General features: G+C 61.5%; 41 protein-coding genes (2 of these 41 cut by a window edge). 9 read left to right on the forward strand and 32 right to left on the reverse strand.

Translation table 11 applies throughout. The annotated features are described in order from the left end of the window. The 4 genes in view from QRN48_RS07470 to gspE are tightly spaced (at most 18 nt apart) and all read right to left on the reverse strand, a layout consistent with a single transcriptional unit that may run on beyond the window. Positions 1-124, reverse strand: partial view of a prepilin-type N-terminal cleavage/methylation domain-containing protein gene (locus QRN48_RS07470; RefSeq protein WP_285349784.1) — the 5' end (the start) only. It extends 314 nt beyond the left edge of the window; only the first 124 of its 438 coding nucleotides appear in the window; the start codon lies at positions 122-124; its stop codon lies off the left edge, out of view. A gap of 9 nt (positions 125-133) precedes the next feature. Then, positions 134-562 (reverse strand): type II secretion system major pseudopilin GspG, encoded by a 429-nt coding sequence (gene gspG / locus QRN48_RS07475; RefSeq protein WP_285349785.1) that lies wholly within the window; start codon positions 560-562, stop codon positions 134-136. An 18-nt stretch (positions 563-580) separates the two neighbouring features. Then, the gene (gene gspF, locus QRN48_RS07480) at positions 581-1,795 is read right to left on the reverse strand and encodes a type II secretion system inner membrane protein GspF (RefSeq protein ID WP_285349786.1); all 1,215 of its coding nucleotides are present in this window, start codon (positions 1,793-1,795) and stop codon (positions 581-583) included. A 1-nt stretch (position 1,796) separates the two neighbouring features. Next, entirely contained in the window at positions 1,797-3,515 is a 1,719-nt protein-coding gene (gene gspE, locus QRN48_RS07485; protein ID WP_285349787.1) for a type II secretion system ATPase GspE, read from the reverse strand. Between the two features lie 600 nt (positions 3,516-4,115). Here gspE and QRN48_RS07490 point away from each other — a divergent pair. Beyond that, positions 4,116-4,367 carry a hypothetical protein gene (locus tag QRN48_RS07490; RefSeq protein ID WP_420806876.1) on the forward strand — a complete coding sequence of 84 codons (252 nt, stop codon included), beginning with the start codon at positions 4,116-4,118 and terminating at the stop codon, positions 4,365-4,367. 14 nt (positions 4,368-4,381) lie between these two features. Further along, positions 4,382-7,111: a beta-glucosidase gene (locus tag QRN48_RS07495; RefSeq protein ID WP_285349842.1), complete on the forward strand. Its 2,730-nt coding sequence runs from the start codon at positions 4,382-4,384 to the stop codon at positions 7,109-7,111. Positions 7,112-7,126: 15 nt separating this feature from the next. On the opposite strand, the gene QRN48_RS07500 is transcribed toward QRN48_RS07495, so the two are convergent. From QRN48_RS07500 to QRN48_RS07515, 4 genes are all read right to left on the reverse strand, one after another. After that, positions 7,127-7,774: a TetR/AcrR family transcriptional regulator gene (locus QRN48_RS07500; RefSeq protein ID WP_285349789.1), complete on the reverse strand. Its 648-nt coding sequence runs from the start codon at positions 7,772-7,774 to the stop codon at positions 7,127-7,129. A gap of 39 nt (positions 7,775-7,813) precedes the next feature. Beyond that, positions 7,814-9,169: an MATE family efflux transporter gene (locus QRN48_RS07505; protein WP_285349791.1), complete on the reverse strand. Its 1,356-nt coding sequence runs from the start codon at positions 9,167-9,169 to the stop codon at positions 7,814-7,816. A gap of 82 nt (positions 9,170-9,251) precedes the next feature. Then, the gene (locus tag QRN48_RS07510; protein WP_285349792.1) at positions 9,252-11,837 is read right to left on the reverse strand and encodes a bifunctional diguanylate cyclase/phosphodiesterase; all 2,586 of its coding nucleotides are present in this window, start codon (positions 11,835-11,837) and stop codon (positions 9,252-9,254) included. A 131-nt stretch (positions 11,838-11,968) separates the two neighbouring features. Continuing rightward, positions 11,969-13,000, reverse strand: coding sequence for a DNA-binding protein (locus QRN48_RS07515; RefSeq protein ID WP_285349793.1), 1,032 nt, complete (start codon positions 12,998-13,000; stop codon positions 11,969-11,971). Between the two features lie 177 nt (positions 13,001-13,177). Here QRN48_RS07515 and QRN48_RS07520 point away from each other — a divergent pair, with 177 nt between their 5' ends. The 3 genes from QRN48_RS07520 to QRN48_RS07530 all read left to right on the forward strand — a co-directional run bounded on the left by QRN48_RS07520 (position 13,178) and on the right by QRN48_RS07530 (position 15,815). Continuing rightward, positions 13,178-14,143: a tyrosine-type recombinase/integrase gene (locus QRN48_RS07520; RefSeq protein ID WP_191943253.1), complete on the forward strand. Its 966-nt coding sequence runs from the start codon at positions 13,178-13,180 to the stop codon at positions 14,141-14,143. 200 nt (positions 14,144-14,343) lie between these two features. Then, positions 14,344-14,712: a histone-like nucleoid-structuring protein, MvaT/MvaU family gene (locus QRN48_RS07525; protein WP_285349794.1), complete on the forward strand. Its 369-nt coding sequence runs from the start codon at positions 14,344-14,346 to the stop codon at positions 14,710-14,712. Between the two features lie 212 nt (positions 14,713-14,924). Further along, positions 14,925-15,815: an alpha/beta fold hydrolase gene (locus QRN48_RS07530; protein WP_285349795.1), complete on the forward strand. Its 891-nt coding sequence runs from the start codon at positions 14,925-14,927 to the stop codon at positions 15,813-15,815. A gap of 92 nt (positions 15,816-15,907) precedes the next feature. Here QRN48_RS07530 and QRN48_RS07535 read toward each other — a convergent pair whose 3' ends face one another. The 7 genes from QRN48_RS07535 to QRN48_RS07565 form a co-directional block, all read right to left on the reverse strand. Then, the gene (locus QRN48_RS07535) at positions 15,908-16,084 is read right to left on the reverse strand and encodes a hypothetical protein (protein ID WP_191943256.1); all 177 of its coding nucleotides are present in this window, start codon (positions 16,082-16,084) and stop codon (positions 15,908-15,910) included. Between the two features lie 77 nt (positions 16,085-16,161). Further along, on the reverse strand, positions 16,162-16,518 hold the full coding sequence (locus QRN48_RS07540) for a hypothetical protein (RefSeq protein ID WP_191943257.1): 357 nt from the start codon (positions 16,516-16,518) through the stop codon (positions 16,162-16,164). Between the two features lie 99 nt (positions 16,519-16,617). Continuing rightward, positions 16,618-16,983: a response regulator gene (locus tag QRN48_RS07545; RefSeq protein ID WP_191943258.1), complete on the reverse strand. Its 366-nt coding sequence runs from the start codon at positions 16,981-16,983 to the stop codon at positions 16,618-16,620. Between the two features lie 80 nt (positions 16,984-17,063). Continuing rightward, positions 17,064-18,452 (reverse strand): ATPase domain-containing protein, encoded by a 1,389-nt coding sequence (locus QRN48_RS07550; protein ID WP_285349798.1) that lies wholly within the window; start codon positions 18,450-18,452, stop codon positions 17,064-17,066. 208 nt (positions 18,453-18,660) lie between these two features. Continuing rightward, on the reverse strand, positions 18,661-18,870 hold the full coding sequence (locus tag QRN48_RS07555; protein ID WP_285349799.1) for a hypothetical protein: 210 nt from the start codon (positions 18,868-18,870) through the stop codon (positions 18,661-18,663). A 155-nt stretch (positions 18,871-19,025) separates the two neighbouring features. Next, on the reverse strand, positions 19,026-19,910 hold the full coding sequence (locus QRN48_RS07560; RefSeq protein ID WP_037010206.1) for a manganese catalase family protein: 885 nt from the start codon (positions 19,908-19,910) through the stop codon (positions 19,026-19,028). Positions 19,911-20,298: 388 nt separating this feature from the next. After that, positions 20,299-20,562, reverse strand: coding sequence for a PAAR domain-containing protein (locus QRN48_RS07565; protein WP_037010208.1), 264 nt, complete (start codon positions 20,560-20,562; stop codon positions 20,299-20,301). Between the two features lie 426 nt (positions 20,563-20,988). Between QRN48_RS07565 and QRN48_RS07570 the strand changes: the two genes are divergently transcribed. Continuing rightward, positions 20,989-22,134 (forward strand): MalY/PatB family protein, encoded by a 1,146-nt coding sequence (locus QRN48_RS07570; protein ID WP_191943260.1) that lies wholly within the window; start codon positions 20,989-20,991, stop codon positions 22,132-22,134. Between the two features lie 28 nt (positions 22,135-22,162). Here the strand turns inward: QRN48_RS07570 and QRN48_RS07575 are convergent, their stop codons facing one another. The 6 genes from QRN48_RS07575 to QRN48_RS07600 all read right to left on the reverse strand — a co-directional run bounded on the left by QRN48_RS07575 (position 22,163) and on the right by QRN48_RS07600 (position 34,817). Next, entirely contained in the window at positions 22,163-23,347 is a 1,185-nt protein-coding gene (locus QRN48_RS07575; RefSeq protein ID WP_285349801.1) for an acetyltransferase domain-containing protein, read from the reverse strand. Positions 23,348-23,549: 202 nt separating this feature from the next. Continuing rightward, positions 23,550-25,277, reverse strand: coding sequence for a gamma-glutamyltransferase (ggt, locus tag QRN48_RS07580; protein WP_285349803.1), 1,728 nt, complete (start codon positions 25,275-25,277; stop codon positions 23,550-23,552). A gap of 731 nt (positions 25,278-26,008) precedes the next feature. Then, entirely contained in the window at positions 26,009-26,692 is a 684-nt protein-coding gene (locus QRN48_RS07585; protein WP_052075064.1) for a TIGR04211 family SH3 domain-containing protein, read from the reverse strand. 436 nt (positions 26,693-27,128) lie between these two features. Beyond that, a complete protein-coding gene (gene glgB / locus QRN48_RS07590) occupies positions 27,129-29,441 on the reverse strand; it encodes a 1,4-alpha-glucan branching protein GlgB (RefSeq protein WP_285349805.1) in 2,313 nt (770 codons plus the stop codon). 2 nt (positions 29,442-29,443) lie between these two features. Beyond that, complete coding sequence (treS, locus tag QRN48_RS07595; protein ID WP_285349806.1) at positions 29,444-32,764, reverse strand: maltose alpha-D-glucosyltransferase; 3,321 nt, start codon at positions 32,762-32,764, stop codon at positions 29,444-29,446. Between the two features lie 16 nt (positions 32,765-32,780). Next, positions 32,781-34,817, reverse strand: coding sequence for an alpha-1,4-glucan--maltose-1-phosphate maltosyltransferase (locus QRN48_RS07600; RefSeq protein ID WP_285349807.1), 2,037 nt, complete (start codon positions 34,815-34,817; stop codon positions 32,781-32,783). A gap of 362 nt (positions 34,818-35,179) precedes the next feature. Between QRN48_RS07600 and QRN48_RS07605 the strand changes: the two genes are divergently transcribed. Beyond that, positions 35,180-35,356, forward strand: coding sequence for a hypothetical protein (locus QRN48_RS07605; RefSeq protein ID WP_162835390.1), 177 nt, complete (start codon positions 35,180-35,182; stop codon positions 35,354-35,356). A gap of 141 nt (positions 35,357-35,497) precedes the next feature. Here the strand turns inward: QRN48_RS07605 and QRN48_RS07610 are convergent, their stop codons facing one another. Then, on the reverse strand, positions 35,498-36,043 hold the full coding sequence (locus QRN48_RS07610; protein WP_037012939.1) for an MgtC/SapB family protein: 546 nt from the start codon (positions 36,041-36,043) through the stop codon (positions 35,498-35,500). Positions 36,044-36,250: 207 nt separating this feature from the next. Here QRN48_RS07610 and mapR point away from each other — a divergent pair, with 207 nt between their 5' ends. After that, entirely contained in the window at positions 36,251-37,714 is a 1,464-nt protein-coding gene (gene mapR / locus QRN48_RS07615) for a GntR family transcriptional regulator MpaR (protein ID WP_285349809.1), read from the forward strand. A 53-nt stretch (positions 37,715-37,767) separates the two neighbouring features. Here mapR and QRN48_RS07620 read toward each other — a convergent pair whose 3' ends face one another. The 9 genes from QRN48_RS07620 to QRN48_RS07660 form a co-directional block, all read right to left on the reverse strand. After that, positions 37,768-39,858, reverse strand: coding sequence for a putative bifunctional diguanylate cyclase/phosphodiesterase (locus QRN48_RS07620; protein ID WP_285349811.1), 2,091 nt, complete (start codon positions 39,856-39,858; stop codon positions 37,768-37,770). Between the two features lie 127 nt (positions 39,859-39,985). Beyond that, a complete protein-coding gene (locus tag QRN48_RS07625; protein WP_285349844.1) occupies positions 39,986-41,470 on the reverse strand; it encodes an efflux transporter outer membrane subunit in 1,485 nt (494 codons plus the stop codon). A gap of 8 nt (positions 41,471-41,478) precedes the next feature. Beyond that, positions 41,479-44,586: an efflux RND transporter permease subunit gene (locus tag QRN48_RS07630; protein WP_285349813.1), complete on the reverse strand. Its 3,108-nt coding sequence runs from the start codon at positions 44,584-44,586 to the stop codon at positions 41,479-41,481. Between the two features lie 112 nt (positions 44,587-44,698). Continuing rightward, entirely contained in the window at positions 44,699-47,794 is a 3,096-nt protein-coding gene (locus QRN48_RS07635) for an MdtB/MuxB family multidrug efflux RND transporter permease subunit (protein WP_285349815.1), read from the reverse strand. Then, complete coding sequence (locus tag QRN48_RS07640; protein ID WP_191943269.1) at positions 47,791-49,116, reverse strand: MdtA/MuxA family multidrug efflux RND transporter periplasmic adaptor subunit; 1,326 nt, start codon at positions 49,114-49,116, stop codon at positions 47,791-47,793. Before QRN48_RS07640 ends, QRN48_RS07635 begins: the two co-directional genes overlap by 4 nt. 212 nt (positions 49,117-49,328) lie before the next feature. Continuing rightward, positions 49,329-49,829 carry a thiol peroxidase gene (gene tpx / locus QRN48_RS07645; protein ID WP_191943270.1) on the reverse strand — a complete coding sequence of 167 codons (501 nt, stop codon included), beginning with the start codon at positions 49,827-49,829 and terminating at the stop codon, positions 49,329-49,331. Positions 49,830-49,932: 103 nt separating this feature from the next. Next, entirely contained in the window at positions 49,933-53,589 is a 3,657-nt protein-coding gene (locus QRN48_RS07650; RefSeq protein WP_502944583.1) for a translocation/assembly module TamB domain-containing protein, read from the reverse strand. A gap of 32 nt (positions 53,590-53,621) precedes the next feature. Then, positions 53,622-55,352: an autotransporter assembly complex protein TamA gene (locus QRN48_RS07655; RefSeq protein ID WP_285349820.1), complete on the reverse strand. Its 1,731-nt coding sequence runs from the start codon at positions 55,350-55,352 to the stop codon at positions 53,622-53,624. A gap of 66 nt (positions 55,353-55,418) precedes the next feature. Further along, positions 55,419-56,069, reverse strand: coding sequence for a GNAT family N-acetyltransferase (locus QRN48_RS07660; RefSeq protein ID WP_285349821.1), 651 nt, complete (start codon positions 56,067-56,069; stop codon positions 55,419-55,421). Between the two features lie 226 nt (positions 56,070-56,295). On the opposite strand from QRN48_RS07660, the gene xthA reads away from it, so the two are divergent. Further along, positions 56,296-57,108, forward strand: coding sequence for an exodeoxyribonuclease III (gene xthA / locus QRN48_RS07665; RefSeq protein WP_037010241.1), 813 nt, complete (start codon positions 56,296-56,298; stop codon positions 57,106-57,108). Between the two features lie 57 nt (positions 57,109-57,165). Here the strand turns inward: xthA and QRN48_RS07670 are convergent, their stop codons facing one another. Further along, a protein-coding gene (locus tag QRN48_RS07670; RefSeq protein ID WP_037010243.1) for an acyl-CoA dehydrogenase crosses the window boundary here: on the reverse strand, positions 57,166-57,671 show its final stretch. 727 nt of this gene lie beyond the right edge of the window; only the last 506 of its 1,233 coding nucleotides appear in the window; the start codon falls outside the window, past its right edge; it ends in the stop codon at positions 57,166-57,168.

Here is a 57,671-nt window from a genome sequence, read left to right on the forward strand (position 1 = left end):
CGGCGGCCTGCTGCAAACCTTTGTTCAAGCCGAACCCGACCACGGTGATGCCGATGCTCATCAGCACGATGACCACCAGCATCTCCAGCAGGGTAAAACCACGGCTTGCTCCGGGCGCGTTCATGCTCGCCGGTTACTCCCAGTTGCCGAGGTCGGCGTTGTAGCCTTCGCCGCCGGGCTGGCCATCCTGACCGAAGAAGATCAGATCGAACGCACCATGCTGACCTGGAAAGCGGTAGCCGAAGGCATGACCGAACGGGTCTTTCAGATCCGACGGCTTGGCGTAAGGCCCGGCCCAGCCCGAGGCGTTGGCGGGCCTGGCGAGCATCTGCTGCAGGTCTTTTGGCGGCGAGCCCACGTCCAGCCCGTAGCTTTCGATCTTCATGCTCAGGCTCGCCAGCTGGGCTTTGCCGGCGCCGTATTTGCCTTTGTCGACGTTACCGCCGACCTGGCGCACGACGATGGTCGCGACGATCCCCAGCAGTACGATCACGGCGAGCATTTCCAGCAGCGTGAAGCCGCGCTGGCGGCGATTTGCAACGGTAAACGGCAGACGGCGCATCGGTTCAATCCTCAGGGTTCAAATGTTGCTGGTCAGGCTCATCAGCGGCAGCATGATGGCCAGCATGATCACTGCCACCAGCGCCGCCATGACTACCGTCAGGGTCGGCACCAGCGCGGCGAGCATGCGGTCGATGCCACGTTTGGCCTCGATGTCGAACACGTCCGCGACCTTGAGCAGCATGGTGTCGAGTTCGCCGGCCTGTTCGCCGACTTCGATCATTTGCAAGGCCAGGTCCGGCAACAGCGGCTGCTCGCCAAAAGCGCTGGCCAGGGTGCCGCCGCCCTTGACTGACTCACTGGCCTGCTCGACCTGTTGTTGCAAGGCGCGGTTGCTGCAGACCTGCCGCGCGATGACCAATGCCTGCAACAACGCCACGCCGTTGCTCAGCAACGTGCCCAGCGTGCGCGCCAGCCGGGCGGCTTCGATGCGTTGCAGCAATGGCCCGATGACGCGCAGGTGCAACAAGCGCCGGTCACGTCTCAGGCGACGCAGCGGATCGCGCGAACGCAGCACAACCGTCCAGACCAAAGCAACAACGCCGCCGAGCAGCATCAGCCCGTCATCGGCGAGGAACTGTCCCAGCCAGAGAATGGCTTGGGTGATGAAGGGAATCGGCACGCCCAGGTCGCGGAAGATCGGCACGAATTGCGGCACCACGTAGGCCAGCAACAGCGCCAGCGAGCCGAGCACGCCGACCACCAGAAACGCCGGGTAGATCAGCGCATTGATCACTTCGCCGCGCAGCATCTGGCTGCGTTCCAGGTATTCGCTGAGCTGACGCAAGGTATTTTCCAGCGCCCCGCCCGCCTCGCCCGCGCGAACCATGCTGATGTACAGCGGCGAGAACTGTCGGCCCTCTTCTTCCAGGGCAACGGACAACGGCTTGCCGGCCTTGACCTGCTCGCGAATGCGCTCGATCAGCGCGCGGGTCTGAACCTGCTTTCGGGACTGGCCCGGTTGGCGCAGCAAAATGGTCAGCGACCGTTCGAGGGGTTGGCCGGCGCCCAGCAGCGTTGCCAGTTGCTGGGTAAAGCTCATCAGCGCCGCGCCGCTCAGTGCGCCTCGGCCGAGTGCCTGGTGCAGGCCGCCCAAGCTCGATGCGTCGATCTGCAGCACCATCCAGCCGCGCGTGTGCAACAGCGCCACGGCCTGATCACGGTCGGGCGCGTCCAGCAGGCCCTGTTGTTCAGCGCCCTGGCCATCCAGCGCGCGGTATTTGAACGCACTCATGTCATTCGCCTCGGGTCACGCGCAGCACTTCTTCCAGGGAGGTGATCCCGGCCACGGCCTGACGCAGCCCCTCTTCGTGCAGCGTGCGCAACCCGGCGCGGCGGGCCGCTTGCTCCAACGTCGAGGCATCGGCGCGGCTCATCAGCAGGCTGCGCAGCTCTTCGTTCATCACCAGCAGTTCGGTGATGGCGCTGCGGCCTCGATACCCGCCGCCGGGGGCGTCGCTGCGCGGGCGATACAACAGGATCGGGCGTTGATCGGTGAAGCGCTCCAGTTCGTGTTCGTCGATCAGCGCCTGTGGGGCTTCGAAGGCTTCGCGGGTGAGCGGGTCAAGCCGGCGCACCAGGCGCTGGGCGAGGATGCCGTTAACGGTGGAAGCAATCAGGTAGCTTTCGACGCCCATGTCCAGCAGCCGCGTGATGCCCGCGGCTGCGCTGTTGGTGTGCAGGGTCGAGAGCACCAGGTGCCCGGTCAGCGAAGACTGAATGGCGATGCGGCAGGTTTCGAGGTCGCGCATTTCACCGATCATGATCACGTCCGGGTCCTGACGCACGATGGAGCGCAGCGCACCCGCGAAATCGAGGCCGATGGCCGGCTTGACCTGGATCTGGTTGATGCCTTCGAGCTGATACTCGACGGGATCTTCGACCGTGATGATCTTGCGCTCGGCGGTGTTGAGGCGTGACAGCGCGGTGTACAGGGTGGTGGTTTTGCCCGAGCCTGTCGGGCCGGTGACCAGCAGAATGCCGTGGGGTCTTTCCAGCACGGCGAGGAAGGCATCAAGGCGCTCGCCGTCAAAACCCAGGCTGGGAAAATCAAAATGGATGGTTTGTCGGTCCAGCAAACGCATCACCACCGATTCACCGAAGCTGGTGGGCACGGTGCTGACCCGCAGGTCGAGCTCCTTGCCCTGAATGCGCAGCATGATGCGGCCGTCCTGAGGCAAACGCCGTTCGGCGATGTCCAGACGCGCCATGATTTTGAGCCGGGAAATGACTGCAGCCGAGGAACTCGATGGCGGCGCCTCGGCTTCGTGCAACACGCCGTCGATTCGATAGCGCACCTTGAGCTGGCTCTCGAATGGCTCGATGTGGATGTCCGATGCACGCTGCTCGACGGCGCGTTGCAGGATCAGGTTCACCAGCCGGATGACCGGAGCTTCGGAGGCCAGGTCCTTGAGGTGTTCAATGTCTTCGGGCGAGCCGTTGTGGTCGTCCAGCGACTCGATCAGCGTGCCGATGGCGCTGCGGCCCTGCCCGTAATAGCGCTCGATGAGGGTATCCACATCGTTGCGCGTGCCGATCGACAACCACACCGGCACCTGGCAGCAGTAAGCGATGGCTTCGAAGGCGTAGGCGTCGGCCGGGTTGGCGGAGGCCACGTGCAGACCGTCTTCACGCCACGCCAGCGGTACCACCTGGAAATGCCGCAGGAAGCGCTCGGTCAAGGCCGGTAACGGGTCAATCAGGTCGGCAGCCGTGTCCAGCGCCAGCAGCGGGACTTCAAGCAGCGCCGCCCAGGCCCGGGCCATTTCCGTCTCCGACACCAGGCCCAGCCGGGTCAGCAACGTCAGCAGCCCGGCGCCCTCGGACTCGGCTATCAAACGGCGTGCCCGCTCCAGATCGGACGCTTTGAGCCCGGCGTGCGCCGACAGCCAGGCGCAGACCTGTTCGGCATCCGGGATCTGCAGCTGTCTGGCATCGAGGGGACTTGGCGGCATGGGGTTTAAACGTCTGGATGAATAACAGCATTGGGAGGGCCGGCGAATAACAGACAGGCCTTACTTAAAGCGCCGCCCACGCGTTATATGCCCAGGCCTGTTTGACCAACGGCTTTGTATTGTAAAAGTTAAGTTGATGGCGCTTAACGCAAGATACAAATAAACGCGCGAACGCTATAAACCACCGAAGTCACACGATGAACTTCGGCAACTAAGGCAGTTATGCGGCCGTCTGATTTTCCATGGGTTATTCAGCGCCGAGAGAGCTTACCAGCAAGCTAAACCTAATAGCAATTAGGTTTTCGATATCGCTAGAGGTTACCGGTAAAACGTCGTTTATAGGCTTTTCGTGCCGCTTAATAGGGTTTATCTAGCTATTTATTGCGAAATTAGGGCTTATCTTGTGAATGCCGTGGCCAGTGCGTGTGTTTTTAGCGGTTTGACTCAGCGCTTTTTCGATCACCGGTCGGGCGCAAAAAAATAATCTTGCAAACTCTGAACTTAATAGTAGATTCCCCGGACTTAACGAGCGCCTCGAACTCATCGAGCCCGGTTTGCGCGCTGTACTTATTTCCACACCCCTCAATCGAGAAACAATCGATGAATAGAACCCTGCTGTCTGTTTGCAGCGTCGTGCTGTTTGGCGCCTGCAGTTTTGCGGCCGTTGCTGCGGACTCAACCCATCAACAAACTTCAAACTCGACGGAAACACTTCGCGTCCAGGTTGAAAAGCAACGCGAGCAGATTTCCGGCGTCGACCAGGTGGCCGTGCCGGCTGCCCGGACCTCTTCAACCGTGCTCGATGCCCCGGTTGATACCGGTGACGCGCCTGCCCTGGTGCAGAAGCCATGAACGACCGCCTTCACATGACGACAGACCATCACCTTTCCGCGAGGACGTTCCCCTTGTCAGCCTTCAAACACACCATGGCGCTGAGCCTGCTGGCGATCAGCATCGGTCAGGCATCGCTCGTTCAAGCGGCAACGCCCATGACCGGCAATGATGTCGAAGCGCGCGTCGGCGCCGTGCTGGACAACATGAACATCTCAGAGAAGATCAACTTCACCCGCGTTGACGACGGCCACATGATCCCTCGCCTGCCGAAATGGGGCATGGAGGGCACGATTGCCTACGACTCATCCATGGGCGTACACGTCAACAACGCAACCTTCGGCGCGCAGTACCCGGCGCAGTCCGCACTTGCCGCGACCTGGAGCATCAATCGCGCCAAGGAATTCGGCCTGGCCATCGGCTACGAGACGCGCATTTCCGGCGGCCAGCAAATGCTGTCGCCCGGCGTCAACCTCTACCGCACCCCGTTTGGCGGGCGTTCCGCCGAGTACGTGAGCGGCGAAGACCCGTTCCTCGGTGCCGTCATGGGCCCGGCTATCGCCAACGGTATTCAGGCGCAGGGCATTCAGGCGGCGGGCAAGCATTTCCTGGCCAACGAGCAGGAAGCCAACCGTCACTACGTGAACATCAAGGCCGATGAGCGCACCTTGCGTGAGCTGTACCTGCCGGGGTTCGAATCGCTGGTGAAGAACGCCAACGTCGCGTCGATCATGTGCGGTTACAACAAGATCAACGGCGACTACGCCTGCGAGAACCATCACTTCCTGACCGAGGTCCTGAAAGGCGAATGGGGCTATCAGGGCAACGTGATGAGTGACTTCAACTCGGTCCAGGATGCGTTCAAAGGCGCGTGGGCCGGGACCGACATCGACATGCCGTCAGGCCTGCAATTCACCGAAGCCAAGCTGCTGCCCTACCTGTGGAGCGGCCAGCTGACCCAGAACGTCATCGACGACAAGGTCAAGCGCAACCTGCGCGCCCTGGTGAGCTACGGCTTCGACAAGCAACTCAACAAGGCTCAGCCCCTCGAGCACCCGGAATACGGTCAGCGTGCTTCGCTGAACATGGCCCGTGAATCGATCGTGCTGCTGCGCAACGAGAAGACCTCGGCCGGCAAGCCGTTGCTGCCGCTGGCCCGCGACGCGAAAATTGCCGTGATCGGCGATCTGGCGCTGCAACCGCCGACCTCGCCGTTCGGCACGCCCAACTCGCCGCCCAACACCTACGTCACCGAACTCAGCGGCTTGCAGCAGTTGGCCTCAGAAGGCGCCAACGTCGAATACCTGCGTGAGATGAGCCTGAACCCCAAGGCCTCGGTCTGGTATCAGCCGGCCACAGGCCAGAACGGGATCAGCAACACCGGTGTGAAGGCCGAGTACTTCTCCAATACCCAGCTGTCGGGTTCTCCGGCGCTGACTCGCGTCGAGCCTGGCGTCAACCTCGACTGGATCGCCAACAGCAACACCACCGACAACGGCGTCACCGCAGTGTCGGGCTTCAACACCACACCGGGCGCGTTTTCCGCACGCTTCACCGCGAAGATCAAGCCGACCATCTCTGGCGAGCAGGTCTTCAAGGTGCGTGCCGACGGCGCGTTCAAAGTGTGGGTCAATGATGAGCTAGTCCTCGAGAACGACGGCACCCAGAAGTCTTTCGACCTGATCAACGCATTGGTCACTTCCGGCAAAACCGCGCGTCTGCAAGCGGGCAAGGAATACACCGTTAAACTCGAGTACCGTCGCCTGCAGGGCAATTTCACGCCGGTACTGGGTGGCCTGGCCGGGGTTCAGATGAGCTGGGCCTCGCTGCGTCCACCGAAGGATCTCTCGAAGTACGACGCCGTGGTCATTGCCGCGGGTACCAACTACGAGTACGAAGGCGAGTCCAACGACCACGACTACGCGCTGCCTGAATATCAGTCTGACCTGATCACCTACGCCACCAAGGCCAACCCCAACACCGTGGTGGTTTTGCACAGTGGCGGCGCGCTGGACATGCAGCCGTGGGCGAACAAAGTGGGCGCCAGCCTGCACGCCTGGTTCCCTGGTCAACAAGGCGGTCAGGCCCTGGCCGAGATCCTCTATGGCAAGGTCAATCCATCGGGCAAATTGCCGATCACCATCGACAAGAAGATCGAAGACAACCCGAGCTACCCGTCGTATTCCGATCCCAAGCAGTACCTGGGTGACAATGCGCTGACCGAAATGAACTACAGCGAAGGCATCTACCTGGGCTATCGCGGTTATGACAAGAAGCACGCCAAGCCGCTGTATCCGTTTGGCTACGGTCTGTCCTACACCACGTTCGATTACAGCGACCTGAAGCTGTCGACCAACGTGATGGCGCCGGGCAGCACGGTTGATGTGAAATTCACCGTGACCAACACTGGCTCCCAGGCAGGTTTTGAAGTTGCGCAGCTGTACGTTCACCCTGCCAACCCGGCAGTCGACCGTCCGGAAAAAGAGCTGAAGGGCTTCACCAAGGTGTATCTGCAGCCGGGCGAAAGCAAGACTGTGAGCATCCCGATCGACTCACGCTCGCTGGCTTACTACGTCGAGAAGACTGACAGCTGGGATGTGGACGCCGGCAAGTTCAAGATCCTCGTAGGCCCGGATTCCGAGGACCTGCCGCTGGATCGCACCTTGATCACCCTGTTCCCGGAACACCTGACCACCCGCGACAGCAACCCGCTGCCGTCACCGCTGCGCAAGGCAGTCCAGGTCAGCGCTGCACAGACCTACTAAGCCCCTCTTTCAAGCTCAGGGACGAGCTTGAATGTCTGCTTTCAACCGCTGCAGGTAGATATCGAAGACGGCCATCACGTCCACCTCTTCGGGTGCCCTCAGCCACTGAATCTGCAAGCCATCCATCACTGAAAAAATCTCTTGGGCCAGGGCTTTCGCCTGGATGTCGGCACGAATCTCGTTCGCCTGGATCAAGGCCTGGAGGTGTCCCTGCGCGTGATGGTGGGTGATGTGGAAGCGTTCTTTGTACCAGGCGTACGCCGGGTGCAGACTGGACAGGCTCTCCGTGTTCAGCACCATGGCAGCCTGGCACTCTGCGGCACTCTCCACGCTGAAGCTCATGCTCTGCCGCAAAAAGCGGACAAACCCCTCCAGCGTCATCTCCATGGTCAGCTCACTGAACCGCGACACTACGCGCTCATCCCGCCGCTCCAGCAGCGCGTTGAGCAGCGCTTCCTTGTTCGGAAAGTGATGCAGCAGGCCCACGGTGGTTATGCCGGCAAGCTGGGCGACGTCTTTCATCGATGCACCCGAATAGCCGTCCCGAGCGAAGATCTCGGTCGCCGCATCGAGCAACGCGGCCCGGCGCATTTCGCCCTTCGGCGCGCGGCGGCGCTTGGGCAAAGCCACCTCGGGCGAGTCGTTCCCTGATTCGTCTGTCATAAACCCTTGTCTCGATGATTCGAAAAAAGCCTGAGCACGTTAAACCTGCGCCTGCGCTTCGACACGCCGGCGCAGAAACCGCCTGGCCGTGACGGACGCGATTGTAATCGAAGTCAGGGCAATCAACGCGTTGCCGGTGAGCATGGCGGGAAAGGCGCCGGCTGCGCCGAACAGGTGAATCCCGCCAATGATGAACGGCACCGTGCCCAGGCTGGCACGCAGCCAGGCGAACATCGCTACCAGCCACGGCCGTCCCATGGTGACGAACATGGCGATGGCGACGAAATCCAGCCCCATGACGGCCCAAAGGCCGCCGCCGACGTGGCAGAAGGCAAGAAAGATTGCTCGCCCTGCGCCCTCCAGTTCATAGGTGTTAGCCAGTGGATTGGCGACGAGCAGTAACACGCCCCACACCATCAGCCCGTACACAATGACCAGCTTGCGGCTGAAACCAATGGCCGCGGCGACTCGCTGGTGGCGATGGGCACCGATGTTCTGCCCGAGCACAGGCGCGAGTGCGGCGGGCAACGAGAAAAATACGCAGTAGGCAAACTGCATGATGCGGTCCATCACCGACATCGCCGCCAGTGCCGAGGTGCCGTAGGCGCCAATCGAAGACACCAGATAGGTCAGGCCCACAGGCGTCGCCAGGTTGGCGACCATCGCCGGCAGGCCGACCTGCATGACCTTGCCGGTGTGCAGGCGCAACAGCCTCGCGCGCAGGGTAAACGGCATTGCCAGGCGGGCCCGCAGCCAGTAAAGGCCCAGGCCGAGGGAAACCAGCGCGGACAATGCATAGGAGATCCCCGCGCCTTCAAGGCCCAGGCCCAAACCGAAAATGAACAGCGGGTCGGCCACCGCCAGCACGGCGGCGCCGGACAACACGACGCACAATGCGCGGCGACTGTCGCCCGCGGTTCGCAGGATTTGCGCAGCCATTTGCATGGCCGACTGCAACACGCTGAACGGCAACGTCAGCCAGATGAACACGCGCGCGGCTTCGTAGGTGTTGCCATCCGCACCCAGCCAATGGGTCAGCGGTTCCAGCAAGGCCAGTTGCAACGCGGCCGTCGCCCCCGACGCGATGACCACCATCAGCATCAAGTGCGTGACCAGTCGCGATGACGCCTTGGACGCACGATGGCCAATGCGCTCGGAGAGCACCGTCGCCGCAGCGATGATCAGACCGCTGGACACCGCGCTGTTGAGAAAGATCAGCACCTTGGCCACACCGGTCGCGGCCAGCAGCAGCGGGTCGTGCAGCATCGAGACGTAAAGCAGCGTGAAGATGTCCACCAGAAACACCGCCAGCAGGCTCAAGGCGCTGGTGCTCGACATCACCATCACGTGCCGGGCCACCGAGCCTTCGGTGAAAACAGCGCGCGGGTGGGTCATGGGAGCTCCAGAAAGAAACGGCGGCAAGGCGCAGGGGGTTGAAAGCGTGCGCCGTCCTGACTGGGCGGCGCCGGGGCGCACTTTAAACGTTTGTATCGACCTCTGCCGTCATTCTCGTGGCCAGCAGCGCGTGAAAGTCAGTGGTGGTCAGCGGGCGACTCAGGAAATACCCTTGCCCCTCTTCACACTCCACCGCCTTGAGCAGCTGCAAATGCTCTGCGGTCTCGATGCCCTCGGCCGTTACGGTCAGCGAGAGCGCCTGACCGAGCCCGATAATGGCTTGCACGATTGAGCGGTCGCTCTCGTTTTCGCTGAGCCGGGTCAGGAAGCTGCGGTCTATCTTCAAGCCGTCGAACGGGAACGTGCGCAGGTAACTCAACGACGAGTACCCGGTGCCGAAGTCATCCATGGCGATGCGCACGCCCAGTTGCTTGAGGGTGAGCATGACCTCCAGCGCGCCGACGGCGTCTTCGATCATCACCCCTTCGGTGATCTCGAATTCGACCCGCGAAGGCGCGATGCCTGTGGCTTTGAGGGCGAACTGAATTCGCGCCGGCAGATTGCCGCGCTTGAACTCGGCAGGCGAGAGGTTGATGGAGATGAAAAGGTGCTCGGGCCAGCGCGCGGCCTCGCTGCACGCCTGAGTCATGACCCAGTCGCTCAGCGGAATGATCAGGCCGGTTTCCTCGGCAATCGGGATAAACGTGTCGGGCGCAATCAGGCCACGCTGTGGATGCTGCCAGCGCACCAGCGCTTCGGCGCCGACCATCTCGCCGTCGGCAATGCGAAAGCGCGGCTGGAAGTGCAGGCGCAGCTCGTTGTGTTTGATCGCATAACGCAGGTCGCTTTCCAGTCGTCGCCGTTCGATGATCCTGGCGTTCATGTCCCCGGCATAAAACCGCCAGGTGCCGCGACCGCTGGCTTTGGCTTCATACAGTGCGATGTCGGCATAGCGCAACAACTCGGCGGCTTCGCGGGCATCGGTGGGCGCCATGGCGATGCCGATACTGGCGCTGACGAAGATCTCCTGATCGTCGAGCAGTACGGGCCGCTCGATGGACTCGATCAAGCGCCGGCACAGCGACTCGACTTCGTCCTGGGTGCGGGTGTCGCTAAGGATGAGCACAAATTCGTCACCGCCGACCCGCGCCACCAGATCACCGTGGCGCACGCAGTCCGACAACCGCGCCGACACGTCGTTGAGCACGCGATCTCCGGCCGCATGGCCGAGCAGGTCATTGACCGGTTTGAAGCGATCCAGGTCAAGGCTGAGCATGACCAGCGGCTGATCGAGGGTTGGCAATGCCTTGAGCTTGCCGTCCAGAAACTCCTGCAGCCGTACCCGGTTGGGCAAACCGGTCAGGGCGTCGTGTTGAGACAGGAATTCGATACGCCGGCGGGCTTCGACTTCTTCCGTCACGTCCGTCGCGGTGCCGCGAAAGCCGCCAGCGCTCATGGCGCGCGCGGAGAGACGACTGACCCGTTCGCGGCCGCAGGTTTCCAGGTAGCGGCACTGGATGGTGATGTCAGGGCGGCGGTTGGGAATCGCCAGCCATTGCGACACCTTGCCCAGCTCGGTCTGCAACAGGTCATCCATCAAGGCCCCGATCCATTGCGACCGGTTCAGGCCGGTCACGCTTTCAAAGCGGTCGGACAGATAGGTGAATCGTCCCTCGCTGTTGATCTCCCAGACCCAGTCCGAGCTGGCCTCCACCACATCGCGAAAACGCGCTTCGCTGGTGGCCAGTGCGCTCTCGCTCTTTTGCAACGAAGCATAACTGTCATCAAGAAACCGCGCGGCGGCGGTGGTGCGACGCAAAATGGCCCACGTCATCAGGCAGACCAGAATGGCAGCCAGGCCAATCAGCGGCAAACCCATAGCCAGCAGGCGCTCACCCGGCTTGGGCGGCGTCCAGTGCAGCGCACCGGCGTCGCCGCCCTCGCCCAGCGGGAAAATGGACACCTGTGAGCGTTCATCCGGCGTGGCGACGTGCAGGCCATCGACGCCGTATTCCTTGCCCAGCGCTGCCAGCTTGGTGTCATCCAGCACGTCAACGAAGATCAGCACCGAAGGCGCGCGGCCGTCGAGCTCCACGGTGGGGTCAGTGCCGGGGGTAATCGCCGCAGCGGCCACCACCGCAGGGGTCCCGTTCAGGTCGATGAACATCGTTACCGGCGTTTCGGTTTCCGCGCCCTGGCGCGCCTTGGCCAGGATCTGTGCCTTGGCCTGCCCCAGCCACACATCGGCACTCACTTTCTCCAGCTCGCCTTCCACCACCGCATACACCGTCTGCCCGGCCTCGTCGACGACAAAAAGGCCCTGAAAGCCGAAATCGCTGTACAGCGTGGGCCCGACATTCTGGCGCACGAACGCCCAGTCCGGATCGACCCTGAGGTGCAGGTAGCGGTAAGCATCGCCCCAGAATGCGTAGTCCTTGACCGTGACAGTCAGGGACTTTTCCAGCGATCGCACGGCCTTTTCGGTGTAGAACGCGCTTTCGACCTCTTCTGTGTGGTCCAGATCATTGGCGAGAAACACCAACAGGTAAGCCGCCAGCAAAAAGACCCCCGCCAGCAGAAAAACGAATTTGAACAGCGAGCCTCGGGCAAGCGCCACGGTCGATGGGCTGTTGGTTGAGGCGTTGTGTGTGGAGGGTTGAATTGACATGGTATTCCGCAGAATTCAAGACGCGTCGGTCGCTAACGTCTGTATCGGCGGAAGTTTGGCAATGATGAGCGACGCGGCACCACATCCGTTCGACCGGATTGCAGGCACGGCGCGCTGGCCACTGGCATTACTTACGCGCTGTCCGGCGGCGCTGCTGCAGTGGCTTCTTGAGTGGCATGCGACTTGGCGCGAAGGGTCTCGTCGCGAAGTGCTTTGAGCTCGTCGCTCAGCGCAGCAGCGTGCTGATGGGCCTGCGAGAGTTGCTCCCGTGCCGCGGACACGGCTTGCTGCAGAGACAGGTTGTCGGCTTTTGCGGCAGTGACTTGCTCAAGCAGCTGTTCGCGAACGCCATCCGCCTTCGCGCTGGACATCTGCGCAGCGCGAAGCTCGGTGGCGAGGCGTTGCGCCTGCTCTTGTTGATCGGTCAGCGCGCGTGCCTGCTGGCGCAGCTCGCCCAGCAAGCGCTCGTTGTCGCGGTTCAGCCGCGTGGATTCATCCTGCTTGATAACCAGCGTCTCCTGAAGCTTGCGTTGCTCGAGCTGAATCTGCTGAAGCTGAGCCTCATGCCGGCGCTGATCCTGTTCGCGCTGGGTTTTCATTGCCTCGCGGTAGTGCTCCAGCGCTGCGCGGGCGTGGACATGCTTCTCCTCCAGTGACTGGATCTGCCGCTCCTTGTCCTCAACCCGCCTCTCGAGGTCCTGGCATTGCTGGCTCAGCTTGGCGTTACGGGTTAGCTCCGTCTGCCAGGACGACTGCGTCGTCTGCAACACACCGCTTTGCTCGGTAAGCGCCGCCTGTTGTGAGTCGCACTGGATCCGAGCCGACTTGAGGTCTGCCTCTGCGCCTTCCAGTCGCGCCTCCCACTCGGCCCGCTGACGATCGAATTCCGCCTGCGCCTGAGCAACCACTTCGGCACCCTCCTCCGCGAGCCGATCCAGCAGGCCTTCGACCAAGGCTTTGAGCTCTCCACTCATGCGCTCCCGGGACGTCGCCTCCCTCGGTGTCTGCGTTTCCAGCTCCTTGAGACAGCGAGCGATGGTGGTTTTAGACCCGGTGTTACCGAGCTCGACGCGCACGGCGTCGATGCTGGGGTACACGCCTCTACCGAGCAACGCCTGCCGAGCTTGCTCGACAACTGCCTTATTGATTCCACCGCGCGCCATGTCATCTCCTACAATTTCGTACCGTGTTACGTAACACGCTATTACAGGCTACGTTAACAGTTAAAATATCATATGGAAATGTTTCAGCTGACCGCCGATAATAGTGCTTTATCGCATCCTAGCCTTCCCACTGCGTGTTTGGAGGCTGGCAGAATCGTGTCGCCGTCATGAGGTCTTGTGGAAAAAGCCGATCGCTACCTGTCAGCCGGCACGCGCGCCAACACGCGGCGCAGCTATCGCGCTGCAATTGAGCATTTCGAAGTGGTGTGGGGCGGGTACTTGCCCACGACCGGCGACGGCATCGTCCGCTACCTCGCCGAGTACGCAGACCAGCACGCTATCAGCACACTCAAGCAACGCCTGGCCGCGCTCGCCCAGTGGCATGTCACACAGGGCTTCCCCGACCCCACCAAAACGCCGACCGTGCGCCAGCTGCTCAAGGGCATCCGTGTGGTGCACCCTGCCCGTGCCCGGCAGGCCGCGCCGCTGCTGCTGCGCCATTTGCAGCAGGCGGTCGAGTGGCTTGAACATGAGGCGGACGCCGCCTGGCAACGGGGGGATCACAGCACACTGATGCGCCACCGTCGCTCCATTGCCCTGGTGCTGATCGGCTTCTGGCGCGGCTTTCGCGGGGATGAACTGGCAAGGCTTGAGGTGGGCAACACAGAAGCGCAGGCCGGCGAAGGCATCACCTTCTACCTGCCGTACACCAAGGGCGACCGCCAGCACGAAGGCACTACCTTCCGCACCCCCGCCCTTAAAGCACTGTGTCCGGTGAATGCTTATATAAACTGGATCACCGTGGCGGGCCTGACCCAGGGCCCGGTGTTCCGTCGCATTGACCGCTGGGGGAATCTGTCGGACGAGGCGATCAACTCCCATAGCCTGGTGCCAATGCTGCGACGCATTTTCAAGGATGCCGGCTTGCCCGAGGATCTCTACAGCAGCCACTCAATGCGCAGGGGATTTGCAACTTGGGCATCAGCCAATGGCTGGGATATTAAGAGCCTGATGAATTATGTTGGATGGAAGGACATTAAATCTGCGCTGCGGTATGTAGACCCCACGAGTTCTTTTGGCGGGCTGGCGTTGAATGCGACGTCGATAGCACCTCTGCAACAGCCTGCGCTGCCTGAACGCTGAACGAGGAGAGTTCTAATGACGCCGGTATCAAGGCGCCGCAGCGCTAAATTAAATAGTGAAAAGTTGAGCGTCAGGACTGGCATCCATGCAGTCACACGCACTACAGTGTCGACGGTTACATCAGTAGCCACCGTGCGCTCCAATGTTCGCCAGTGCTAACGCCGCACGTCAGTATCAACAAACCGAAACATGGAGTTCCAATGTCTAAACTTGCTGAATACCGCCAACTCGAACGTCACCTCGCCGACCAACTGGCTGCCCTGGAAGCCATGAAAGGCGATAAAGGCCTTGAGCAGGAAATCGAATTCGAAGGCAAATTGCGTACGCTGCTGGGTGAATACAACAAAAGCCTGAAAGACATCATCTCGATCATGGATCACTCCACCGGGGCCAAACAGGGCAAGAACAACAGCGCCCCCGAGAAAACCACTCGCAAAGCCCGGGCTGTCAAAGTCTACAAAAACCCGCACACCGGTGAAGTAGTAGAGACCAAAGGTGGCAACCACAAAACCCTGAAAGAATGGAAAGCCGAGCACGGTTCCGACACCGTGGAATCCTGGGTTTCCTGATCTGGCCGCCGGTTGAACGGCGCCATGGACTGGCCCTGTTTGATCAGTCGACCATCGGCCGATGCACGCGCCCAGTGCGCTGCATCGGTGATTACCCGCTTATCAAGCTGACTTCCTTTTAATTGATGTTCACGCTCAGTCATTAATCCGATCACCATCGCCGGGCCAGACCTCGTCGAGGCTCGCAGCCAAAACTCTGCCGGAGCCAGTGCGTGAAGAATATCGTTGCGGGTGTGCTGGATGTCGCTTACCTGGACCAGGGACCGGTTGATGGCCCTGTGGTCGTGCTGCTGCATGGCTTCCCCTACGACATCCGGGCATATGACGATGTCGTGGCGCGCCTCTCGCATGCCGGTTATCGCTGCATCGTGCCGTATCTCAGAGGTTATGGCCCGACCCGCTTCATCGATGCCGCGACGCCTCGCTCTGGCGAGCAGGCTGCGCTCGGTGCTGACCTGCTGGCGTTGCTGGACGCTCTCGGCATTGGCAAGGCAATCCTTGCCGGGTACGACTGGGGTGGGCGCGCCGCCTGTGTGGTAGCTGCGCTGTGGCCAGAACGGGTAACGGGGCTTGTCAGCTGCGACCCGGGTTACAACATCCAGGACATCGCCAAAGCCAATACCCCCGCCTCGCCCGAAGCCGAACGCCGACTCTGGTATCAGTATTACCTGCATGGAGAACGCGGGCGCGCAGGCCTTGCCGCCAACCGAGGCGATTTCTGCCGCCTGCTGTGGTCGCTCTGGTCCCCGACGTGGGCATTCACCCAAGCCACGTTCGCCAACACTTGCTCATCGTTTGACAATCCGGACTTCGTTGAGGTGGTGGTGCACTCCTATCGCCACCGCTACGGGCTGGTGGCAGGCGATCCGGCATATGCGCAGATCGAGCAGGCGCTGGCATCCAGGCCCGGAATCGTGGTGCCGACGATCATTTTGTCGGGCGCCGATGACGGTGTGTCGTCAAAGCGTGATGACAGGTCTGCGGTGCGGGGCTTCAGCGGACAGGTGACCAGGAGGGTGATTGAAGGCGTAGGGCACAATGTGCCACAGGAGGCGCCGGACACATTCGTCGATGCAGTGATCAACGTGTCCGGGAATGTTTGAACAGCACATAAGTCCAGCAGCTCTCTGAACACCCGCCCGTTCAAAAAAGATCAGGAAGAACCGCGGTTAAAACAACAAATTAACACTCGCGGTCAGGAAGACTGCTCGGCATTACTTAACTCAACGGCAGACTTGGCCGCCTCCACCTCGTCATCGAAATAACTGACGTCACCCTCATCATTCTTGACGCGGAATACAGCGGTGACCCCGGGCTGCCTGTGTTCCAGCGGAATATCGTCACCTTCAAGTCGGACCACTGCCACTGCCATACCGTTCTCCCTTTAACATTTAGACCTGAACTTCCCTCGGCGCCAGATACCGCTCCAACCAATGGCGCCGCAGTTTATCAGTGAGCCACCGCTAAACCACTTCGCTGTGTAAACGCGCCGGGCTGCGCACGGGTTGGCGAAGTGCTGAATACCTGGGCACTTTGAAGTGTCACGGGCAGAGGGCGGTATTCAAGATCAATCATGCGCACGCCGTTGATCTGCGGTTGCGCACAGGGCAACGCACCAAACGCGGTGGCGAGAACTATCTGATCCGGATGAAACAGCACGATGGTCTCCGCGCTGACGGCGTCCATGTACAGCGAATAGGGAGACGCGGCGTCAGGGCACACTTGATGGCGAAGTTCGTTCAGTGCGCGAAGGCGACGGTAGACAACAGTGCCCTCGCCTAATGATTTGCTGTACCAGGTATTCATTGCCACTGCTCGTCTCGTAAGCGTTATCAGTATCGACCCTGCACTGAAACGATTCGTTCAACCCTGAAGGCCGATACAGGACCCATTTATGCAATGGGCTTACGTACGGTCATCAAACAACGCCTGAATTTTCCCGATGACATGATCGATATCGAACGGCTTCTCAATGATCTCGGCAAACAGATCCGGCCGCTCTGCGCCCAGATAGGCCTGGGCCCCGCTCATCAGGATGATCGGCGTTCGTGCGTAGAGCTCGCGGGCCTTGATTGTCTCGGCCAGTTCGAGCCCCGTCATACCCGGCATCATGAAGTCGGTAATGATCAGGTCGGGCCGTTCACGGTCGAGGACCTCAAGTGCCTTGTTGCCACTGCCAGCGACGACGGTCATGAAACCCTCGTCTTCCAGCGCAAAGCTTAGAATATCGGCAATCAGGTATTCGTCGTCGACGATCAGAATGGTCGCCATCAGAGGAATGCTTCCCACGATGCCGCGACCGTTAGGCGACGCTTCACGCTTTGCCACCTCCCCGTTGCGAATCGCATATCTCAGACCTTCTTCATGGTGATTCCAGCACGGCTCATCACGACTTCAAGTGGCGAGGGATCGTAAGCGTTGTCTCTGATCTTCAGAATGGAAACCTGGCGTTGAAGTTCAGTCCGGTGCTGCACGAACTGGACGAGCAGCAGGTTATCGACCACTCCTGAAATGTCTGGCATCAGAACACCCGCACGATTGTCGATCAAACGGTGCGCCTCCCACGCTGCCATCACCGTGACGCCGCGCGCGCGAAGCTCGCCGAGTAACGTTTCGAGCACATCCAGCGCCCTGCTCGGATCTGCCGCCGTACGGCTCAAGGCGTTGATGCTGTCGATGAAGACGCGCTTGACCTGTTGCCGCTCGACGCGCTCGAGCAGTTCGTAACACAGCCGATCGATCAGCCCTGCCGATGCAGGGTTCCAATCGATATGCACCGCGCCTGCCGCCTCCAGCGAAGCGAAATCGCGACCCAGTGAGCGCGCCTTGGCCTTGGCCCGTTGCGGGGATTCATGGAATCCGAAATATAACCCGGGCTCTTCAGCGGAACAGCGGCCCAGGAACTGCAGGCCCAGCGAAGTTTTGCCTGCACCGGAAGGGCCCATGATCAACGTTACGGAAGTCCTCACCAGACCACCGCCGATATGCGCGTCGAGCGCATCGATGCCGCTGCCGACCAGAATCTGAGGGGTGTCCAGCGGCAGATCGGCGCGGATCAGCATGCTTTCCAGGCGCGGGTAGATCGATATGCCCTGGTCGTTGATCTCGAATTCGTGCGCTCCGGGAATCGCTCCGCTGCCCCGGGTCTTGCGCATTTTGATACGGCGCACCGTCCGCGAGCCGACGATTTCCTCGCCCATCTCGATCACGCCATCAACCATGGTGTGCTCAGGGCTGCCATCGTCGAGCTGCGAGCTGGTGAGAAACATCACGGTGCAGCCGGCAAATGCAGCATGTCCCTGCAGCTCGGAAATGAACTGCTTGGTGTCCAGCGGCGTTTCAGCCCTGGAGCGTGCGTTGAGCAGGCCGTCGAGTATCAGCAGACTTGTTTGCTGGCGAGTGATCTCCCTGCGCAGCAGCTTGACCACTTCGTCCAGGCCGTCGTTCTCGAGGGTGTCGAACGCACTGACGAACTGAATGCTTTGGCCGACCGCGCTGCGGTCGAAGAAGCTTAACGTCGACAGAAAATGGAACAGTCGGTCGTGGGGCTCGGCAAGCAGCGTGGCAAACAGCACGCGGCCATTGTGCCGAACATGATTGAAACCCAGTTGATTGGCCAGGATGGTTTTCCCGGAGCCTGGCTTGCCTTGAACGATATAGGACGCGCCTGCGACAAGACCGCCCTTGAGCAAAGCGTCAAAGCCTCTGATTCCGCTTTCAAGGCGTTTTAGCTGATTCAAATCTGCTCCCTCTCCTGATGCCCCTCAGGCCCTTGGATGCGCATTGCTGCCGCGTAAAGGGCGATACAGTGGCGGGTTATCGCGGATCAGTCCAGCCCAACAAAAAAAGCCCGCTGTTCGCGGGCAAAAGCTATGAAATCAAACCGGTAGACAAGCCAAAGCAATCGCTACCTGCGCGGCTTTCACGCAGGCATGCGTATTTCACCATTCATTGCTGAAGTCGCCGGCCTTCCCGCTCGGGCTTGAGCAAGAGCCCGGCCTTGAACTGCTGTACAAACAAAGCCGTTTTAAAGCCGCGCTCCAGGGTTGTCGCTTCGGCCTCAAACCGGTCAAGGCAGGATGCGTAACCCGACTGAAAGACGCGATCGATCCCGTCAGCGGGCTCTACGGCAGTGAAGTCTTCGAGGACTGTGTTCATCAGCAATGCTCCCTGTTTCAGGCATGAGTGAAATCGGCGTGCATCGGCGAAACCTGCCCCTGGACAACCTGGGCCGGTATCGGGCCAGCGGTATTATTCGAACCACCGCCGACCCTCGCTGGATCGCTTGATCAATATCGCTTACTCGGTAGCGCTTACTCGTCCTTACCCTGCGCCAGACCTGAACCCAGGTCGGCACCGGTCATCGGGTCAGCGGTCAAGTCAGACTTCAAGCGTTCTTTCATCATGGTCAGCGTGACTGAATCATCTTCGCTCAGCGTCACCGTAGCAGTCCCGTCGCCGCCATCCACTGCCGGCTGTGGATTTTCGACGTACTCGAAGTCCGCATCGCTGTTCCATGGGCCACGCACGTTGGGTTCGCCGTTGGACATGCTGAAATACGTCCGTGTGAACTCTGGCATGCCCGGCAGTTTGCCCTGCGGGAAGTTCGGCTGCATCGAGTGCAGCGCTTTCTCGAAAGACATCTGGTGCGCGATTTCTCGCGTCATCAGGAACCCCAACGCGTCCTTGATGCCTGGATCGGTGGTGACGTTGATCAGCCGCTCGTAAACGATCTTCGCCCGCGCCTCGGCAGCGATGTTGGAACGGAAGTCGGCCGTTGGCTCGGTGATGCTGTCGATATACGCAGCGGTCCATGGCACGCCTGCCGAGTTCACCAGCGGCGCACCGCCGCCGTAGAGAATCTGGGTGATGTGCGAATCGTTGCCGGCGCCGTTGATGTCACGGTACAGCTCACCCTCCGCCTGGACGCCCTCGGCCAGCTTGCCTTTGCCGCCCTTGTTGAGCATGACGATGATCGAGCCGATGATTTCGAGGTGGCTCAGCTCCTCGGTGGCGATGTCCATCAGCAGGTCTTTACGACCTGGATCTTCTTCAGCCAGTGCCTGGGTGAAGTAGCGAGTGGCCGCAGCCAGTTCGCCCTGGGCGCCGCCGAACTGCTCAAGCAGCAAGTTGGCCAGCCCCGGATTGGGTTCGGCAACGCGAACAGTGTATTGGAGACGCTTATTGTGCAGGAACATAGTGTTACTCCCTTCTCAGGCTAATTTCGTATCAGGGTTTAGAACAGTAAGTTCAGCTTTTTTCTATGCTTGTCGCTCGGTCAACTAAGCAGAGCGCACAGATATAAAGAGAGACCCATGAAGCTGAAATTCAGCGAAGTGCGAACGCACCCGACCAAAGGTTTGTCGCGAAAAGTTTAAATGGAGGCCGGTGCCGGCCGACAAACGGCGTCGTGTATATAAAGGTAATAAGCGGCGGGTCACTGCGAAAGCAGGATGGCGACGGCGTAGGCAGCGGTTCCAGGTAAGAGGAGTCCGCGCGGCGGCGTTGCGCTACCGCTTGAAAACTCGTTCCGCTGTTATGGTTTAGCAGGATGCTGCTCTCTGCGGCAGACGCGCGGCGCGCCGCCTAACTGCGGACGGCTGCCTTCGGTCCACTGGCAATCAGACCTGCGCCGCAGGCGGTTTTCATGCCGTTTAGCGCAACGGGTGTGCCGTTCACCGTGTACACGCTACTGCCCTCGACGATCGGGAAAATACCTTTGCACAGCGGACAGCTGACGTTGTGCCCTACCCCTGCGATGGGCTTGCCGTTGAGCTCGGTATTCGTGAATGCCTGAAGCACAACACCGCCATGAGTGGTGAGGTCGCCCAGGCGAATAATGTCTTTCATTGAGGGTTATTCCTATATGGATTCATGAAGTTAAACAGCCGTTAGTTGACCGTCTCCGATCAGGAATGCACATCAAAGGGTGTGCCAATGGGTCGTCGCACTTGAAGCAGCCATGACCGACTGATTGCATTCAGTCAGTTAGGCTTTGAACCTGCTGAAAGGCTTACAACTTTGAGCAGCAACTTGCGCAACTTGATACTGCTTACTGCGCACGTGGACGTGCTCCAGTTATCGAGCGGGTCTCGGAGCCCCCGCCGGAGCACGAATCGCTTGAGACTGCGCAACGACTTGCCCACGCTAGCGTGCCCGTGCATCTCGCGTTGCCTGCGATCACCGGGCAACGAGACGGTCCCCGGAGCAGCCGATAAGCCTCGTCACAGGTTCTCTGGCACAATCCTTCTTTTTTTGATCAAGACAGGCCAGAGCATGGATCTGAACACCGTTTTTCAGCGTTTGAACACCGGCAGCAAGAAGTGGAGCCAGTACCCCGAAGATGTGCTGCCAATGTGGGTAGCGGACATGGACTTCCCGGTCGCGGCGCCCATCGTACAAGCCCTGAAAAACCGGCTGGAGCACCCGATGCTGGGTTACTCCGTGCCTCAACAGGCGCTGCGCGAGACGCTGGTCAGGCACTTGGCCCAACGGTATGACTGGCAGATCGAAGCCGAAGACCTGGTGTTCCTGCCCGGCGTCGAACCTGGCGTGAACATGGCGTTGAATGCCCTGGTTTCGCCGACCGCTGCGGTGCTGGTGCAGACGCCCAATTATTCCCCGCTGCTGCAAGCCCCGGCCAACTGGAATCTGCCGCGTGTCGACCTGTCTTTCCAGGCCGACGCCCAAGGCCGGTACCCCACCGATATCGCCGCACTGGAACACGCCCTGCCGGAGAACGGTGCGCTGCTGCTGAGTAACCCGCACAACCCGTTGGGCAAAGTCTTCGAGCATGACGAGCTGCGGGCCATCGGTGAGGCCTGTGAGCGGCGCAACGTGTTGATCATCTCTGACGAGATCCACGCTGACTTGCTGTTCGACGGGCGACAGCACATCCCCATCGCCTCTCTGAGCCCGGCCATCGCAGCACGAAGCGTGACGCTGATGTCGGCGAGCAAGGCCTGGAACATCGCCGGGCTGAAGACCGCCTTTGCCGTGGTGCAAAACCCGGAGCTGCGCCAGCGTTTCAACAATGGACGGCTCGGACTGGTGGACAGCGTCAACGCGCTGGGCCTGGAAGCCACCGAAGTGGCGTATCGCGAGGGCAGCCAATGGCTGGAGCACGTGGTGGCGTATCTGCAGGGCAACCGTGATTACCTGGCCGACGCCATCAAGACCCGCTTCCCGGGTATCTCCATGAACCTGCCGCAAAGCACCTACCTGGCCTGGCTGGACTGCTCCGGCCTGGGACTGGAACACCCGCAGGCGTTTTTCCTGAATCACGCCAGGGTCGCACTGAGCGACGGCCTTGAGTTCGGCGACGACTGCGGCCAGTTCGTTCGTCTGAACTTCGGCTGCCCCCGACCGATGCTTGAGGAAGGCCTGGCGCGCATGGAGCGAAGCTTGCGCAACAGGCCCTGAATGCTTGCGGCGATCGGGATACGCTCGCCTAAAAGTACTTCAACCAGGCGATGTCCCGGCGTCGTGCCTTGAGTGCCGCGAACCAGCGCACGGCCGGAAACAGCACCACGGTGAGCACAGCAGCGCATCCCCACAGGCCCAGCACCGAGGTGAAGCCGAAATATTGCCCTTGGGTGTTGCCCCAGATTGACACGGCGCCCTGGTACAAAAGCTTCAGCACGTACAGGTGCAGCAAATAGAAAAACATCGGCGCAGCGCCGAAGATCACCAGCGGCCGCAACCACACCCGGTCCTGCTGCCGCTCCAGCCAGGCGAGCACCAGCAGGCCGATGCCCAGCGTCAGGCTGATGAACAGCAGAGACGGCGGGTACTTTGTGACATTGAGGACGCTCATCAGCGTATCGGTGGTGGTTTCGCCCGCCACCCATGGCTTTTCCCCATAACCGTTGATGCCGCGTAGCGCGAGAAACAACGCCAGCGCCCCGAAGCCCCAGGCGATGAGGTTGATTTCTCGCTTTTCAGGGCTCGCCTCTCGACCAAACCACGGCCCGGCCGCGTAGCCGACAGCGATCACTCCTATCCAGGGCAGCACCGGGTATGAAGTGCGCAGACGCAGGGTCTCGCCCACTTCGATCCAGCCGCGGTCGTGCAGCACCGCCCACGGAATGTGCAGCGCCGAACCCACAGCGAAATGCACGCCATCCAGCAGATTGTGCCCGGCGATGATCGCCAGCCCCAGTACCGCCAGCACCCCGCGCGGCAGCGCAACCAGTGCCGACAGCGCAATCATGCTCAGGCCGATCGCCCAGATGACCTGCAGGTAAATCACCGTCGGGGGAAACTGGAACGTCCAGGCAAAGTTCACCAGGGTCAGCTCCAGCGCAATAAGCACCAGACCGCGTTTGAACAGAAATCCCGCGACAGCGCCCCTGCCCCCGTGCCGTTCGCCGTACAGCCAGGCAGACAGCCCTGTGAGAAACACGAACAGCGGCGCACAGAAGTGCGCCAGGGTACGGCTGATGAACAACTCGACGCTGGTGTGGGCAACGTCCATGGGATCGCTGACCTGATGGTGCAGAAAGAAGGTTTCACGCACATGGTCCAGCAGCATGAACACGATGATCAGGCCACGCAGCGCGTCGATGGAGTGCAGGCGGCGTGAATGAGGGGCGGTGACAGCGGTGTCTGGTATCGGGACAGCCAGGGTTTGCATACGCGGTGGGCTCTTGAAATGCGATAACCGGCAGGCGAGCCAGCCGCCTGCGTTCGGGTTATAACATAACATCTTAAAGCTGCAGCCGCATGAGGAAATCCTGCCCCGCGCGCCGCCAGCCTGCACGCCAGCCCGCGCGCCCTCATCGGATGCTCATAATTCGCTCATCCGATGAGGTTTTGATCAAGGCTGATCTGGGCGGTTAATAGCCCAGCGATAGCCCGGTGTTGCGACGCGGATCGTTCGCCCCGTAGAAGCGGTTCTTGCCTACGGGCTCACCGCCCAGAGACGGCGCACCCACGAGGATCGCGGCCAAGTGGTTGGCGTCCTGCGGACCGGCAAAGGTGTGACCCCAGCTTTCGAGGATTTTGCGGGTATCAGGGCTGACGGCGAAGGTTTCCAGATTGGTCGCTTCAGGCATCCACTGCTGATGGAAGCGCGGTGCATCGACCGCCTCCTGAATATTCATGCCGTAGTCGATGACGTTGAGCATGGTCAACAGCGTCGCGGTAATGATGCGGCTGCCGCCCGGGGTACCGACGACCATCACCGTCTTGCCGTCTTTGGTGACGATGGTGGGGCTCATCGATGACAGCGGTGACTTGCCCGGCGCGATGGCGTTGGCCTCGCCCTGAATCAGCCCGTACATGTTGGGCACGCCGACCTTGGAGGTGAAGTCGTCCATTTCGTCGTTGAGAATCACCCCTGTGCTGCTCGCCATGACGCCCGCGCCGAACCAGTCGTTGAGGGTGTAGGTCACCGAGACCGCGTTGCCCCACTTGTCGACGATGGAATAGTGAGTGGTGTTGTTGCCTTCATGGGGCGCGACCCCGGGTTTGATGTTCTGGGAGATGCCGGCTTTCTGCGGTTCGATGGCGGCGCGCAACTTGGCGGCGTAGTCACGGTTGAGCAAATGGCTGATCGGGTTTTTCACGAAATCCGGGTCACCCAGGTAACTGTTACGGTCGACATAGGCGTGGCGCATGGCCTCGATCTGGTAATGCAGACCCTGGGCGGAGTGGTAGCCCAGCTCCTGCATCGGATAGCCTTCGAGAATATTCATGATCTCGCAGATCACCACCCCGCCCGAACTCGGCGGCGGCGCAGAGACCACGTGGTAGCCACGGTAATCGCATTCGATGGGGGCCAGTTCGCGGGTCTGGTATTTGTCCAGGTCCGCCTGGGTGATGATGCCCTTCCCTGCCTGGCTGGAATCGACGATGGCCTTGGCTACCCAGCCCTTGTAGAAACCGTCGCTGCCCTTGCCGGAGATTTCCTTGAGGGTTTTCGCCAGGTCCTTCTGCACCAGTGTGTCGCCCACCTTCAGCGGCTGGCCCTTGTCCAGGAAGATGGTGCCGAGGTCTTTGGCGTCGGCCTTGAACTGGTCGGTGGCGGTGCCCAGCAGGTCGACATCGCCCTGCTCAAGGGTGAACCCCTGTTCCGCCAGTTTGATGGCCGGGGCAATGACCTCGGCGCGCTTGCGGGTGCCGTATTTGCTGAGTGCCAGCTCCATGCCCGAAACAGTGCCCGGCACGCCGACGGCCAGATGGCCTTTGGAGCTCAGGTCGGGCACCACGTTGCGGTCTTTGTCCAGGTACATATTGGCGGTCGCGGCAAGAGGGGCTTTTTCGCGAAAATCGAGGAAGGTCTTGCGCCCGTCCGCCAGCTGGATAGTCATGAAGCCGCCACCCCCGAGGTTGCCCGCTGCGGGATAGACGACTGCCAGCGCGTATCCGACGGCAACCGCCGCGTCCACAGCATTGCCACCGGATTTCAACACATCGACGCCCACGTGGGTGGCCAAGTGCTGAGCGGTCACCACCATGCCGTTTTCGGCAGCGGCCGGCGCGACGGAGGCGGCATGAACGCAGGAGATCGTCAGGGTGAGCGCGGTCGCAAGCAGCGAGGTCGCAAAGGGTTCGAACTTCATGGGCGGGCTCTCTTTTTTTGTTGGGGTGAGGCGGTTTCGTTCGCGTGGGGCTTTTGTGGTCGTCTGACCCTGTGGCGGTGGTGAGGATTGCGATGGGCACAGGTGCCCTGCACTAAGTTAGCGCATGCGGCGAAAGTTGCCAGTCGATGCGGGTTGCCGATTGGAGGTCAGAGAGTGATTCATCGGCTGGCGCGAAATGAGTCGGGAGTGGAACGGACTATCGCTGGACGCGCCGTGTCATGGATTTGATAGGCAACGGACATGGCCGGTTCGCCAGCAAGCCGGCTCCTACAGACCGCGCCGGGCTGCAAGGACTCTGGCACCTGAACCACCGATGTTCGCGGGCAAGCGCGCTCCTACGATGGGTCCAGGCCCGGCTTGTGGTCGATGTTGCCCGGTCAGCATGGCCGTTTGCGGCGGTGTTCGCGGGCAAGCGCGCTCCTACAAATGGTCGAGGCTCGGCTTGCAGTCGGCGTTGCCCGGCCAACAACGTCGCTTGCGGCGGGCCGGGGCCAATACCGACGTTGCCGGGCGGACATTGTCCCTGTAGGAGCCGGCTTGCTGGCGAAAGCGGTGGTCGTCGCGATGCGTGTCTGCCTGACCCACCGACGTTAGCGGGCAAGCGCGGCTCCTGCAGGTGATCCTGGCCCAGCTTGATGCGGCTGCAGTTCAGCCGGACTGGTCAGCCTCGGCGCTCTGGGTCCGCCTGAACGCGCGCTTCGCCGGGCGGATCAGAACCAGCGGTCGTTGCGTTTGCGCCCTTTGGTCAGGGCCGGGAGGATCAGGCCGAGCAACAGCCCGGCACCGGCGATACTGCCGCCGTAGACCATGTAGCGCATCAGCACCTGATTGTTCTCATCACCCAGTTTGGCCTGAGTAGCGCGCAGTTCGGACTGGGCATCGGTCAGCTGCGCGTTCAGGTCCTTGGTGCGGGCCTCCAGCTCGTCCACCAGTTTTTTGCGCGAATCGAGGGTTTCCTGCATGCCCTGGACCTTGGTTTTCCAGTCGTCATCGATGGTCTTCAACTGCGCACCCAGATCAGCAGCTTTCTGCGTCAGTTGCGGTAAACGTTCGGCCTGGCCCGGGACATCCTGCAAGTCAGCCGTCGGAATCCACACATTGTCCCCGGCGCTTCCGCGCACCTGGCTGTAGTCGCCCTGGGTATTGATCAACTCGACTTTTTGACCGGACTTCAAGGTGCCAACGATACGGTAACCGTCGGTGGGCCCGCTGCGGACGTAGGTGCTGAGGGTGTCACTGACCCAACGGTCCTTGCCCGGTGACTCGGCCAAGGCGTCATCGGCGGCGAAGCCAGCGGTGAGGAAAGTGGTCAACAGGCCGGCGCTGAGCAAACGGCGTCGAGCGCCCGGCAGGGTGTTCAAGCGAAGGGAGGCGTAGGAAGCAGGAATAGGCATGGATGATCTTCGACAAATGAAAAAGAAGGCCGATGGGTGGGCCGCATGCGAGAAGTAAAAGCCTGGTCGGACAGCGACGCACAGCGCGCTGTAACTGCTGGAAAAGGCATCTGGCGCGGGCGAAATTCAGCCGGACAGCCCAGGTCATAACCCGGGCGTACTGCGCGCGCAGTGGTCAACAGACCATGCAAATGAGGCGAGGTTCATTGGCGAAGAGCTACGTTCGTCTAAGAAACGTCCGACGACATTTGTCGGTTGCTGAAACGACAGTGGGAGCTAAGCCACTGGCGAATGCCGTTCTCGCCCGACCGAATCGGTTGATAAAAGGCAATTCGCGAGCGAGCTCGCTCCCACTGTTTTCAGTCTGCATCGCAACGCAGGGGTGGAAAAGCCAAACCTCGGTTCCACCGCTGCATCGCGACAATCGCGCGGTCAATCAGTCCTGCTGATGCCCATGCTGTTCGTGATGGTCGTGATGTTCTTCATGCTCGTGGTGCTCATGCCCCTCGTGTTGCAGCTGCTCCACGGTCGGCTTGAAGATGACCACGCCCAGCGGTGGCAAATTCAACGACAGAGAAAATGCCTGGCCATGACTCTTGATCTCGTCAGTGCGTACACCGCCGCCATTGCCGAAGTTGGAGCCGCCGTAGACCTCGGCATCACTGTTGAGCACTTCCACCCACTTGCCGCTGAATGGCACGCCAACACGGTAGGCTTCACGCGGCACAGGCGTCAGGTTGGCAACCACCAGCAGCGGCTCGCCCTCCTTGCTCCAGCGCAGGTAAGCGTAAACGCTGTTGCCGGCATCATCACCGATCACCCACTGGAAGCCCTGAGGCTGGCAATCCTGCTCGTGCAGCGCTTTCTCGGTCCGGTAGAGCCGATTGAGGTCGCTGACGAGAGTGTGCACGCCCTTGTGATCGGCGTACTGCAAGAAATGCCAGTCCAGCTCGGTGTCATGGTTCCACTCGCGCCACTGGCCAAACTCGCAGCCCATGAACAGCAGCTTCTTGCCTGGGTGCGTCCACATGAACGAAAAGTACGCGCGCAGGTTGGCAAACTTCTGCCAGCGATCGCCGGGCATTTTGTCGATCAGGGAATGCTTGCCATGCACCACTTCGTCATGGGAGATGGGCAGCACGAAACGCTCGGACCACGCATACACCAAACCAAAGCTCAGCTGGGAATGGTGGTGTTGGCGATGGATCGGATCCTGCTCAATGTACTTGAGCGTGTCATGCATCCAGCCCATGTTCCATTTGTAGGAAAAGCCCAGCCCGCCCTGTTGGGTCGGCTGCGAGACGCCCGGCCACGAGGTGGATTCTTCGGCGATGACCAGTGCCCCAGGCGCTTCGATGGCGACCACGTCGTTGAGGTGGCGGAGAAAATCAATAGCCTCCAGGTTCTCGCGGCCGCCGTAACGGTTCGGCACCCACTCGCCGGCGTTGCGGGAATAGTCGCGATACAGCATCGAAGCCACAGCATCCACGCGCAACGCGTCGACGTGGAAGTTCTTCAGCCAGTGAATCCCGGAGGCGATCATGAAGCCATGGACTTCGGTGCGACCCAGGTTGTAGATCAACGTGTTCCAGTCCTGGTGAAAACCTTCATGGGGGTTGGCGTATTCATACAGCGCAGTGCCGTCGAATTGGGCCAAACCATGGACATCGGTCGGGAAATGCGCAGGCACCCAGTCAAGAATCACGCCGATGTCGCTACGGTGGCAGGCATCGACAAAGGCGGCGAAATCTTCAGGCTTGCCGTAGCGGGCACTCGGCGCAAACTGCGACAGCACCTGATAACCCCAGGACCCGCCGAACGGGTGTTCCATGATGGGCATCAGTTCGATGTGGGTGAACCCCAGATCCTTGATGTAAGGAATCAGGTTCTCGGCCAGTTCGCGCCAGTCGTACGGACGGTCCGCTTCATCTTCCCCGCCGTGGTGCCACTTCCACGAGCCGGCGTGCAGCTCATAGATCGACAGCGGCTGATGAATATCGTGCTTTTCGCCACGCGATTGCATCCATTCGCTGTCCTGCCATTCAAAAGCCAGCGGCGTCGCGACTTTGGAAGCAGTAGCAGGCGGCAATTGAGTCGCCAGTGCCATGGGGTCGGCCTTCAACGGCAGGATGCCGTGCTGACCGAGGATTTCGTACTTGTAAGCCTCGCCCGGGCCGATGCGCGGGATGAAAATCTCCCAAACGCCACTCGGGTAGCGCACACGCATCGGGTGCCGACGGCCGTCCCAGCTGTTGAAGTCGCCCACCACCGAAACACGACGGGCGTTCGGTGCCCACACCGAGAAGCGCACGCCATCAACGCCATCGACGTTCTTGACCTGCGCACCCAGGGCGCTGCTCAGGTCGCGGTGGTTACCCTCGGCAAACAGATACAAGTCCATCTCGCCAAGCTGCTCGCCGAAGCTGTAAGGGTCTTCAGTGATTTGCTCGCCCGTGGCCCAGGTGATTTTCAGCAGATAGGGTTCTCGCACCGGGAAGTGGCCGGCGAAAAAGCCCGGCTTGTCGGTCATGCCCAGCTCGCCCAGTTCGCGCTCGCCGTCGCGCGAAAGCACGCGCACGGCCAGTGCATTGGGCAGGTAGGCACGGATCACCTGCCCTTCGGCGCCATCGCTGTGGGGGCCGAGCATCGAGAACGGGTCGCGGTGCTCCGCTCGGATCAACGCGTCCAGATCGACGGCGCTGGGCAATATGGCGTGGTTGCCGTTACCGAATTGGTCAGACGCACTCATTTTCATTCTCCATCAGACAGGTCTAGAAGCCCGCGCAGGCCTTGAAGCGGAACCGACAACCATGTCGGCCGATTCTCGGCCTCGTAGGCCACTTCATAAGCGGCTTTTTCCAGGGTGAAGAGCGCCAGTGCGGCGGCCTCCCCTTTGGCATCTTTCCAATCGTGGGCTACGCCAACGGTCGCCTTGCGGTAGCCGTCGAGGAAGGCTTCCCGCGCCTGCTTCAGATACGTCTCGGCCACTTGCCGACGCGCAGCGTCTGCCTGCTCCGAGGTGTCTGCCGCCTGCGCATTGCGCAGCGCCATCGCCGCAGCGTAGTCGAAGGAGCGCAACACGCCGCTGACATCTTTGAACGGGCTGTACTTGGCGCGACGTTCCTGCAGCGGACGGGCCGGCTCGCCTTCAAAGTCGATCAGGTAGGCATCGCCTTTGACCACCAGCATCTGCCCCAGGTGCAGGTCACCGTGGACGCGCATTCTCAAACCGCCAACCGATTGTCTGGCCAGGGTTTTGACCTGTGCCAGCAGCGCTTTGCGTTTGTTCAGCAGCTCGGCAATCAGTTGCTGATCCTGCGCTTCGAGGGAGTCACGGTGCTGCTCAAGCAACTGCAGCGCGCGTTCGATCTGCGCCGAGACGCTCTTGGCCGATGCTTCGCTGTCCTTGACGCTGGTGACTTCGGTTTTGAAGTCCGGATTGTCGGTGGGCGCGCCGAGGATCACGTGCATTTCCCCCAGACGCTGGCCCAGCAGACCGGCGAAGTCATGCAGTTCGATCAGCGCATTGGCCTGCTGCTCCGAGGTGGACTGCCCGTGAGCCATGTGGTCACGCACGGCACGTTCCAGGTTGTTCTGCGTCCATTCCCAGGCGTCGCCTTGGTTACTCAGGTAGCCCTGAGCAATCATCAGCAGATTTTCCTCGCCCTGGCCGTCAACGCGGACCACTGCACCCAGCAACGGAGAAATGTGCGGGTAACCGGCTTCGGTCAGGTAAGCGCCCATTTCCAGCTCGGGGTGAGTGCCTGCCGCCACGCGACGGATCATTTTCAGCACCAGCTTCTTGCCGACCACCACCGAACTGTTGGACTGCTCGGCCGAGAGGTAGCGCACTTCGGCATCCTCATTGAGCCCGAGCGGCGGCAGCTGGGAAGTGCTGCGGAACTGCAGCTCTCCGTCCGGCGTCGGCAGCACGGTGTTTTCATGCATGCCTTTGATGACGCTGCGAATGAACGGCTCAAGGGTGAACGCATCGGTGATCAGCCCGACCTGACGGCCACGGCGCACGCGCGACAACGCCAGCTGCTGCGGCAAGGCGCTGCTGATGTCGTCCTCGGGCAACAGGCCGAATGGCAGCTGATAGCGCACCACTTCGCCGCCCGAGGTGACTTCGATTTCGCTCAGCAGCACGGGACGTACCGTGGTGCCGAAACGCACGGCATAGGCGATGTGGATGTTGTCGATGGCCGTGCCCTTGCCGGCAAACCAGCGGCGTTTGGGCAGGTAAGCAGACAGCGAGTTCTGCTCCATGGTCTGGCGCAGCGGCTCTTCGAGCAGTTCTTCGAGGCGCTGTTTGAGAACGAGGGTCGGGAAGTCCGGCAGGCTCTGGGCCGGTTCAACGTGCCAGCTGGGCATTTGATTCTCCGAGGCCAGCAAGAACCAGAAGAAGCCGTAAGGCGGCAACGTCAGCAGGTAATTGAGCTGGCCAATAGGTGGGAAGGCGCTGCCACCAAGCATCTCGACCGGAACGGTCCCGGCGTAGGGCGACAGTTCAAGCTCGGCCGCCTGAGAGGCTGCCGAGACGTTGGCAACACAAAGGATGATTTCGGTCTTGCCGTCGGGGCCGGTGTATTCGCGGGTGTACGCCAGAATCCGGCGGTTGCTCGGCGAGAGCATTTTCAGGGTGCCACGGCCGAAGGCTTTCTGCTGCTTGCGCACGGCAAGCATGCGTCGGGTCCAGTTGAGCAGCGAATGCGGGTCGTGATCCTGGGCTTCGACGTTGACCGACTGATAGCCGTAGAGCGGGTCCATGATAGGTGGCAGCACCAGGCTCGCCGGGTTGGCACGGGAGAAGCCGCCGTTGCGGTCGATGGACCACTGCATCGGCGTGCGCACACCGTCGCGGTCGCCCAGATAGATGTTGTCGCCCATGCCGATTTCGTCGCCGTAATACAGCGTCGGCGTACCGGGCATGGACAGCAGCATGCTGTTGAGCAGCTCGACCCGGCGACGATCACGCTGCAGCAGCGGGGCCAGACGACGGCGAATGCCGAGGTTGATCCGCGCGCGGCGGTCCGAGGCGTAGTAATTCCACAGGTAATCACGCTCGCGGTCGGTGACCATTTCCAGCGTCAACTCATCGTGGTTACGCAGGAAGATCGCCCACTGGCAGTTCTCCGGAATTTCCGGGGTCTGGCGCAGAATGTCAGTAATCGGGAAGCGGTCTTCCTGTGCCACCGCCATGTACATGCGCGGCATCAGCGGGAAGTGAAAGGCCATGTGGCATTCGTCGCCGTCTTTCCCTTTACGATCCCCGAAGTACATCTGCGTGTCTTCCGGCCACTGGTTGGCTTCGGCCAGCAGCATGCGGTCCGGGTAGTTGGCGTCGATCTCGGCACGAATCTGCTTGAGGACCTGATGGGTCTCCGGCAGGTTTTCGTTGTTGGTGCCATCGCGCTCGATCAGGTAAGGGATCGCGTCCAGACGCAGGCCGTCGATGCCCATGTCCAGCCAATAGCGCATGACCTCGATGACCGCCTTCATCACCTGCGGGTTGTCGAAGTTCAGGTCAGGCTGGTGGGAATAGAAACGGTGCCAGAAGTACTGCTCGGCGACCGGGTCCCACGTCCAGTTGGACTTTTCGGTGTCGAGAAAGATGATCCGGGTGCCGTCGTACTTCTGCGGGTCATCGGACCAGACGTAGAAATCCCGCGCCTTGGAGCCCTTCTTGGCATGACGCGCGCGCTGGAACCAGGCGTGCTGGTCCGAGGTGTGGTTGATGACCAGCTCAGTGATCACCCGCAAACCGCGCTTGTGTGCCTCGGCGATGAATTTCTTCGCATCGGCCATGGTGCCGTAGTCGCTGTGTACGCCACGGTACTCGGAGATGTCATAGCCATCGTCGCGCCGTGGCGACGGGTAGAACGGCAACAGCCAGATGGTGTTGACGCCCAGCGCGGCGATGTAGTCGAGCTTGGCGATCAGGCCCGGAAAGTCACCGATGCCATCGTCGTTGGAATCGAAATACGACTTCACGTGAACCTGGTAAATCACCGCATCCTTGTACCAGAGCGGGTCTTCGATAAAGGCAGCGTTGCGAGGTTTCTTTGCCATGACCACATCCTTTGAATTATTGGTTTGTGGCCTTGATGCGCCAGATGCCGAAAGGCTGGTAGGACGGGTCCAGGCGTGTCCATTGGGTTTTGCCATACCAGGTCCAGGTGTGGCCGGTCATCAAGTCTTCGCCCAGCGTGGCAGCGTCGTCCGGCAACCCCATTTCCCATAGCGGCAATTCAAAATGGCCTTCCTGCACGTTGCGCGGGTCCAGGTTCACAGCGACGAGGATGAAGTTGCTGCCGTCCGCCGTGCGCTTGCCGAAGTACAGAATATTGTCGTTGTACGCGGTGTAGATCTTCAAGCCCAAGTGGGTTTGCAGCGCCGGGTTCTGACGACGGATGCGGTTGAGCTGGGCGATCTCGGCAATGATATTGCCGGGCGCGGTAAAGTCGCGAGGACGGATCTCATACTTCTCCGAGTCCAGGTACTCTTCCTTGCCAGGCACCGGTGCCGATTCGCACAGTTCAAAGCCCGAATACATACCCCACAGGCCCGAGCCCATGGTTGCCAGCGCCGCGCGGATCAAAAAGCCCGGGCGACCCGAGTCATGCAGAAACGGCGGGTTGATGTCCGGCGTGTTGACGAAAAAGTTCGGACGGTAGCATTCGCGCCACGGCGATTCATTGAGCTGGGTGAAGTACTCGCTCAATTCGGCCTTGGTGTTGCGCCAGGTGAAATAGGTGTAGCTCTGGGAGTAGCCGACCTTGCCCAGGCGCGCCATCATGGCCGGCTTGGTGAACGCCTCGGCCAGGAACATCACTTCCGGGTGCTTGCTGCGCACGTCGGCGATCATCCACTGCCAGAACGGCAACGGTTTGGTGTGGGGGTTGTCGACGCGGAAAATCTTCACGCCCTCCTTCACCCAGCCGAGGATCACGTCACGCAGTTCGGTCCACAGGCTCGGGATAGCATCCGGCGCATAGAAGTCGACGTTGACGATGTCCTGGTATTTCTTCGGCGGGTTTTCCGCGTAGCGGATGGTGCCGTCGGGGCGCCACGAGAACCAGCCCGGATGTTCTTTGAGCCACAGGTGGTCCTGCGAGCACTGAATGGCGAAATCGAGTGCGATTTCCAGGCCGTGTTCGGCTGCAGCCGCGACCAGCTCGCGGAAGTCTTCGCGGGTACCGAGTTGCGGGTGAATGGCGTCATGCCCGCCGTCTGCGCTACCGATCGCGTACGGGCTTCCCGGATCATCCGGCCCGGCGGTCAGCGAGTTGTTCGGACCTTTGCGGTGGGCCCGGCCAATCGGATGAATTGGCGGGAAATACAGCACGTCAAAGCCCATGTCGCGGATCATCGGCAGGCGGCCGTGAACGTCTTTAAAAGTGCCGTGGCGTTTCTTGTCGTCGGTGATCGAGCGCGGGAACAGCTCATACCAACTGGCGAACTGCGCCAGTTCGCGCTCCACATCCAGCGGAAATTCCAGGCTGCGACTGAGGAATGCGTGGTTGTCGGCCTTGGCCATTACGCTGGCGGTTTCGCTGTTCAGCAGCAGGGAGACTTTAGCCTCGTTGTCAGAGGCCTCACCCAATCGCTTGATCAGGCTGTCGAGCTGACCACGCAGCTCCATCGAGCTGCGCTCGGCGGCGTGCACAAGATGCAAGCGCCCTTCTTCAAGTTCCAGATCGATGCTCACGCCCGCGGCGTACTTCTTTTCCAGTTCGTAGCGGTAGCTGCCGAACTGATCGATCCAGGCTTCCAGACGGTAGACGTAGCGGGTAAAGGTCGGCGGTGTGAATTCGCCGATCCAGCTGTCGTTGCCCAATTCGCGCATGGGCACCGATTGCCACTCTTGCTCGTCCACCGCGCGATAAAGAATGCGCACCGCCATTTTGTCGTGGCCGTCTGCGTAGATTTTGCTGGTAACCGTAACCGGCTGACCGACAACGGCCTTGGCCGCAAGCTGACCGTTATCGATCACCGGCTGGGTGTCCTCGATAACGATGCGCGGCAACTGCAGGGCTTGGGTCAGGGGTATAGGGTGGATAGAGTGCAGAACATCGTTGGCCAGGGAATCCGGACCGTATGGCTGATCATCAGTCACATTCATCGAGCATCACTCCTCACGCCCAGGGACGCCCGCTGGGGGGCGCCCATTGCTTCAGCGTCATTGTCCATCACATAAGAGATAGCCACGGGATCAACGCATCCGGACGTGGCAGCATAGGTTCCGAACGCCAGCCGCAGGCAAAAGTTCAAAGAGCTTGAGTGACACTTGACCAACTTGGTGTGTGCTATTGCGGGGCTTGCGGCTTGGATGGCGCCTGCTGGATCGGCACGGTCACCGACCGGTTGAGTGAATCATTGGCAGAGCGCAGCGGTCCAACCTTGCGTGTGGTGCAGTGGCAATGAATAGCCGCTCGGCACGCTTCTCGACTTCGCATGCTCGACTCTGCAAAGGAAGGTGACACCATGAGTATTCCCGTACCCGCCGAAACCCCCGATCCGAATATCGACGACCCCGAGCTGCCGGTGCCCAAGCCCGAAGAGCCGCCTTCGCCGGTCATGCCCCCGGTGATCGAACCACCGGTGGGCGACCCGCCCAGCCCGGAGTCGCCTGTGATCCTCAACGACACCTTCGCTGAGTAATCAGCCCTTCCCGGCTAAAGCCGGTCCCACAGGATGCGCATCTCCTTCAGGCTGAAGCAGGCCCCACAAACGGCGCGCAACACGTGGGACCGGCTTCAGCCGGGAAGCTGTTGATCTTGATCTGCATCCAACCGCATCCACTCAAGGCTCTTGCGCATCGCCTCCCGTGCTGCGAGCAGGGTCTTTGGCGCGCTCATCCGGGGACTCAAACTTCCTGACGATGCGCGGCATCAAACTGAAAATACCCAGCGCCAGCAGGGTGCTCAGTACCGCCGTCATCTCACGACCCATGCCCGCGGCGATGCCGATAGCGGCGGTCATCCACAAGCCCGCCGCTGTGGTCAGCCCCTTGACCTGAGTGGTGTTGAGGTCGCCGCCCTTGAGGATCGTCCCTGCGCCCAGAAAGCCAATGCCCGCCACAATGCCCTGCACCACTCGACTCAACGCAGCGTCGTCGGCGCCCGCCATGCGCGGCACCAGCACGAACAGCGCTGCGCCCATACACACCAGCATGTGCGTACGCACCCCCGCTGCCTTGCCCTTATGCTCGCGCTCGAAACCCAGAATGCCGCCCAACAGCGCGGCGATCACCAGGCGTATGGTCACGCGCGTGATCTGTCCGGCGTCCGTGATGTCAGAGAACTCGGACTGCAGCGTTTCCACGACTTCTTCCCACCAGGCGTTCATCAGCGTTTGTTCCTTGTCCGACTTCAGTGGGGTATGGACCGCGGCGGTTGAGCGGAGTGCGGCACGGTCCAGCGTGCGCGGCCTCTGATCCCCTTTTTGCTCGCCAATCTGCTTCTGTACTAATCCGCCACGCACGCGCATAGTCCGGCCATTCCGACCTCCCGGCGCAACCCTGTCCCCGCTGCACCGGCCCTGCGCGAGCCGTCCATGAAGCGTTATGAAAAGTTTGCCGATGACATTGCCGAGCTGATCCGCTCCGGCGTGCTCGCCGCCGGCCAGCGTGTGCCTTCGGTGCGCTACGCCAGCCAGACCCACGGCATCAGCCCCTCGACCGTGTTCCAGGCGTATTACCTGCTGGAGCGTCGAGGCTTGATCCGGGCACGACCGCGTTCGGGCTACTTCGTCAACGATACCTTCAGTCTGGCCGGGCTGGGCGACCGTGCGCCGGAGCCTGACCTGCGGCCGGCGGTGGCGGCACAGGTGAGCGAGTCCACCGAAGTGGATGTCAGCGAGCTGGTGTTCTCGGTGCTGGAATCCATCAAGAACCCTGACACCGTGCCGTTTGGCTCGGCGTTTCCCAGCCCAGCCCTGTTTCCCTTACAACGACTGGCCCGCTCCCTCTCCAGCGCAACACGCGACATGGACCCGCGCATGGTGGTGAGCGACCTCTCGCCCGGCAACCCGTCCCTGCGCCGGCAGATCGCGCTGCGCTACATGGTTGCCGGGCAAATGCTGCCCATGGAAGAGATGCTTATCACCAATGGCGCACTGGAAGCCTTGAACCTGTGCCTGCAGGCGGTCACCGAGCCGGGCGATCTGGTGGCCATCGAAGCGCCAGCGTTCTACGCCTGCCTGCAAGTGCTTGAGCGGCTGAAGCTCAAGGCCGTGGAAATTCCCGTGCACCCGCAGCACGGCATTGATCTGGTGGTGCTGGAGCAGGCGTTGCGACGCTATCCAATCAAGGCCTGCTGGAGCATGACCAGTTTCCAGAACCCCACCGGCGCGACGGTGCCCGAGGCACGCAAACGGGACCTGGTGGAGTTGCTGCGCAAACATGAGGTGCCACTGATCGAGGATGACGTCTATGCCGAGCTGTATTACGGCCAGCACGCGCCAAAGCCGGCGAAAGCGTTTGATACCGAGGGTCTGGTGCTGCACTGCGGCTCGTTCGCCAAGAGCCTCGCGCCCGGTTACCGGGTGGGATGGGTCGCCGCCGGGCGCTATGCACAGAAAGTAGAACGCCTGAAGCTGATGACCTCGCTGTGCGCCTCGATGCCCGCCCAGGCCGCGATCGCCGATTACCTGCAACACGGGGGCTATGACCGCCACCTGCGCAAATTGCGCCATAGCCTGGAAGACCAGCAACGCGCCATGCTTGGCGCCATTGCGCGGTACTTTCCTGCGCAGACGCGCGTCAGCCAGCCCTCGGGTGGGTATTTCCTGTGGGTCGAACTGCCGGAGACGGTCGACTCGCTGAAAGTCTTCCAGGCCGCCCTCGCCCAGGGCATCAGTATCGCACCGGGCCCGATGTTTTCCCCCACCCGCCGCTTCAAGCCGTTTATCCGCCTGAACTATGGCACGCCATGGAACGACACCTGCGAGCGGGCCATGGAGATGCTGGGGAAAATCATCCGTTCGATGATGGGAGCCGATGCGGGCCGACGGTCTTAGTCAGGCGATTTGTTCACAGCGGCAACGGTGCCGGCACAGGTGTGTACCGAAGGTCAGTCCGTCCGTTCGCTGTGTCGGTCGCGCACCGCTTCGATGTCCGCCATGAAGCGATCGGCAGGCAGCGGGTGGCCCAATAAGTGGCCCTGCAGGGAATCACAGCCCAGCCGCGTGAGGAAGTTCTGCTGGCTCGTCGTCTCTACGCCCTCGGCGACAATGCGCATGTTGAGCGCCTGTCCGAGCGCGACGATGGCCGAGACGATCGCCGCGTCGTCGATATCGTGCTCAAGGTCGCGCACAAAACCGCGGTCGATCTTGAGCTCGTTGGCGGGCAGCCGCTTGAGGTACATGAGGCTGGAGTAGCCCGTGCCGAAATCATCGATGGACAGATCAACGCCCATGTCCGCCAAGCGCTGAAGCACGGTCATGCTGGCGTCGGCGTCGCTCATGGCGGTGGTCTCGGTGATCTCCAGGGTCAGGCAGTTGGCTGGCAGCTGATGGGTCGCGAGCGCGGCGGCCACAGTGTCGGCAAGCCCGGCATGACCAAACTGCAGCGCCGAAAGATTCACCGCGACGCGCCAGTCGGTGTAGCCGTTTTCGTACCACACTTTCATCTGCCGGCACGCTTCATTCAGTGCCCAGTCGCCAATGGCGATGATCAACCCGCTCTGCTCGGCCAGGCCAATGAAGGTCTCCGGCATCAACAGGCCCTGCACCGGATGATCCCAGCGCAGAAGCGCTTCGGCGCCGATGGCCCGGCGAGTGCCCGCTGAATACGTGGGTTGATAATGCAGGCAAAACTGCTTGTCCCTCAACGCGACGCGCAAGTCCTGTTGCAACTGGAGCTGGTTACGCGCGTTGGTGTTCATGGACGCATCGAAAAAGCTGTAGCCATTCTTGCCGGCGTTCTTGGCGTGGTACATCGCCGCGTCGGCGTTCATCAGCAATTCCTGCTGGGTCACGCCGTTGCCTGGATACAGACTGATCCCGACGCTGACCGTCACTTGCAGCTCGTGCTCCTGGACGTTGAAGGGCTGGCTTACCAACGTCACCTGACGGTTGGCCACGCCCACGGCTTCTTCGGCGCTGTCGAGTTCGACCAGCAGCACGAACTCGTCGCCACCGATGCGCGCCAGGGTGTCATGTCGATGGAAATTCTCGCGCATGCGCAGCGCAACCGCGCGCAGCAGTTGATCCCCAACATGGTGGCCGAAAGCGTCATTCACCGGTTTGAAGCCGTCGAGGTCGAGAAACATCAGCGCAAACATGCCGCCACGGGCATCGACCTTGCGCATTGCTTCGTCGATCCGCTCGGCCAGCAGGTTCCGGTTGGGCAACCCGGTCAGGTTGTCATGCAGCGCCAGTTGCGTCAGTTCGCGGTTGGCCTGCTTGAGCGACTGTGACAGCTGAGCGGTACGCGCGGCCATGCGTGCATCGAGCACCGATGTCAGCAACGTGATGCCCAGCACACAGAGGCTGGTGACCAACACCAGTTTGTCCAGGCCGTTGGGCTGCAAGCCGGTGCCCAGCGCCCCGCAGAAGCTGCCGTCCGGAAAATTGGCGGCGCTCATGGCGGTGTAATGCATGCCGAGGATAGCGAAACCCATGACAACCGCCGCCCCGCCACGGGCCAGGCGCACATAAGGGGACTGCTTGCGCAGACGCACCGCGATGATCAGCGCCACAGCAGAGGCGGCAACGGCAATCACGAGCGAGACGCCGACCCGCGTCGAATCGTAGTCGATCCCCGGCTGCATGCGCATCGCCGCCATGCCGGTGTAATGCATGGCGCAGGTGCCCAGGCCCATGATCAGCGCGCCGAAGAGAAGATTCAGGATTGGCACACGGTCGTGACTGACCAGCCACAGCGCGATGCCCGAGGAAAAGATGCCCATGACCAGCGTCAGCGACGTCAGCGCGACGTCATAGGCCAGCGGTATTGGCAGGCTGAACGCGAGCATGCCGATAAAGTGCATCGACCAGATGCCCACGCCCATCGAAACGCCGCCACCACACACCCACATCACCCGCGTCCGCCCGCTCGCCGAGGCGATGCGCCCGGCAAGGTCGAGCGTCGTGTACGACGCAAGGATCGCCACCAGAACTGATATCAGCACCAGCGACACTGTGTAATGACCAATCAACATGGGCTGGCTCTTGGCTCGACGGAGTGTGGCCTTTCAGCCCTGATCAAAGTGCCGGGGATTGTACCGGACTGGGCGCAAATGTCCCGTCACTCCGTCGCAAAGATGGCACTTCGCTATTTGTCGCCATCTAGCGCCCCGTGACCTCCGGCGCTGGCGTCAGCCCGGTCGCTGCGTTCCAGCCGCCACCCAGCGCGGCGATCAATTGGGCACTGGCCACCAGTCGACTTTCCAGCACATTGAGCACGCTGCGTTCGTTGCTCAAGGCGGTGGCCTGCACGTTGACCACGTCCAGATAGCCGATCAGACCGGCCTTGTACTGGTTGCTGGTCAGACGCAGTGAGTCCCGCGCGGACTGCAGCGCTTCTTCGCGCACGCCGGCTTCCTGCTCATAAACGCGCAGTTGCGCCATGTAGTCTTCGACTTCCTTGAAGCCGTCGAGCACCGTCTGGCGATACTGGGCGACGGTCTGATCGTAAACCGCCTCGGTGCGGTCAACTTCCGCGGCACGCTGGCCGCCATCGAACAGGGTCATCGCCAGCTGCGGGCCGACCGACCAGAAGCGGTTGGGCAAGGAAATCCAGTTGCTGACCGTGCTGCTGCTGTAGCCGCCGCTCATGCTCAGCGTCAGGTCCGGGTAATACGCGGCCTTTGCTACGCCGATGTTGGCGTTGGCTGTCATGACCGAGCGCTCGGCGGCAGCGATGTCCGGACGACGCTCCAGCAATTGCGAGGGCAACTGCGCCGGAATCTGCGGCAGTGCCGGCACCGACGTCGTGGCTGCCAGGCTGAAATCAGCGGGTGCCTGGCCCATCAGCACGGCGATTGCACTCTCGAACTGCGCGCGTTGCCACTGCAGGTCGATGAGGTCGGCCTGGGTGCTTTTGAGTTGGGTCTGCGCCTGGGCGATGGCGTCGCGACCCGAGATACCGGCTCGGTATTGATTCTGGGTCATGGTCAGCGATCGCTGGTAAGCATCGACCGTCGCTTCGAGCAGGCGTTTTTGCTCGTCGATAACTCGCAGCTGCAGGTAGTTCTGGACCAGCTGGGACTGCAGGCTCAGGCGCATCGACGCCAGATCGGCGAGGCTGGCCTGGGCGCTGGCTTTGTCGGCTTCGAGCCCTCGGCGCAACTTGCCCCATATGTCGGCTTCCCAGCTCACGCCCAACTGCGCGTTGTAAGTGTCGCGAATGCCGCTGCTGGAACTGCTCAGGCTCGAACTGCTGCTGCCGGTGCCCTGGCTTGAACGGTTCTTGCTGGTGGTCAGGTCCAGGGTCGGGAAAAACGCCCCGCGCGCGCTGCGCACCAACGCAGCGGCCTGACGGTACTGGGCTTCGTACTGCGCCACCGTCTGGTTGGAGGTGTTGAGTTTCTCCACCAGACCATTGAGCTGCGCATCGCCATAGACCTCCCACCACGCGCCGCGCTCGATCGCATCACTCGGGTTGGCCTGGGTCCAGCCCTCGGCCTGCTTGAAGTGCGCGGGGGTGGGCATGTCCGGGGTCTTGTAATCGGGCCCCACCGCACAGGCGCCGAGCAGCAGCGCGCACAGCGCGAGGCTGAACGTTCGGGCAAACGGCTGTGTGCGTCTGGAAATGGGCACGGGCGCAATCATCGGGTTATTCATAGCGGAGTTTCCAGAGCGGCATCCGTCTGCAAACCGCGCCATGCGTTGAAGCGATGGCGCAGACGGTCAAGATAAAGGTAAACCACCGGCGTGGTGTACAGCGTCAGGATCTGGCTGAGGATCAGCCCGCCGATAATGGTCAGGCCCAGCGGCCGGCGCATTTCGGCGCCTTCGGCGCTGCTGAGCAGCAACGGCACGGCACCGAGAATCGCCGCCAGGGTGGTCATCAGAATCGGCCGCAAGCGCTGCAGGCATGCGTTACGAATGGATTCCACCGGCGTCATGCCGCCCTGGCGCTCAAGCTGCAATGCAAGATCGATCATCAGAATGGCGTTTTTCTTCACCACACCGATGAGCAAAAACAGCCCCAGCAGGGAAATAAGACTGAATTGACCGCCGGTGAGGTAGATGCTCAGCAGCGCGCCCACGCCCGCCGAGGGCAGCGTTGACAGGATGGTCAGCGGATGAATGTAGCTTTCATACAGGATGCCCAGTACCAGGTACACCGCCACCAGCGCGCCAAGGATCATCCACGGCTGGCTTTTCTGGGTGGCAGCAAAAGCGTCGGCGGTGCCGGCCATCTTGGCGATCACGTCTTCCGGCAGCCCGATGGCCGCTACGGCGCGCTCGATGGCCGCCGTGGCTTGATCCAGGTTCACGCCATCGGCCAGATCGAACGAAATGGTGTCCGAGGCAAACTGACCGTCGTGGGTGACGCGGTCGTCTTCCAGGCTGCGTTCGTAGTGGGCGATGGTGGACAGCGGCACCCGCGCGCCGTCTGCCGTGATCACCTGCACCTGCTCCAGGGTGGTCGGGTCGAGGGCGTATTTCGGGTTGACCTCCATGACCACCTGATACTGGTTCAACGGGTCATAGATGGTCGAGACCTGCCGCTGGCTGTACGCGTTGTTCAGCACCGTGGTGACGGTGTTCATGTCGATGCCCAGGCGCTTGGCCGCATCGCGGTCGACGATCAGAGTCACCTGCTGGGTGCCGCCGCCGTCGTTGGCATCGATGGCGGTCAGTTCCTTGAGCGACTTGAGCGCGGCGACAATCTTCGGGTACCACAGGCGCAGGGTGTCCAGATCGCCGCTTTGCAGGATGTACTGGTATTGCGAGGTGGTCTGCTCACGACCGCCGCCCAGTTGCAGGTCCTGGTCCGGTTGCAGGAACAGTCGGCCGCCCGGCACCAGCGGCATCTCCTTGCGCAGCCGCTCGACCACCTGAGCAGCGCCGATCTTGCGTTCCTGAATGGGTTTGAGGCGCACGATGATGAACGCGTTGCCCGTGCCGCCGTTGCCGCCGATGAACCCCGCGACGCTCTCCACCGCAGGGTCCTTGAGAATGGCCGAGCGGAACACGTCCATCTTCGGCTGCATCACCGAGAACGACAGGCCGTCGTCGCCGCGAACAAACCCCATGAGTTGGCCGGTGTCCTGCTGCGGCAGGAAAGTTTTGGGCACCACGATGTACAGGGCGATGTTGCCACCGATGGTCAACAACAGCGTCAACAGGGTCAGGCGACGGTGACGCAGCACCCAGCGCAGACTGCGATCGTAGCCTGCGACCATACGGTCGTTGACCCGCTGGCTCCAGCGCTGCAACCGGTTCTCGCTGCCGGGCACATGGGGCTTGAGCCAGCGCGCGCAGAGCATCGGGGTCAGGCTCAGTGACACGATCAGCGAGACGATGATCGACACCGACAACGTGATGGAGAACTCGCGGAACAGGCTCTCGACCAGCCCGCCCATGAACAGGATGGAGATGAACACGGCCACCAGCGACACGTTCATCGACAGCAGCGTGAAGCCGACTTCCTTGGCCCCGAGATAGGCTGCCTCCATGGGCGGCACGCCGTCGTCGATGTGCCGGGAGATGTTTTCCAGCACCACGATGGCGTCGTCGACCACCAGCCCGGTGGCGAGAATCAACGCCATCAACGACAGGTTGTTCAGGGAAAAGCCGTACAGGTACATGATGGCGAACGTGCCGACCAGCGACACCGGCACCGCCAGGGTCGGGATCAGCGAGGCACGGAAATTCCCGAGAAACAGGAACACCACCAGAATCACCAGGACCACGGCGATCAGCAGGGTCATCTCGGCTTCATGGAGCGTGGCCTTGATCACCCCCGACCGATCCATGGCCAGGTCCAGGGTGACGCTGGCGGGCAGCACCGCTTGCAAGGCAGGCAATTGCGCCTTGATCGCCGCGACGGTCTCGATAATGTTGGCGCCGGCCTGGCGGTTGACCACCAGCAACACCGCGGCCTTGTCGTTGAAGAACCCGCTGTTGTAGCGGTCTTCCACCGAGTCCTTGACCTTGGCCACGTCCTTGAGACGCAACGCCGCGCCGTTGGCGTAGTGGATGATCAGCGACTCGTAGTCCTTGGCCTTTTCCAGCTGATCGTTGGCCTGCACCTGCCAGTTGTGCTCGCTGTTTTCCACCGAGCCCTTGGGACGCCGCACGTTGGAGTTGGAGATGGTCGTGCGCACCTCGTCCAGGGACACGCCGTACTGAGACAACAGCTTCGGCTCCAGCTCCACGCGAACGGCGGGCAGCGAGCTGCCGCCGATTTGCACCTCGCCTACACCATTCACCTGGGACAGGCTCTGGGACAGGATCGTCGACGCCATGTCGTAGAGCTCGCCTTTTTCCAGCACATCGGAGGTCAGCGACAACACCATGATTGGCGCCTGGGACGGGTTGACCTTTTTGTAGGTCGGCATGCTACGCATCCCGCTGGGCAACAGGCTGCGCGAGGCGTTGATGGCTGCCTGTACTTCCCGGGCGGCGCCATTGATGTCGCGGTCCATGTCGAACTGCAGAATGATCCGCGTCGAGCCCTGGCTCGAACGGCTGCTCATGGTGTTGACCCCGGCGATTACGCCCAGGGAACGCTCCAGAGGCGTCGCTACGCTGGACGCCATGATCTCCGGGCTTGCACCCGGCAGCGAGGCGCTGACCACAATGACGGGGAAATCCATGTTCGGCAGCGGCGACACCGGCAGCAAGCCAAAGCTCATGCCGCCCAGCAGCATGATCGCCAGGCTCAACAGCATGGTTGCCACGGGGCGCTTGATGAAGGGGCCGGAGAGGTTCATGGGGGCGAGCTCCAGGCGACGAGCTTCAAGCTGCAAGGGAAAGCAAAAGCCCCGGCCTGCGCATGGCTGCTTCTAGCTTGAAGCTTGAAGCTGGAGGCTTGCAGTTGGCCGGTCATAGCGCCGCCTCGGTCTTGGGCTGCCGCGCAAACCGGCGCCCCAGCCGATCAAAGTACAGATAGATCACCGGCGTGGTGAACAGCGTCAACACCTGGCTGACCAGCAGGCCGCCGACCATCACCAGGCCCAGTGGCTGGCGCAGCTCGGCCCCGGAGCCGGATGCGAACATCAGGGGTATGGCGCCGAACAACGCGGCCAGGGTGGTCATGAGAATCGGCCGGAAGCGCAGCAGCGCCGCTTCATAGATGGCGGTCTGTGGGTCGATCCCGCGATTGCGCTCAGCATCGAGGGCGAAGTCGATCATCATGATCGCGTTCTTTTTGACGATGCCGATCAGCAGAATGATGCCGATGATGGCGATCATGCCCAGGTCGTTACCGCTGAGGATCAACGCCAGCAAGGCCCCGATCGCCGCCGACGGCAGGGTCGAGAGGATGGTGATGGGATGGATGTAGCTCTCGTACAGCACGCCCAGCACGATGTACATCGTGATCACAGCCGCGAGCACCAGCAACAGCGTGCTGGAGAGCGACGCCTGGAACGCTTCGGCCGCGCCCTGAAACTCCGTCTGCACACCGATCGGCATGCCGATGTCTTTCTGCACCTGCTCGATGACCTCCACCGCCTTGCCCAGCGCAACACCCGGTGCCAGGTTGAACGACATCATCACCGCAGGGAATTGCCCGATATGGGCAATCGCCAACTGCGCCTGGCGCTGTTCGACCCGGGCCAGACTCGACAGCTTGACCTGACCGCCGTCAGTGGTCTTGACGTGGATCTGCTCCAGCGCCTGGGGACCGAGTTCACTGCCTGAATCGGCCTGCAACACCACGCGGTACTGGCTGGCCTGGGTGTAAATGGTGGAGATCTGCCGCTGGCCGAACGCGTCGTACAGCGCATCGGTGATATTGGCCACCGTCACGCCCAGCCGGCTGGCCGCGTCACGATCAATGTTGAGGAACACCTGCAGCCCCTTGTCCTGCAAGTCGCTGGCGACGTCGGTCAGCTCGGAACGCTGAACCAACGCCTCAACCAGCTTGCCGCTCCACAGGTTAAGCAGCTCGGCATCCGGTGAAGACATGCTGAACTGGTATTGCGTGCGGCTGACGCGGTCTTCGATGGTCAGGTCCTGCACCGGTTGCATGAACAGGCGGATGTCCGAGAGCTGGTCGACCTCCGGCTGCAGGCGCTGGATCACTTCGGACGCGGTCACGTCGCGCTCGCTGTGGGGCTTGAGGTTGATCAGCATGCGGCCGCTGTTGAGGGTCGCGTTGTCGCCATCGACACCGATGTAGGACGACAGACTGGCGACTGCGGGGTCCTGAAGAATGATTTTCGCCAGGGCCTGCTGGCGCTGACTCATGGAGGCAAACGACACCGACTGCGGCGCTTCGGAAATACCCTGAATGACGCCGGTGTCCTGCACCGGAAAGAACCCCTTGGGCACGGCAAGGTACAGCAGAACGGTGATCCCGAGAGTCGCGATGGCCACCAGCAGGGTCAGCGGCTGGTGTTTGAGCACCCACTGCAACTTGCGCCCGTAGGCGGCCACCAGCCAGTCGATCCAGGCGCCGCTGGTCCTGTAGAAGCGGCCTTGTTCGTCTTCCTTCGGCTCGCGCTTGAGCAAGCGCGCGCACATCATCGGAGTAAGTGTGAGCGACACCACCAGTGAAATCAGAATGGCCACGGCCAGGGTGATCGCGAATTCCCGGAACAGCCGCCCCACCACGTCTGCCATGAACAGCAGGGGGATAAGCACGGCGATCAGCGAGATGGTCAGCGAGATCAGCGTGAAGCCGATCTGCCGCGCGCCCTTCAGCGCGGCCTGCAGGGGCGTCTCACCCTCCTCCAGGTGCCGGGAAATGTTTTCCAGCATGACGATGGCGTCGTCCACCACGAAGCCGGTGGCAATGGTCATCGCCATCAATGTCAGGTTGTTCACCGAAAAGCCGGCGAGGTACATCACCCCGAAGGTGCCGATCAGCGACAGCGGCACGGCCACTGAAGGAATGATCGTTGCGCTGAGGCGGCGCAGGAAAAGAAAGGTGACGAGCACCACCAGCACGATGGAAATCAACAGCTCGTGCTGCACGTCGCTGACCGAAGCGCGGATGGTTTGCGTGCGATCGGTGAGCACCTTGACGTCCAGGCCGGCCGGCAGGTTGTCGGTGATACTCGGCAGCAGCGCCTTGATGCGGTCAACCACTTCAATGACGTTGGCGCCCGGCTGGCGCTGAATGTTGAGCAACACGGCCTGGTTTTCGTTGGCCCAGGCAGCGAGACGTTCGTTCTCCGCGCCATCGACGATCTCGGCGACGTCCTTGAGCCGCAGCGGCCCGCCGTTGTTATACGCCAGGATCAGGTTGGCGTATTCCTCCGGTGACTTGAGCTGGTCGTTGGCATCGAGCATGGAAACGCGCGTCGGGCCGTCGAAATTACCCTTGGGCGTGTTGACGTTGGAGGCGCTGACCAGCGTGCGCACGTCGGCCAGATTCAGGCCATTGGCGGCCAGCGCGTCGGCGTTGACCTTGATACGCACCGCCTGACGCTGCCCGCCGGCAATGGTGACCATGCCGACTCCGCTGATCTGCGCGATCTTCTGCGCCATGCGCGTGTCGACCAGATCGTTGAGTTTGGGCAGCAACATGGTTTTCGAGGTAATGGCCAGCGTCAGCACGGGGGTGTCAGCGGGGTTGACCTTGTTGTAGGTCGGCGGCGCCGGCAGGTCACTGGGCAACAGATTGGTTGCGCCGTTGATCGCCGCCTGCACTTCCTGCTCGGCGACGTCCATATTGATGTCGAGGCTGAAGCGCAAGGTAATGACCGACGCGCCGCCGGAGCTGGTCGAGGCCATCTGCGTCAAGCCGGGCATCTGCCCGAACTGGCGTTCGAGCGGCGCCGTCACGGCACTGGTCATCACCTGCGGGCTGGCGCCGGGGTACAGCGTCATCACCCGGATGGTCGGGTAATCGACCTGCGGCAGCGCCGACACGGGCAGCAGCTTGTAGGCGATCAGGCCGGCAAGCACGATGGCGAGCATGCTCAGCGTGGTGGCGACCGGCCTGAGGATGAACAGCCGTGACAGGTTCATACGTTGCCTTTCTTCGCTGTTCCGCTGTCCGCAGACTCACCGGACTCCTTCGATGGCTTGCCTTGCAACTGTTGCCCAGGCGTTGCCGGCACGTCCTTGCTGTCGTTGACGACCTCCACTGCGCTGCCGTCTTTGAGACGGTCGGTGCCTTCGAGCACAACGCGGTCACCGGCGACCAGGCCCTCGGTAATCACCGTCGAGTTTTCGTCGCTCGGCCCGGTTTTCAGCTGGCGGATGCGCACGGTCTTGTCGCCATCCATCACATACACAAAGGTGCCGTTGACCCCGAACTGCACCGAGGCAGTGGGTACCAGCACAACGCTTTTCAGGGTGTTGGCGAGCAGGCGCGCATTGACGAACTGATTGGGGAACAGCGCTTCATTCTGGTTATCGAAACGCGCCTTGAATTTCAGCGTTCCGGTGGTGATGTCGATCTGGTTGTCGATGCTGGCCAGAACGCCGCTGGCCTGCAGCTTCAGGTCGCCACGGTCCCACGCCTCCACCGGCAGTTTGTCGCCGCTGCGGTAGCGGGTCAGCACTTCAGCGAGGTCTTTTTCCGGCAGGGTGAAATTGACGGTGATGGGCTTGGTCTGGGTGATCACCGCCAGTGCGGTGGTGTCATTGGCGGCGACCAGATTACCCACGTCGAGCTGGCGCAAACCGATGCGACCAGAGATGGGCGCGCGGATTTGCGAGAACTCCAGATTGAGTTTCGCATCGCCCACTGCCGCCTGATTGGTCTTGATGGTGCCCTGGTACTGGCCAACCAACGACTCGGCCGTGTCCAGGGTTTGCTTGGCGATGCTGTCTTCTTTGTACAGGCCCCGATAACGCTGTACATCAAGCTGAGCATTTTTGAGCAACGCCTGGTTCTGCATCAGCGTGCCTTCGGCCTGCTGCAGGGCGATCTGGTAGGCACGCGGATCGATCACTGCCAGCAGATCGCCGGCCTTGACCTGCTGGCCTTCCTGGAAGTTGATCTTCATCAGTTCGCCGCCCACCCGGCTGCGCACATTGATGGTATTCAGCGCGGTGACCGTGCCCAGGGCCTTGTAGTAAATCGGGAAGTCGCCCGTGGTTGCGGCTGCAACCCGCACGGGCACCGGAGCGGTGGCGCCGCCGAAGCCCGGACGCGGTCCGGCCGGCTTCCCCGCACCGCCGCTGCGGCTGGCGCCTTTCTGCGCCTGCTCGGTTTTCTGCCCGTTCGCGTCCGATTGCGACGAAGAACCCGGCCAGAAGCGCCAGCAAAGACCAGCAACGATCAACAGAACCAGCAGGCTTAGCAGCCAGCGACGGGAATTACGGGGGCCAGACAATTGCATGAATAAATCAACCAGTGTGCGCGCGAGCGTCTTCGGGAGGCTGAACAATAAGCATAGATAGAGGCCAAGCAAAGGGCCTTTACCGGCAATTTACCTAGTGCTTACTTTGGATAAAGTGCTGACATACAAATAAAAAACGGCCTGAGGAAGTCAGGCCGCCTGTGCGTCGCCGCGCTGTGCCATTGGTTGATGGCACAGCGCGGACGGCGAAGTTACTTCAATACCGCCAGCGCTGCGTCGTAGTCCGGCTCCTGGCCAATCTCCGCGACCAGCTCGCTGTGCAGCACAGTGTCGTTTTCATCCAGCACAACCACAGCGCGGGTGGTCAGGCCGACCATCGAGCCATCGGCAATCGCCACGCCGTAGTCCTGCATGAACTGCGCGCCACGCATGGTCGACAGGTTCTTCACGTTTTCAAGGCCTTCCGCACCACAGAAGCGAGCCTGGGCGAACGGCAAGTCTGCAGAGATGCACAGTACGACAGCATTGGTCAGGTCGTTGGCCTGGGCATTGAATTTGCGCACCGAGGTGGCGCAAGTCGGCGTGTCGACGCTTGGGAAAATATTCAGCACCTTGCGCTTGCCGGCAAACGTTTCAAGGGTAGCGTCGGACAGGTCGCCCGCCACCAGCGTGAAAGCCGGGGCCTTGCTGCCGACTTTTGGCAGTTCGCCACTGATTTGTACCGGGGAGCCTCTACGAGTCACTTGTGCCATGAGCTGAGTCCTTATGTGAGGTGGGGTGCAAAAGCGGAAGTTAACCACGAAAGCGTGTGGTGACCTATCGCCATCCATGAATTTGTACGACAGGTCACCACCATCAGAAATCGCGCTTGTAAAAGATGTCCAGGGAACTCGCCACACCGCTGGCGGCTTCCACATAGACCTTTTTCGACAGCAGATAGCGCAATGCAATGGTGTTGGCGGGCTCAAACACGCCTACGCCATAACGCAAGCTGAGCTTGTCGGTGATCTTGCCGCTGGCGACCACGGCCGTCTTGTCGCCGCTGCCTGAGGTGTCCAGATCGAAATCCTGAATGCCAAGCCCGGACGCCAGTTTGCCCGCAGTGGAGGAGCCCCCTGCCAGCCCCAGTGCCAAGGCCGCCTGGGCGACCATGTTGCTGTCCTCGCCGTTGGTGCTCAACGGTCGGCCGAGCACCAGGTAAGACAGTGCCTGCTCCTGGCTCATCGCGGGCTCCGAGAACACCGTGGTGGTCGGCTGCTCCGCGCTGCCACTCAAGCGGATGCCGGCGATCACATCGTCGGTCTGGCGAATGGCTTCGATGTCCAGATACGGCTGATCCACCGGCCCGGCAAACAGGAGGCGGGCTTTACGGATCGTCAGGCGCTGGCCATAGGCACGGTAACGGCCGTCGTTGAGGTTCAATTCGCCACGGGTGTCCATGTTGTCGCCAATGTGCACGTGCCCGGCCAGATTGGCCGTCAGTCCGAACCCGCTGAACGCGAGGGTTTCTTGCCCGACTTCGACGTTCACGTCCATTGCGATGGCCAGTGGCGCTTTGCCCTGTTTGGTCTGCCGACCAACGATCACGGTGTCATCCGAGACCTTGACCGTGGACGGAGGCAACTGGCGCACGGTGATCTCGCCTTTGGGGATCAACACCTTGCCGGAGACCGCAAGCCGGTCACCCGCCAGGGTGATTTTCAAATCAGGTGCGGCCTCGAGCTTGGCGTAAGGCTCCACCGTGATCGGCAATCGCGAGCCTTTAAGGGCAACGTCGACGTCCAGCGCATCGGCCCAGGCGACATGCCCGCCAATGCTCCCCCGCCCGGCCGCCCCGCTGACCCAGGCGCCAGTGAGGTCGACGCGCTCGCCCGCAATCACCGCCTGCACGTTGAGTTTGTCCAGGCTGACGGGCAACTCGGGACCTGACACCTCGCCGTCATTGAGCGCAACGTTGCCATTGATCAGCGGCGCCAGAAGGCTGCCCGAGATCCGACCGCGGCCGTTGAGCTTGCCGTTGAGTTTCTCCACCGTCGGTGCGAACGGCCGTGCCAGCGAAATATCCAGCCCGCTCAGGGTGAAATCGCCGGTGACGGGCTTGTTTTTGCCAATCGGGTCGATGCTCACGCTGGCCAGCAGCTCACCGAGTTTTCCGCCGCGGAAAATCAGGCTCGTGTCCACCTTCCTGGGAGTGAGGACACTGGTCAGCTTCAGGGTGTCGTAAGGGAAGTCCAGCCACTGGTTCTTGTCCTTGACGCGCAACGTCCCGCCGCTGGCGTCGATGACCACCTGCCCATTGGGACCGGCCGCCGGGACATCCAGTTGAATATCGGCATTCAGAGCACCTTTCCAGGCAAAGTCCTTGGGCAACCATTTCGCGAGGCTTTCCAGCGGGAAGCGCTTGAGGTGATAGCGCAAACGTGGCTCGGGCATCAGCCGCTGGTCCTCGCCACACAGACTCGCAGGGCCAGACACCCAGCAGTGCGCGCCAAAGTTCACCTTGCCGTCAGCCAGGCGCTCCAGTTTCGCCGGCTGCTGGAGCTTCCAGTCCTGGCCTCCACTCTGCACATCGCCGCTGGCCAGCCGACCGCGCCAGTTGCCTTTGTCCCATGTGCCGTCAAGCGCCAGAGCCAGTTTGAGCAACGGCCCTTGCAGATCAAGCTTTAGCTGCTGGCGCTTGATATCACCCTGACCGTTGACGATCAGGGCGCCGAGTGCAGTGTCGCCCGCCTGAATCCCGCTGGTTTTCAGGTCAACCGTGGCGCGTTGCGCGTTATCCAGTCGGGCGGACAGCGCGAGGGTTTGCAGCTGGTTCGTCTGATACGCAAGTTGGGAGCCCTGTAACGCCAACTGGCCCTGGGGCGCTTGAAGCGTGCCCGCGACATCGAGCCGTCCTTTCATCTGCCCTTGCAGACCCGGCCACAATTGGCCCAGCCGAGGCAGACTGATGTCCAGTTGGCCGGCGACTTTTTGCTGCAGGCTGCCGGCACCCTGAATGCGGTTGTCCCCCAACCGGACCTCGAGAGCGGTGAGGTTCCACTTGTCATCAGCACCGTCGGCCTTGGCCTGGATGACCGCAGGCTGGCCACGAAGGCGCCCCTTCAAGTCGAGATCCGCATTGAGGCTCAGTTGCTGGTTGCGCAAGGCGCCTTTGCTGCGCAAAGGCCCGGCCAGTGATCCAGGCAGTTCAGCCACCCAGTAGGCGGGATCGATCGCGCTCAGATCCAGCGCGGTGTCCCAGGCAATGCCGTCGGCAAATTGCAGGTTCAAATGACCACTGGCCTTGCCCTGTCCCGCCGCCAGTTCAAGTTGGGGCAGAAAAATCTGCTGCAGATCGCCGCTGAACGGGCTTTGCAGGCTGAACGGGCCCGCCGGGCCTTTGAAATCCCCAGCGAAATGGCCAAGGTAGTTGCCGTCGGTGTAGGACACTTCCCCGGTGAAGGTGTGAACGCTGACCTGCGGTTCATCGATAACCGGGTACAAGCGATGCCATGGGAAATCCAGCCAGTTGATCTTCGCGTCGGCGCGCAGGCCCTGCTGCCAGTCCAGTTTGCCGCTGGCCTGTAGGCGCTGATTGTCACTGGCCGTCAGGTCCAGGGTTGTAATGTCTGCGCCCTTGGCGTCAACACGGCCTTGCAATGTCAGTGCTACCGGCCCCTTTTCGGCGGGAAGGCTGGCATTACCGGTTATCGCATAGCCTTTAGCCAGGTCACCTTTGGCATTCAGGACAAGGTGATTGAGTTGCAGGGTGTCTGGCAGATCGGCCGCCGGCTTGAACGCCTCGCTGGTGATGGCGATGTCCGCCGGCAGGTTCTCGACCAGCGGCTGTAGCTGCCCGACCAGGCTGGCTTCGAGGTAGCCCTTGCTCTGCGCATTGAGCATCAACGTCTTGAGCAGGTCACCCTGAATATCCAGCGCAAGTGACAACGGCTGGCCACTGACGTCCGGCAGTTTCAGGTGCCCTTGCGCTGTCAGCGGCCAGTTGCCTGCGGGTTTGAGCAACCCGGACAGGTCGAGGGTGATGTCGTCACGGCTGGCGTGCAGTGCATCGATCTTCAGCCCCTCAGCGGTCCAGTGTGCGGCCAGTTGAACGTCTCGAACCTGCTCGGTGCCGTCCAGGTGCAGGCTGCCGATCTGTACGCGACCGAGTTGCAGGGCCAGTGGCAGATTGAGGTCGGGCAAGGTAATGGGGCCACTGGCGGTTTCGCCACTGGACGGCGGGAACTGCAGCCTGATGTCGCCGGCCTGCAGCGTGTCGATGCACAGGGTCATGCGCATCAGGCATGAGGGCGACCAGTCGAACACCGGTGCGTCGATCTCGACCGTGCTTTGCCCTTGCTGCCAAACCAGATGGTCCGCCTGCCAGGCGCCACCCAGGCGCCCGGCGAACCCCTCGACCGACAGCCCCGGCACCCGCTCAAGCGCCCAGCGGCTGCCAGTTTGCGTACCCAGGAGCAAGGACAGAGCCAGGACCACCAGGATCAGGACTGACAGCAGGGTAATCGCCGTGATTGCCGCGATGCGTTTCACCAGAGCTCCGTTTGTCACAGTTCAGGCCCCATCGAGAAGTGCAGGCGAATGCCGCCCTCTTCGTCCAGTGCATGGGCGAGGTCCAGGCGCAGCGGGCCGACCGGGGAAACCCAGCGCACACCGATGCCGACCCCCGTCTTGAGGCTTGGCAAATCAAGGGAGTTGAACGAGTTGCCCTGATCGACGAACGCCGCCACCCGCCATTTTTCGGCGATGGAATACTGATACTCGGCGCTGCCGGCGATCATGTAGCGGCCGCCAATCCTGTCGCCGTCGGAGTTTTCGGGCGACAGCGACTGGTAGTCATAACCGCGGACGCTCTGGTCGCCACCGGCAAAGAATCGCAACGACGGCGGAATGGACTTGTAGCCGTTGGTGGCACTGCCACCGACCTGCACGCGCCCCAGGAAACGATGATTCTGCGCGACCGTGGTCAGGCCTTTGAGCAGCACGGTGCCGTGCAACAGGTTGGCGTCCGAGCCAAGGCCTTCCTTGGCCACCTGCGTGTCGAACTGCAGGCGATAACCGTTGTGTGGGTCGATCCGGTTGTCGCTGCGCAGGTAGGAATAGCTGATGCCCGGCATGAGCAAGGTGCTCAGCCCAGAATCGTCCCCCAGGCGGTATTCCTCGCGCTGCCATTTCAGGGAAATGACCCGTTCCCAGCCGCTGGGCAGTTTGCTGTGCCACTCGGGGCCGACGGTCAGCAGTTTGCTTAGGCTGTCGGTGTCGGCGATTTCTTCGTACTGATAACCGCCGGCAAACCGCAATTTGTCGGTGAGCGGCGGGTCCAGCGGGATGTCATAGAACAGCCCGACGTTCTGCCGTGGCGCCGAGATTTCGGCCTCCGCGCCATAGCTGTGGCCCTGGGGATTGACCCAGTGGCGCGTCCAGTTGGCCTTGACCCGCGGACCGACGTCGGTGGAGTAGCCCACCCCAAGCCCCAGGGTTCGGGGTTTGCGGGTTTGCAACTGCACGTCGACCGGGATGACCTGGGCCTGTGCATCGGTCGGCGAGGCATTGACCCGCACGCCTTCGAAATAGCCGCTCGCCTGCATGGCCTGATTGAGCTCGGCAATCAGCTCGGAGTCATAGGGTGTGTCTTGCTTGAAAGGCACCATGCGCCGCAGCAGCTCCTCGTCGAACGGCGCGTCGCCACTGAATGTCACTTTGCCCAGCGAGAAACGCGGGCCGCTGTCATAGACCAGTTCGATGTCGGCCACGCCCGCGCGCGGGTCCACCGACAGACGCTGGGTGACAAACCGGCCGCTGAAGAAGCCGTAGCGCGCAGCCTGAGTCTCGATCAGGTGCTTGGCGTCCTCATAGACGCCGTGATTGAGCACGGCCCCGGATTTCAGCGCGTCGCCTTTCGGCACGCGAAAGCTTTTGAGTTGTGCGGCCTGCCCCGTCACGCGTATGGACACATTGCGCAGGTGAACCGGCTCTCCGGCCTGCACGTTCAGCAGCAGTTGCAGGTTGTTGTCGACGTGGCGGACTTCACTGTCTATCTGCGCCTGATAATAGCCAAGCGCCTGAGCGGCCTTTTGCGCCTGCTCGATGGCTCCGACGCTGAAGCGCTCCAGCGCCGGTTCGTCGCGCTCGCCGAGGCTGCCCACGTACCCTTCGATGTTGGATTTGAGTGCGGCGTTGGAGGGCTTGATCCGAACTTCCAGCTGCGCATCCGCGAAGGCCGCGCAGCTGGACAACATCAGGACAAAACCACTGGTGTAGCGATAGGGAAACTTCATAGGCGCGAATGCTACACGAGCGAAGCGGGCTGCTGAAACCCGCGAAAAATGACAAGCGTGTGAAGCTCAAGCCGCCGAACCCAATGGAACTTGGGGATTGGGGTGGAAAAATATATGTTCTCGGACAGGTCCTACTTCTACTTCACCGATTTCCTGATAGCCGTGTCGATTATAGAAATCCAGATAATCGCCATTGCCGGTGTCGAGGACGATGCCTTTCGAGTTCTTGTCCTGCGCGCACCAGTCGTGCAATGCCTGCAGCAGTTGTTCCCCGTAGTGTCGCCCCTGCAGATCGGGATGTACGCCGAACAGCGGCAGCACATGGACCGATTCGGTCGGCAGGCACGCCAGCACGGCGTGGTAATACTCCAGGTAGCGCTGAGTGCAGCGCAGCCCGGTGCTCATGAGCATACGAATGCGCCAGGCCCAGCTTTCGGTGATGCCCAGGCGCCGTTGCGGCGGTGCGATCAGGGTCACGCCGACCAGGCGGTCCGCCACGAACAGGCCCAACGCCGGCATGTCCTGAAAATAGTGCTCTTTGACCAAAGCACGGATGGTCGCTTTCACACGGCGCTCATAGCCGGGCCGACCGGATTCGAACAGGTAAGCGAAGCTCGGCTCCTTTAGATAAGCCTGGTACAGCAGCGTGCGGGTTTCGCGGGAGTAGCCGCTGTCGAGCTCACGGATCTGCACCGTTTCGCTGGCCATTTCAGGCATGGTAATCGTCCTTTTGGTAAGCCGCCGGCGGGGCCGAAATGCGGCCCGCCTGGGTGGTTGACATCAAGGCTTCGAGTCGCCGCTTGCGAGCGCAGTTCCCGTCACTTGCCCTCGGTTCAGGAATGCACGTTGCCGGCTCCTTAGACGCCGCGGGAAACAGCCGACACTGGCCGTTGCCGGGCAGGTCAGCTAGCATCGCCGTTTGTTTTTGCCAGGACCGCCGCCCATGAAAATTGTGTCTTTTAATATCAACGGTCTTCGCGCCCGACCGCATCAACTGGCGGCGTTGATCGAAAAACACCAGCCCGACGTCATCGGGCTGCAGGAAACCAAGGTCTCCGACGAGCAGTTTCCCCAGGCCGATATCGAAGCGCTGGGCTACCACGTGCATTTTCACGGGCAGAAAGGCCACTACGGCGTCGCCCTGCTCTCGCGGCAGCCCCCGTTGTCGATTCACAAAGGGTTCGACAACGATGATGAAGACGCCCAGCGTCGCTTCATATGGGGGGCGTTCGCTGACCGCAACGGCAACCCTGTCACCGTCATGAACGGCTATTTCCCACAGGGCGAAAGCCGTGATCATCCCACCAAGTTCCCGGCGAAGTTGCGCTTCTATGCCGACTTGCAACAGCTGCTGGAGACCAGGTTCAGTAACGACCAGCCACTGGTGGTGATGGGAGACGTCAACATTTCTCCGGAAGACAGCGACATCGGCATTGGCGCCGACAATGCCAAGCGCTGGCTGAAAACCGGCAAGTGCAGTTTTCTGCCGGAAGAGCGCGAATGGCTCGCCAAACTCAAGAGCTGGGGGTTGGTGGACAGCTTCCGCCATCTGTACCCGGAAGTCGTCGATCAGTTCAGCTGGTTCGATTACCGCAGTCGCGGGTTCGAGGATGAACCCAAGCGCGGCCTGCGCATCGACCTGATCCTCGCCTCCCACGGCCTGCAACCGCGCATCAAAGCCGCTGGCGTGGATTACCACCTGCGCTCGATGGACAAGCCTTCGGACCATGCGCCGATCTGGCTTGAGCTGGAATGACCCCAGACGTTCAGCGGCTACCCGGAAAGTCTCCGGGACCGCTGAACCTTTTGCCGCTCAGGAATGTTTGCTGCGCAGCATGTCCGCAGGCACATATTTGCCAATCTCGAATTTGCCGATGGCCGCGCGATGGACTTCATCCGGGCCGTCGGCAAGGCGCAGGGTGCGCTGCATGGCGTACATGTAGGCCAACGGAAAGTCACCGGACACCCCGGCGCCGCCGTGCATCTGGATGGCCCGGTCAATGACCTTCAATGCCACGTTGGGCGCCACCACCTTGATCTGCGCGATCTCGCTTTTCGCCACTTTGTTGCCGACAGTGTCCATCATGTACGCCGCCTTCAGTGTTAGCAGACGAGCCATGTCGATTTCCATGCGTGAGTCAGCAATTTTGTCGATGTTGCCACCGAGCTTTGCCAAAGGCCGACCGAACGCGGTGCGCTGCACAGAGCGCTTGCACATCAATTCCAGCGCACGCTCCGCCATGCCGATCGAACGCATGCAGTGGTGAATCCGACCCGGGCCGAGACGACCCTGGGCGATTTCAAAGCCGCGGCCTTCAC

The sequence above is a fragment of the Pseudomonas sp. ME-P-057 genome (assembly GCF_030208975.1).
Taxonomy (GTDB): Bacteria; Pseudomonadota; Gammaproteobacteria; order Pseudomonadales; family Pseudomonadaceae; genus Aquipseudomonas; species Aquipseudomonas lutea.

Excerpts from the sequence above, each read along its gene's own strand:
- gspG (WP_285349785.1), bottom strand. The coding sequence starts at position 562 with ATGCGCCGTCTGCCGTTTACCGTTGCAAATCGCCGCCAGCGCGGCTTC.
- gspF (WP_285349786.1), bottom strand. The coding sequence starts at position 1,795 with ATGAGTGCGTTCAAATACCGCGCGCTGGATGGCCAGGGCGCTGAACAA.
- gspE (WP_285349787.1), bottom strand. The coding sequence starts at position 3,515 with ATGCCGCCAAGTCCCCTCGATGCCAGACAGCTGCAGATCCCGGATGCC.
- QRN48_RS07490 (WP_420806876.1), top strand. The coding sequence starts at position 4,116 with ATGAATAGAACCCTGCTGTCTGTTTGCAGCGTCGTGCTGTTTGGCGCC.
- QRN48_RS07495 (WP_285349842.1), top strand. The coding sequence starts at position 4,382 with ATGACGACAGACCATCACCTTTCCGCGAGGACGTTCCCCTTGTCAGCC.
- QRN48_RS07500 (WP_285349789.1), bottom strand. The coding sequence starts at position 7,774 with ATGACAGACGAATCAGGGAACGACTCGCCCGAGGTGGCTTTGCCCAAG.
- QRN48_RS07505 (WP_285349791.1), bottom strand. The coding sequence starts at position 9,169 with ATGACCCACCCGCGCGCTGTTTTCACCGAAGGCTCGGTGGCCCGGCAC.
- QRN48_RS07510 (WP_285349792.1), bottom strand. The coding sequence starts at position 11,837 with ATGTCAATTCAACCCTCCACACACAACGCCTCAACCAACAGCCCATCG.
- QRN48_RS07515 (WP_285349793.1), bottom strand. The coding sequence starts at position 13,000 with ATGGCGCGCGGTGGAATCAATAAGGCAGTTGTCGAGCAAGCTCGGCAG.
- QRN48_RS07525 (WP_285349794.1), top strand. The coding sequence starts at position 14,344 with ATGTCTAAACTTGCTGAATACCGCCAACTCGAACGTCACCTCGCCGAC.
- QRN48_RS07535 (WP_191943256.1), bottom strand. The coding sequence starts at position 16,084 with ATGGCAGTGGCAGTGGTCCGACTTGAAGGTGACGATATTCCGCTGGAA.
- QRN48_RS07540 (WP_191943257.1), bottom strand. The coding sequence starts at position 16,518 with ATGAATACCTGGTACAGCAAATCATTAGGCGAGGGCACTGTTGTCTAC.
- QRN48_RS07545 (WP_191943258.1), bottom strand. The coding sequence starts at position 16,983 with ATGGCGACCATTCTGATCGTCGACGACGAATACCTGATTGCCGATATT.
- QRN48_RS07555 (WP_285349799.1), bottom strand. The coding sequence starts at position 18,870 with ATGAACACAGTCCTCGAAGACTTCACTGCCGTAGAGCCCGCTGACGGG.
- QRN48_RS07560 (WP_037010206.1), bottom strand. The coding sequence starts at position 19,910 with ATGTTCCTGCACAATAAGCGTCTCCAATACACTGTTCGCGTTGCCGAA.
- QRN48_RS07565 (WP_037010208.1), bottom strand. The coding sequence starts at position 20,562 with ATGAAAGACATTATTCGCCTGGGCGACCTCACCACTCATGGCGGTGTT.
- QRN48_RS07570 (WP_191943260.1), top strand. The coding sequence starts at position 20,989 with ATGGATCTGAACACCGTTTTTCAGCGTTTGAACACCGGCAGCAAGAAG.
- QRN48_RS07575 (WP_285349801.1), bottom strand. The coding sequence starts at position 23,347 with ATGCAAACCCTGGCTGTCCCGATACCAGACACCGCTGTCACCGCCCCT.
- ggt (WP_285349803.1), bottom strand. The coding sequence starts at position 25,277 with ATGAAGTTCGAACCCTTTGCGACCTCGCTGCTTGCGACCGCGCTCACC.
- QRN48_RS07585 (WP_052075064.1), bottom strand. The coding sequence starts at position 26,692 with ATGCCTATTCCTGCTTCCTACGCCTCCCTTCGCTTGAACACCCTGCCG.
- glgB (WP_285349805.1), bottom strand. The coding sequence starts at position 29,441 with ATGAGTGCGTCTGACCAATTCGGTAACGGCAACCACGCCATATTGCCC.
- treS (WP_285349806.1), bottom strand. The coding sequence starts at position 32,764 with ATGGCAAAGAAACCTCGCAACGCTGCCTTTATCGAAGACCCGCTCTGG.
- QRN48_RS07600 (WP_285349807.1), bottom strand. The coding sequence starts at position 34,817 with ATGAATGTGACTGATGATCAGCCATACGGTCCGGATTCCCTGGCCAAC.
- QRN48_RS07605 (WP_162835390.1), top strand. The coding sequence starts at position 35,180 with ATGAGTATTCCCGTACCCGCCGAAACCCCCGATCCGAATATCGACGAC.
- QRN48_RS07610 (WP_037012939.1), bottom strand. The coding sequence starts at position 36,043 with ATGAACGCCTGGTGGGAAGAAGTCGTGGAAACGCTGCAGTCCGAGTTC.
- mapR (WP_285349809.1), top strand. The coding sequence starts at position 36,251 with ATGAAGCGTTATGAAAAGTTTGCCGATGACATTGCCGAGCTGATCCGC.
- QRN48_RS07620 (WP_285349811.1), bottom strand. The coding sequence starts at position 39,858 with ATGTTGATTGGTCATTACACAGTGTCGCTGGTGCTGATATCAGTTCTG.
- QRN48_RS07625 (WP_285349844.1), bottom strand. The coding sequence starts at position 41,470 with ATGATTGCGCCCGTGCCCATTTCCAGACGCACACAGCCGTTTGCCCGA.
- QRN48_RS07630 (WP_285349813.1), bottom strand. The coding sequence starts at position 44,586 with ATGAACCTCTCCGGCCCCTTCATCAAGCGCCCCGTGGCAACCATGCTG.
- QRN48_RS07635 (WP_285349815.1), bottom strand. The coding sequence starts at position 47,794 with ATGAACCTGTCACGGCTGTTCATCCTCAGGCCGGTCGCCACCACGCTG.
- QRN48_RS07640 (WP_191943269.1), bottom strand. The coding sequence starts at position 49,116 with ATGCAATTGTCTGGCCCCCGTAATTCCCGTCGCTGGCTGCTAAGCCTG.
- tpx (WP_191943270.1), bottom strand. The coding sequence starts at position 49,829 with ATGGCACAAGTGACTCGTAGAGGCTCCCCGGTACAAATCAGTGGCGAA.
- QRN48_RS07655 (WP_285349820.1), bottom strand. The coding sequence starts at position 55,352 with ATGAAGTTTCCCTATCGCTACACCAGTGGTTTTGTCCTGATGTTGTCC.
- QRN48_RS07660 (WP_285349821.1), bottom strand. The coding sequence starts at position 56,069 with ATGCCTGAAATGGCCAGCGAAACGGTGCAGATCCGTGAGCTCGACAGC.
- xthA (WP_037010241.1), top strand. The coding sequence starts at position 56,296 with ATGAAAATTGTGTCTTTTAATATCAACGGTCTTCGCGCCCGACCGCAT.